This window comes from Streptomyces sp. NPDC052721, from assembly GCF_040678315.1.
In the GTDB taxonomy this organism is placed as follows: domain Bacteria; phylum Actinomycetota; class Actinomycetes; order Streptomycetales; family Streptomycetaceae; genus Streptomyces.
In genome coordinates, this window is sequence record NZ_JBFATL010000021.1 from 56,118 (window position 1) to 112,027 (window position 55,910).

Sequence of the window (55,910 nt, forward strand, 5' to 3'; positions counted from 1 at the left end):
CGGCGTGAGCCGATACCCCGGGTGGCGTAAGCCCACGCCTGCGGTGGCGTGGGCGGTGCCCGGGGTGTGCCGGGGGCCGGGGCGGGGCCGGTGTGGGCGGTGCCCGGCTCACGCCCCCGTATGCTCCGCCCGTCGGTTCACGCCGCCTGGCCGCGGGCCTGTTGTGCCGCCGCCAGTACCGTCCGGGACTGGTGCTCCACCTGGTGCTCCAACGGCACCCAGCGGGCCCGGAACCGCTCCGCGAAGGCGTCGCACCAGGTGGCGACGAGCTGTTCCAGGCGCGGCGCCGCCCGGTCGTCCGCCTCCCGCAGCACCCGCAGCAGCATCGCCGCGGCCCGCAGCGGCAGCCGCCGTCCGAACGCGTCGACACTGCCGACGTACGCCATCGTCGTCCCCGCCGGAGAGGTGTGGGTCCAGTCCTCGGCGAGGCCCGGGACCAGCTCCAGAGCCCACTGCGCGGCCCGCAGCAGCGGCCCGTCCACGCTCTCCAGCCGGGGCAGCGCCTCGGCGAGGATCCGCTCGACCTCCCGCGCGTCCCGCAGCAGCCGCGTGGCCAGGCGCCGCATGGCCGCTGCCGGTGCCGGGTGCGGCGCCGGGTCGTCCACCAGGTCGCTGGCCCACATCGGCACCTCCACCACGGCCGTCAGTCCGCCGTACCGGTGCGCGTGGTACCAGGTGCTGTGCCGGGCGTCGTCCGGCAGGCTCGGGTAGGCCACGCCCGTCTCCGGGCCGGGCATCACATGCACACCGGGACCGGAGGCCGGCCAGCCCGCCGCGTCCGAGGCCCCCGTCTCCACCGGAATGTGCAGCTCCGCCGCGGACTTGGCGAACGGCTCGGCGAGGCCCGGCACGTCCTTGGTCAACTGCACCCAGCTGCCGCCCAGGTCGGTGCCGTGCAAGGTCACCTGGAGATACGGGCGCAGTTCGTCTATGACCCCGGTCAGCGTCCGCGTCTCGGGCGGCAGCCGGTCCGGCGGCAGCACCGACGGCGACCACTCCGGCTGCTCCGCACCTGTGGGCCGGTAGAAGCCGAGGTGGTAGTCGAGCAGGCTGCGCGGCGCCGGGGTCACATGCAGACTCGCGCCGTCCGGGTCCGCGCACAGCAGGAAGTGCCAGGAGGTGTCCGCCCGCAACTCGCGCTCGGCCAGCACCCTTTCGGCGAGCACCCGCAGGGTGGAGCCGCCCGTCGGCTCGTTGGCGTGCGCGCCCGCCACCACGAGCACCGCGCGGCGGGCGTGTCCCACCGACAGCAGGTGCAAGGGTCTGCCCGCGCGCGAGACGCCCACCTGACGCAGCGCGCACAGCCCGGGTTCCCGAGCCGCCAACGCCTGAGCGGCGGCGACGAGTTCGGGAACGCTGGGATAGCGCAGCTCCGGCAGAGGACTCACCCCCGACTTGTCCGCCCGGCTTCGCACCTCCCAGTCCCGCACGCGAAAGGTGAACTGTCAAGCATGCGGCGCGGGAGGCTCCCGGGGGCGCCCGGACGCAGGGACCCGCACCCGTCCGGACCCCTGCGTTCCGTGGGCTCACCGCTGGTGCGGGCCGCGTCCCGCGAGCGTCAGGAACACCTCGCCCACCGCCTCCGACAGGGTGGGGTGGACGCCGAGCACCTGCCCGCCGCCGGCCTCCGCCACGACCTTCACCATGCCGCCCCGGCCGTGCACCATCCCCTTGGCGACGGCGGTCAGCGGCATCGTGCTGACGTCGGCTCGTGCCCACGCGCGCGTGCCTCGGCCTCGCTGAGCCCCACCGAGGCGGTCTGCGGAGAGGAGCACGTCACCCGGGGCACGGCCGCGTAGTCGACCGGCGGCTCCAGCCCGGGCACGGTCTCGGACCGGCAGGCGTGGGCGAGGCCGAGCGAGGGCGGCGGCAGCAGGTCGCCGACGACGTGGACGCCGGGCACGGCCGTCTGCAGCCGGGCCCAGTCCTGCGGTACGACGAGCCCCCGCTCGTCCGTCGCCGGTCCGGCCGCGTCCAGGCCCAGGCCCTCGGTGGCGGAGCCCGGCCGACGGCCACCAGCAGCCGCTCCGCCGTCAGCGTCCGGGTCTCTCCCCGCGCGGTCCGCACGCGCGCGCGTACGCCGTTCTCCAGCGGCTACGCGTCCAGCAGCCGCGGTCAGTCGCCCGTCGAGCGGCCATCCGGCGGTCAGCCGCCCGCCGAGCGGCCATCCGGCGGACAGTCGCCCGCCGAGCGGCCCTTCGGCGGTCAGTCGCCCGCCGAGCGGCCATTCGGCGGTCAGCCGCCCGCCGAGCGGCCGTACCCGCCACCGTGCGCCGGTGCCGCCCCCGCCCCGGCGTCCTCAGTCCTCCGCCACGCGTTCCAGCAGTGCCACCGGCAGCCGGTCCAGGAGGTCCGCCACGGGTGCGTGGCCGGTGAACTCCCGGCCCGGGGTGAGGACGTCCGTCCAGCGGCCCGGCGGGAGCGGGAGACGGGTGTCCCGCCAGCCGCCCGCCTCCGCGAGCCGCAGGGACAGCCGGGTCACCGCCGTGACCACCGCACCGGAGCGGGCGAACGCCAGGCAGTGGTCGGCCGCCGGGCCCTCGGCCGTCAGCGGGTCGTACGACGCGTCCGCGCCGAAGGCCTCCGGGCGGCGGGCGCGCAGCCGCAGCGCCGCCGCCGTCAGCGCGTCCTTCTCGCCGGGAGCCTCCGGCGGGAACGCCACCGGCCGCCGGTTGTCCGGGTCCACCAGCGCCCGGTACTCGCCCTCCGTGCCCTGGTACACGTCCGGCACCCCCGGCATCGTCAGATGGACCAGCGCTGTGCCGAGGACATTGGCCCGCACGTGCGGCTCCAGCGCCTTCCGGAACGCCGCCACGCGTTCGCCGGGCGGCCCGCACGGCCCGGCCGCGACGAAGGACGCCACCGCCTCCTCGTACGGCGGCTCCTGTTCCGTCCAGCTGGTGTACATGCCCGCCTCGCGCACATGCTTCAGCAGCGCCTGCTGGACCCGTTCCTCGTCGGCCGGACCCAGCCCGAACACCGTCTGCCACGCCGCCCAGGCCAGCTGCCCGTCCGGCACGCCCTCCTCGGGCAGGGTCACCTCGGCGAGCAGTTCCGCCCAGCGGTCGGGGCACTCGGTGAGCACGGCCAGCGCGGCGCGCACGTCCGCGCTGCGCTTGGTGTCGTGCGTGGAGACGACCGTGCCGGTGAGCGGCCAGTCGCGCTGCACGCGCGCGCAGTACGCGTGGAACTCCTCCGGGGACACCCCCGGGCTGCCCGGATCGCCGCCCACCTCAGCCGCCGACAGCAGCGGCACGTAACGGTAGAACGCCGTGTCCTCGACCGACTTGGCGCGCAGCGCCGACGCGGTCTGCGCGAACCGGGTGCGGAACTCCACCCGATCGGCGTGGTCCGGCGCCGACGGGTCACCGGGCGGCTCGACCAGCAGCCGGCGCACGACGCCGACGGCCTCGGCCTCCTCGGGCACCACGAAGGCCAGCCGGGCCTCCTCGGCGGCTCCCTCGGTGATCACGGCGGAGGCGTCACCGGAGGCGTACGGCCGGTAGACCCGCATCCGGACCAGCAGCTCCTCCACGGCCGTCCGCAGTGCCCAGGGCGCGCGGTCGCGCAGCGAGAGGTCGGGCGAGGCGGCGCACAGCCGGGCCGCGACCCGGGTGAGCCGGTCCGTCTCGGTGGCCAGCTCGTGCGTGAGCACCTTGTACGCGGCCCGCCGGACCGTGGCCTCCCAGTTGCCGCCCCGGTCCGTCTGCGGCGCCGCGAACGCCCGGTAGCGGCCCAGCAGCTCGTACGCCCCGGTGCGGTCCGTGAACAGGCCGTCGACGTGCCGCAGGGCGTCGTAGCCCGTGGTCCCCGCGACAGGCCAGGAGGCCGGCAGGTGCTCGCCGTCGGCCAGGATCTTCTCCACGACCGTCCAGCGCCCGCCGGTCGCCTCGTGCAGCCGTGCGAGGTAGCCGTCGGGGTCGGCGAGCCCGTCGGGATGGTCGATCCGCAGCCCGTCGACGACGCCCTCCGCCAGCAGCCGGAGGATGGTGCCGTGGGTGGCGTCGAACACCTCCGGATCCTCCACCCGCACCCCGATCAGCTCCGAGATGCTGAAGAACCGCCGGTAGTTCAGCTCCGTGCGGGCCAGCCGCCACCACACCGGGCGGTACCACTGGGCGTCCAGCAGCTGAGGCAGCGGCAGGTGCTCGGTGCCGGGGCGCAGCGGGAAGGCGTGGTCGTGGTAGCGCAGCACGTCACCGTCGACCACGAGGTGCGCCGGCTCCGAGCCGACCGGGCCGCCGAGCACCGGCAGCAGCACCCGGCCGCCCTGCGCCTCCCAGTCGATGTCGAACCAGCGCGCGTACGGCGAGCCGGGCCCGTCGCGCAGCACCTCCCACAGGGCGGGGTTGTGCCGGGGGGCCACCGCCATGTGGTTCGGCACGATGTCCACCACCAGGCCGAGGCCGTGCTCGTGCGCCGTGCGCGCCAGCGCGCGCAACCCCTCCTCGCCGCCCAGCTCCGCGCGCACGCGCGTGTGGTCCACGACGTCGTAACCGTGCGCGGAGCCCGGGACGGCCTCCAGGACGGGGGACAGATGCAGGTGCGAGACGCCGAGCGACGCCAGGTACGGTACGGCCGCTTCGGCGGCGGCGAACGGGAACGCGGGCTGGAGCTGCAGCCGGTAGGTGGCCGTGGGCACCCCCGGTCCGGGTCGCGCAGAAGTCATGGGAAGCTACGTACCCCGCTCGCCGCCTTTCGTGTCATCGACCTCTGCCCGGATCACGCACGCGTGTCTGGCTTCGAGCGCTGGGGACGACGGGGAAGCAGGGGCGGCGCGGCCCGTGGGACACCTGCCGCCGGGTGATCGGCTGACGGGACCGCTGCTGCCGCCGAGCGTGTGCCACCTGGGCCGGCCGCCGACGGCGGCCGGCCACTTCGGCAGCGTGCTGCGTCGCCCGTACGAGACCTGACCGGTGGCGCGCTCGCGCTCGGCCAGGTGGCGGGGGCGCCGGCGGGGAGGCTCGCGGACCGGCACGGCCGGCGACGGTGCGCTCCCGTTCTCCCTCGCCAACGCGCTCCCCGTGGCCGTGCCGGTCAGCCCTCAGGGCACGCCCTCCCGGCCGCCGGCCGAAACGCTCCTCCACGCGCGCGTACGTCCCGCGCACCCGCCACGCGCGCGTACGAGACGGTCCTCCCACGCGCGCGTACGAGACGGCTTCTCCTCAGGGCGCCTACGGAACGTCTCCCCCCACGCGTGCGAACCGCACGCCTCGCCCTACGCCGGCCGTTGCAGCACCGTCAGGCTGCGGTCCGGCAAGGTGATGCGGTCGCCGGCCGCCACCTTCGCGCCCGCTCCCGGTGGTACGCCGTCCGGGCGGGCCGTGTCGACGACCACCTGCCACTGGCGGCCGTGGTCGACCGGTACCAGGAAGTCCAGCGGCGCGGGTGAGGCGTTGAACATCAGCAGGAAGGAGTCGTCGGTGATGCGCTCCCCGCGCGGGCCGGGCTCGGAGATGGCGTTGCCGTTCAGGAACACGGTCAGCGCGGACGCCTGCGCCGAGTTCCAGTCCCGTTGCGTCATCTCGCCGCCCTCGGGGGTGAACCAGGCGATGTCGGACAGCTCGTCGTGGGTGCCCTCCACCGGACGGCCGTGGAAGAAGCGGCGCCGGCGGAGGACGGGATGGTCGCGGCGCAGCCACACCATCGCGCGCGTGAACTCCAGCAGGTCGCTCTCCAGGGACTCCGGCCAGTCCACCCAGGACAGCTCGTTGTCCTGGCAGTAGGCGTTGTTGTTGCCGCGCTGGGTGCGCGCGAACTCGTCGCCGTGGCTGATCATCGGCACACCCTGGGACAGCATCAGCGTGGCGATGAAGTTCCGCATCTGCCGCGCGCGCAGCCGCAGCACCTCCGGGTCGTCGGTCTCGCCCTCCGCCCCGCAGTTCCACGACCGGTTGTGGCTCTCGCCGTCCCGGTTGTCCTCGCCGTTGGCGGTGTTGTGCTTCTCGTTGTACGAGACGAGGTCGTGCAGCGTGAAGCCGTCGTGGCAGGTGACGAAGTTGATGGAGGCCAGCGGGCGGCGCCCGTCGTCCTGGTAGAGGTCGGAGGAGCCGGTCAGCCGGGAGGCGAACTCGGCGAGCGTGCGCGGCTCGCCCCGCCACAGGTCCCGGACCGTGTCCCGGTACTTGCCGTTCCACTCGGTCCACAGCGGCGGGAAGTTGCCCACCTGGTAGCCGCCCTCGCCCACGTCCCACGGCTCGGCGATCAGCTTCACCTGGGAGACCACCGGGTCCTGCTGCACCAGGTCGAAGAACGACGACAGCCGGTCCACCTCGTGGAACTGCCGGGCGAGGGTCGCCGCGAGGTCGAAGCGGAATCCGTCGACGTGCATCTCGGTGACCCAGTACCGCAGCGAGTCCATGATCAGCTGAAGCACGTGCGGGGACCGCATGAGCAGCGAGTTCCCGGTGCCCGTGGTGTCCATGTAGTAGCGCGGGTCCTCCGTCAGCCGGTAGTACGACGGGTTGTCGATGCCCTTGAAGGACAGCGTCGGACCCAGGTGGTTGCCCTCGGCGGTGTGGTTGTAGACCACGTCCAGGATGACCTCGATCCCGGCCTCGTGCAGCGCCCGGACCGCCGACTTGAACTCCAGCACCTGCTGGCCGCGGTCGCCCCAGGAGGCGTACGCGTTGTGCGGGGCGAAGAAGCCGATGGTGTTGTAGCCCCAGTAGTTGTTCAGACCCATGTCGACCAGCCGGTGGTCGTTCACGAACTGGTGTACGGGCATCAGTTCGAGCGCGGTCACCCCGAGCTTGGTCAGGTGTTCGATGACCGCGGGGTGCGCGAGGGCCGCGTAGGTGCCGCGCAGCTCCTCCGGGAGTCCCGGGTGGCGCATGGTCAGGCCCTTGACGTGGGCCTCGTAGATCACCGTGTGGTGGTACTCGGTGCGCGGCGGTCGGTCGTCGCCCCAGTCGAAGTACGGGTTGATCACCACCGACGTCATGGTGTGCGGCGCCGAGTCCAGGTCGTTGCGCCTCTCGGGCGCGCCGAAGTGGTAGCCGTACACCTCCTCACCCCACCGGACCGACCCGCTGATCGCCTTCGCGTACGGGTCGAGCAGCAGCTTCGCGGAGTTGCAGCGCAGCCCGCGCCCGGGGTCGTACGGGCCGTGCACCCGGAACCCGTACCGCTGTCCCGGCATCACGCCCGGCACGTACGCGTGCCGCACGAACGCGTCGCTCTCGCGCAGTTCCACCGCCGTCTCCGAGCCGTCGTCGTGCAGCAGACACAGCTCTACTCGGTCCGCGGCCTCCGTGAAGACCGCGAAGTTGGTTCCGGCGCCGTCATAGGTGGCGCCGAGCGGATACGCCTCTCCAGGCCAGACCTGCATGGATACGACTCTCCCAGGTGTGCCGTCCGCCGGGGGCCGCCTTGGCCCCGAGTCTCGTCCGAAAGTGAGGCAACCTCCCGTGGCTCGCCCGCCCTCTTATCCAGTGACCAGTGCGCACGGCGGTTCTGGTACCCGCCGTGCGCCGAACCAGCGGGGCAGATACGTACTCCCGGGGACCAGGGGGAGTAGGGGGAGAATGTGCGTGAGACAGTCCACCGCCATCTGGGCAAAGTACTGACCGGTGCGGCCCTCGCGGCGGCGGGGACCGCCGCGATGGTCGCGGTCACCTTGCCGGGCACGGCGGGAGCGGACGACTCCGGAGGGGCCGGCGGCGGCACGCGGGCCGCGCGGCAGGCCGGGCAGGGCCCGGACGCCGCACCGCCCGGCGTCGTGGAGAGGGCACCGGCCGAGGAGAAGCAGGGCACGGGCCGTGACCCGCTCACCGACGACGAGATGCTGCGGGTCGAGAAGATCGCCGCGGCGGGACGGCTTTCGGCCACGGCCCGGGACGTCGACGGCGACCGCGGACCGCAGCGGCTGAGCGTCGACCTCGCCGAGCCGGAGGCCGCCGAGGCGGACGACCCCGACGCGCCACGGCGCGCCGACGTGACCTTCTACGACTACAAGAACGACACACTCGTCACCAGGACCGTCAACCTGAGGACCGGGAAGGTCGAGCAGACCGGTACCCAGCGCGGCGTCCAGCCGCCGCCGAGCCGCGCCGAGAACGCCGAGGCGGCCCGGATCCTGATCGCCGACCCGCTGGGCGCGGGCCTCAGGGCGGACTACAAGGACGCCACCGGCAAGGAACTCACCTCGCCGGACCAGCTGGAGCTGAGCGGCGGGATCTACGAGGCCTCGCCGGGCGCCCAGCCCGCGGTGCTCGACAAGTGCGGCGTCCACCGGTGCGTGCGGCTGTTCTCCAAGGTCCGCAACGGGCCGTGGATCGACACCAGGGACCTCGTGATCGACCTGAGCGCCCGCAAGGCCGCCGCCCTCGACCGCGGCTGACCGGCCGCCACCCAACCTTCACACCCGTACCTCCGGTAAGGGAGTCACCTCTTCATGCCCGAGAAGCACCTGTCCGGCGCGGTCCGGCCGCGAGGCCTCGGCCGCGCCGCCCGCAAGACCGCGGCCGTCGGAGTGTCCCTGGCCGCGCTGGCCGCCGGCGCGACGACGCTCGCCGGCCCGGCCGCGGCCCGGCCGCAGACCGCGCCCGCCGCGGCGGCCCCCGGCTGCAGCGCCGCCTACACGATCGAACAGAAGCTGACCACCGGCACGACCTGGCGGATGTGCTGGCGCTACGACAGCAAGGCCGGCCTCGTCCTGGAGAACATCTCCTACCAGCCCAAGGGCGAGACCAAGCCGATCAAGGTCCTCAACAGCGCCAGACTCGGCCAGATCCACGTCCCGTACGACGACGGGAAGCACGAGTACTACGACCTGACGGGCCAGGACTTCGCCCAGGAGCTGATGGAGCTGTCGCCCGGCGAGTGCCCCGGCGGCACCATCAAGACCGTCAAGGTCCCGGACGGCGACCCGCGCCACCCGAACGTCAAGGGCCTGTGCACGACCACCCGTTCCCGTGGCCACGCCTACCGGATGCACGACCTCTTCCAGTCGGGCAAGACCTACCAGCAGCAGGGCAAGGACCTGCTGGTCTACACGGTCAACCAGGTCGGCTGGTACGAGTACATCACCGAGTGGCGCTTCCAGGACGACGGCACGATGACCATGAACGTCGGCGCGACCGGCAGCCTCTCCTTCGAGGACTACAACGCCCAGGACGGACGCGGCTGGCCCATCGGCAAGGGCGCCCGGGACTACGCCACCAGCCACAGCCACAACGTCTTCTGGCGGCTCGACTTCGGCCTCGACGGCTCGTCGAAGACGAAGGTCGAGCAGTACGACTCCACCGTCAGCGCCCCCGCCGGCAGGGAGGGCCCGACGGCCAAGACCACCCGCACCAAGGTCGGCAAGGAACTCGCGGGCGACTCCAAGACCTACCGCTGGTGGCGGGTGGTCAGCGCCACCGGCAAGAACAAGGACGGGCACGCCCGTTCGTACGAGCTGGTCCCCGGGCCCACCACCAAGTACCCGGGCCGCAGCTTCACCAAGCACGACATGTACGTCACCGAGTACGACAAGTGCGAGCTGTTCGCCAGCAAGAACCCGACGTGCGCGGCCGGGCACCCGAAGTCCGTCGACAAGTGGGTGGGCGGCCAGGCCCTCACGCACCCCGTGGTCTGGATGAACGTCGGTTTCCACCACATCGCCCGAGACGAGGACCAGCAGCCCATGCCCGTGCACTGGCAGGGCTTCTCCATCGCCCCGCGGGACGTCACGGCTATGAATCCGCTCACTCCGAAGGACCTGGCATGGCAGAACGGACACTGGGAACCGCGTAGTTGAGCACAGAAGCCGGGAAACCGACCTGTCCATCCGGCTGCACCGCCGACCGCTCGCGGAGTACCCTTCCTTGATCGTTGAGACGGGAAAGGCCCGGGGGAGCGGAAGGCGGTGCACGGGTGGGCTCGGGAGGGCTGGAGCTGCCTCCTGGTGACGAGGGTCACGAGGGGAACTCCACAGACGTCCCGCCCGGCGCGGTGTCCCTGGCCCGGCCGATGGACGCGGGTTCCATCGGTCCGGAGCTGGACTGGGACGCCGACGCCTGGCGCGAGGTGCGCACCCGCGCCCAGCGGGCCGGCCGGGCCTACATCTGGCTGAACCTCGTCGAACAGCGGCTGCGCGCGGTCGTGGCGGCCGTGCTGCGGCCCATCTACGAACCCGTCCACGGCGACGAGTGGGTGGTGGCCGCGGCCGGCCCGGCCGGGCAGGAGTGGGTGCAGCGCGCGGTCGCCGTCCGCGAAGTCAGCCGCCGCAAGGGCTACTTGCTCGACCCGGCGGACGACAACGTGCTCAGCTTCCTCACGCTGCCCCAGCTGCGCGAGCTGGTGGTCCAGCACTGGCCGTGCTTCGAGCCGTACTTCGACGAGCGCCGGGACCTCGAACTCGCCCTGGACGAGCTGGAGGTCACCCGCAACGTCGTCTCCCGCAACCGGGCCCTGTCCGAGGCGGTCCTCAGCCAGGCCGAGCGGGCCTCCGCCCGGCTGCTGGAGATGCTCGGCGCGGGCGGTGACATCCCCTCGGCGCGCCGGCTCCCCGTCGACGCGGTCGAGGACCTGGTCGGCGACCGGTACGCCGACGTCGTCGCCGTCCACGCCGACCGGGTACGGCTGCTGCGCCAGTTCCCGGCCGAGGACATCTTCGGCGGCGCCCGCCGGCTCGACGCCATCGGCATCGGCCTCAACCTGCTGGTGCAGAACTTCTCCGGGCGGCGCCTGGTCCGGCTCGCCGAGAGCGGCTGCCGGGTACGGCTGCTGTTCCTCAACCCGGCCTCCAGCTCGGTCAAGCGCCGCGAACGCGAACTCGGGATGAAGCGGGGCGAACTGAGCCGCTCGGTGGAGATGAACATCCTGCACATGCGCCGGGTGCGGTCCCGGTTGCGCGACCCGGGCGCGTTCGAGATCCAGGTGTACGACGAGACGCCCCGCTTCACCGCCTACCTGGTGGACGGCGACGGCGCCGACGGCATCGCCGTGGTGCAGTCCTATCTGCGCGGGGCGCGGGGGATGGAGTCGCCGGTGCTGGTGCTGCGCAACGGCAGTCGGCTGGTCAAGTCGGACGATGTCGGTGAAGCCGGACTCTTCCCGACATATCGCGAGGAATTCGAGCTGGCTTGGGCGGATTCGCGCCCGGTGTCCTGAATGGTCGGGGCCGGGTGCGGGGTCGGGTGCGGGGTCGGGTGGGGGCCGGTTCGGGGCCGGTAAGCGGAACGCCGGCGTCTGATTGTCAGTGCCGCGTGCGAGGGTGGAGGCCACTGGGGGAAAGCACCACCAAGAAGGGGGGCCGCCATGGGGTGGCACCGGGAGCTGCTGATCGGCTTCGACCTGGAGACGACCGGGACCGATCCGCGCGAGGCGCGCATCGTCACGGGCTCCGTGATCGAGGTCAAGGCCGGTGAGCCCATGGGGCGCCGGGAATGGCTGGCCGATCCGGGCGTGGAGATCCCGGCCGACGCGGTCGCCGTGCACGGCATCAGCAACGAACGCGCGACGGCCGAGGGCCGTCCGGCCGACCAGGTGGCCGACGCCATCGCCGAGGTCCTGGTGTCGTACTGGAAGACGGGCGTCCCGGTCGTCGCCTACAACGCGGCGTTCGACCTCACGCTGCTCTCGGCGGAACTGCGGCGGTACGATCTGCCGTCCCTGACCGACCGGCTGGGCGGCACCCGCCCCGCCCCGGTCATCGACCCGTACACCATCGACCGCTGGGTCGACCGCTACCGCCGCGGCAAACGGAACCTGGAGGCGGTCTGCTCCGAGTACGGCATCGTCCTCGACGCGGCCCACAACGCCACCGCCGACGCCCTCGCCGCGGCACGGCTCGCGTCCGCGATAGCCGACCGCCACCCGAAGATAGCGTCCCTGCGGCCGGCGGAACTGCACCGCCGCCAGATCGAGTGGTATGCGGAGTGGGCGGCGGACTTCCAGGCGTTCCTGCGGCGCAAGGGGGAGGCGGACGCGCTGATCGACGGTACGTGGCCCCTTCGGGAGCTGACCGAGGGCCAGCCGGCATAGCCGTTTTCGTCGGCGGACGCGTCGTGCCGGGCAGCGCGGTCGGCCGGCTCGCCCGGCCGCGCTCGACGGGCACCCTCAGAAGGGATACCACCGCACCGTCGCGTCCCCGTCCCGCAGCGACGCCACCCTGCGCCGGAACTCGGCCAGCGCCTTCGGGCTGGACGGCGCGTGCTGGGCCACCCACGCGCAGCTCGCCGTCTCCCGGGCGCCCCGCAGGACCGCGCAGCCCTCCCACTCGCGCACATCCCACCCGTACGCCTCGGTGAAGGCGTCGTACGCCTCGGCGGGCAGCCCGTAGCGGTCCCGGGAGAGAGCCATGACGACCAGGTCGTGCTCGCGCAGATCGGCGGAGAAGGTCTCCAGGTCGACCAGGACCGGCCCGTCCGGCCCGACGTGCACATTGCGGGGCAGCGCGTCCCCGTGGATCGGCCCCGGCGTCAGACGCGGCGTCAGCGCCGCCGCCTGCGCGGCGAAGCCGTCGCGGCGCGCACGGAGAAAGGCCGCGTCCTCGGGGTCGATCGCGTCGCCCGCGAGCCGCAGCCAGCGTTCCACACCGCCCAGCAGATCGCGGGACGGCAACCCGAAGGGAGGAGAGGGCAGTGCGTGCACCCTGCGCAGCAGGACCGCCAGATCCCGTGGCTCGGCTGGCCGTACCGGATCCGGCAGCCGGTGCCACACGGTCACCGGGTGGCCGTCCACCAGCAGCGGCTTCGGCTCGGCCGGCCGGACCGCCGGTACGTCCGCCTCGGCCAGCCAGCCGGCGATGGCCAGCTCGCGCTCGGCCCGCGCCAGCAGCTCCGCGTCCCGGCCCACCTTCACCACCAGGTCGCCGGCCGCGAACACCGCGTTCTCGCCGAGGGCGAGGAGCCGTGCGTCCCGGGCCGGGTCCGGCAGCACTCCCGCCGCGGCCAGTACGTCCCGCGCGCGTGCCTCGTCCATCGTCCAGCCTCCGTGCCGTCTTCCCGTGCCGTGTGTGTCCGGTCCTCGGCCAGTCTCGCATTCGCCCAGGCCGGCCACCGGGCACGGGCCCGGCCGTCGTGCGCGGTCCCTTGACGGGGTACCGGGCCTTCACGACCATGAACACGCCAACCGGAGCAGGCAAAGGGGCTGATTCCGTGACATCAGTGGCCGAAGCGCGGACACCACCGGCCGAAGCGCGGCGGCCGGCCGGCCGCCGCGTCGCCGATCACGGCGCCTGGTTCCTGGTCCTGCCCGCGCTCATCCCGATCCTCCTGCTCAGTGTCGGCCCGCTGCTCTACGGCATCCTGCTGGCCTTCACCGACGCCCAGTCCGGCCGGACGGCCGCCACCCGGTGGATCGGCGCCCTCAACTTCCGCGACCTGCTGCACGACACCCTGTTCTGGGAGTCGTTCCGGATCGGACTGGTCTGGGCGGTCGGCGTCACCGTGCCCCAGTTCCTGCTGGCGCTCGGCCTGGCCCTGCTCCTGAACCAGGACTTACGCCTGCGCGGCCTGGCCCGCGCCCTCTCGATCGTGCCCTGGGCGATGCCCGAGGTCGTCGTCGGCATCATGTGGCGGCTCGTCTACAACCCGGACGCCGGCGTCCTCAACGAAACCCTGCGCGACCTCGGCCTCGGCACCGGCAGGGACTGGCTGAGCGGCCTGGCCACCGCGCTGCCCGCCGTGATCGTCGTCGGCGTCTGGGCGGGCCTGCCGCAGACCACGGTCGCCCTGCTCGCCGGACTGCAGAACGTCCCGCGTGAACTCCACGAGGCCGCGGCGGTCGACGGCGCGGGCGCCTGGCGCCGCTTCCGCACCGTCACCTGGCCCGCGCTCAGACCGGTGGCCCTCGCCATCACCGCGCTCAACCTGATCTGGAACCTCAACTCCTTCGCCCTGGTCTACGTGCTCACGAACGGCGGACCCGGCGGAAAGACCCGGCTGCCGATGCTCTTCGCCTACGAAGAGGCCTTCCGCTACGGCCAGTTCGGCTACGCGGCGGCGATGGGCTGCGTGCTCGTCGCGGTGGTCTCGGTGCTGCTCGCGGTGTTCCTGGCCGGCCGGCTGCGGGGCGGTGACGACCGATGAAGACCTCGCGCACCCCGCGGACCCGCCGCGCCGTCCGTGCGGGCCGCGCCGGACAGTACGCCGCCCTCATCGGCTACCTCCTCTTCCTGGCCTTCCCCCTGCTGTGGCTGCTGTCCACCGCGCTGAAGTCCCCGCGCGAACTGGGCAGCCCGCATCCCACCTGGATCCCGCGCCACCCCACCCTGGCCAACGTCCGGCAGGCGTTCGCGGAGCAGCCGCTGGCGCACGCCGCCCTGAACTCCCTGCTGGTGGCGCTCTGCACGGCCGTCGTCGCGGTACTGATCGCGACCCCGATGGCCTACGTCATGGCCCGGCACCGCACCCTGCCGGCCCGGGCCGCCACGGGGTGGGTGGTGGTCAGCCAGGCGTTCCCCTTCGTGCTGGTGATCATCCCGCTGTTCCTGGTGCTGAAGAACCTCCGCCTGATCGATTCCCTGACCGGACTGGTGCTGGTGTACGTGGTGTGGGCGCTGCCGTTCGCGCTGTGGATGCTCACCGGGCACGTCCGGGCGGTGCCCGCCGAACTGGAGGAGGCGGCGGCCGTGGACGGCGCCGGGCGTCTGAGAACGCTCGTGTCGGTGACGGCGCCGCTGCTCGCACCCGGCATCGCGGCGACGGCCCTGTTCGCGTTCGTCACCGCGTGGAACGAGTTCTTCTTCGCGCTGGTGCTGCTCAAGAGCCCGCAGAGACAGACCCTCCCGGTGATCCTCACCCACTTCATCGGTGCGGAGGGCGTGGCCGACCTCGGCCCGCTGGCCGCCGCCGCGTTCCTCGCCACCCTTCCCTCCGTGGCCGTCTTCGCGCTCGTCCAGCGGCGGATCACGGGCGGCCTGCTCGCCGGGGCGGTGAAGAGCTGATGGGCGGTGAAGAGCTGATGCGGACCAGAGGCGCCACGGCGCTCGTCGTGCTCCTGCTGCTCCTCGCGGGCTGCTCCTCGGGCGGTCGCACGGACGGCGGCCCGATCACCCTGCGTTTTCAGTCCCTGGCCTGGCAGCAGGAGTCCGTCACCGTCAACAAGGAGCTGGTGAAGGAGTGGAACGCGTCCCACCCGGACGTCAAGGTCGAGTACGTTCAGGGCAGTTGGGACAGCGTGCACGACCAGCTGCTCACCTCCTTCGAGGGCGGTGAGGCCCCCGACGTCATCCACGACGCCTCCGACGACCTCGCCGACTTCGCCTACGGCGGCTACCTCGCCGACCTGACCGGCCTGCTGCCCGCCCGGCTCAGGTCCGGCATCCCGGAGAGCAGCTGGGAGACGGCCACCTTCGGGCACGGCGTGTACGGCGTGCCGTTCCTCCAGGAACCCCGTGTGCTGATCGCGAACGCGGACCGGCTGCGCGCGGCGAAGGTCCGCATACCGACACCGGAACACCCGTGGAGCTGGGCGGAGTTCCGGCAGGTGACCAAGCGGCTCAGCGGACCCGGGCGGTACGGCGTGGCCTGGCCGCTGAAGGAGCCCGTCTCCGCCACGCTCAACCTGTCCCTGTCGGCGGGCGGGCGGCTGTTCCACCGGGGCGCCGACGGGAAGGTCACCGTACGGTTCACGGCCGGGGACGCGGTCGTACCGCGCACCGTGCACGACCAGGTCGCGGTCGACCACAGCGCGCCCGCCTCCACGCTGGGCAGCGGCGGCTCGGACACCCTGCCGGGCTTCTTCGGCGGCCGGTACGCGATGGTCCCGCTGGGCTTCTCCTACCGCCAGCAGATCGCGCAGCAGGCGCCCGAGGGCTTCCACTGGCAGGTGCTGCCCGCACCGGCGGGCGCCGACGGGCTCACCCAGGGCGTCAGCCCCCAGACGCTGTCCGTCTCCGCCGACTGCCCGCACAAGAAGGAGGCGGTCGCGTTCATCGACTTCCTGCTGCGGCCGAGGAACATGGTCCGCCTCGCCCTCGGCGACTGGATGCTGCCCACCGGCACGCAGGCCCTGAAGGACCCGGCCCTGCACACCACGGAGAACGGCTGGGCCACCGGTACCGCCCTCGCGGCCCGGCTGCGCCCGGCGCCCGCCCAGTCCGTGCGCGGCTACCCGGAGTGGAAGGACAAGGTGGCCACCCCGGCCTACCAGGAGTACTACAGCGGCGCCATCGGCCTCGCCGAGCTGCGCCGCCGTCTGGAGAAGGACGGCGATCTGGTGCTGGCCCGCTACCAGCGCTGAGCGCGGCTGCCGGACCGATCGAAGCTCGGTCGGGCCCCGAACGCGCCGTCGTGCCGGACAAGGAAATCGATTGAACGAGACGTCTCGTCTCGCCTAGCCTTCCGCACATGACCGCACCCGCCCACATCGCCATGTTCTCCATCGCCGCCCATGGCCATGTGAACCCCAGCCTGGAGGTGATCCGTGAACTCGTCGCGCGGGGGCACCGGGTCACCTACGCCATCCCGCCGGCCTTCGCCGACAAGGTGGCCGCCACCGGGGCGCGGCCCGTGCTCTACACCTCCACCCTGCCGGGCCCGGACGCCGACCCCGAAGCCTGGGGGACCACCCTGCTGGACAACGTGGAGCCGTTCCTCAACGACGCGATCCAGGCGCTTCCGCAGCTCATCGAGGCCTATGCCGACGACACCCCCGACCTCGTCCTGTACGACATCACCTCCTACCCGGCCCGTGTGCTCGCCCACCGCTGGGGCGTCCCGGCGATCTCGCTCTCGCCGAACCTCGTCGCCTGGGAGGGTTACGAGGAGGAGGTCGCCGAGCCGATGTGGGCCGAGCCGAGGAAGACCGAGCGCGGGCGGGCGTACTACGCCCGGTTCGCGGCGTGGCTGGCCCAGAACGGGATCAGCCAGGACCCGGACTCCTTCGCCGGCCGCCCCGCGCGCTCCCTCGTGCTCATCCCCAAGGTGCTCCAGCCGCACGCCGACCGGGTGGACGGGCGTGTCCACACCTTCGTCGGCGCCTGTCAGGGCGACCGCGCCGACCAGGGCGACTGGAAGCGGCCCGCCGACGCGGAGAAGGTCGTCCTCGTCTCGCTCGGCTCGGCCTTCACCAAGCAGCCCGCCTTCTACCGGGAGTGCGTGCGTGCCTTCGGCGACCTGCCCGGCTGGCATGTCGTCCTGCAGGTCGGCCGGCATGTGACCCGCGCCGAGCTGGGCGACGTACCGGCCCAGGTCGACGTGCGCGGCTGGGTGCCGCAGCTGGCGATCCTGCGGCAGGCCGACCTGTTCGTCACGCACGCGGGCGCCGGCGGCAGCCAGGAGGGGCTGGCCACCGGGACGCCGATGATCGCCGTACCGCAGGCCGTCGACCAGTTCGGCAACGCCGACATGCTCCAAGGGCTGGGGGTCGCCCGGCATCTGCCCGCCGAGGAGGCCACCGCCGACCGCCTCCGCGAGGCCGCCCTCGCCCTGGTGGACGACCCGGAGGTCGCGCGCCGGCTCAAGGAGGTGCAGGAGGAGATGGCCCAGGAGGGCGGCACCCGGCAGGCGGCCGACCTCATCGAGGCGGAACTGCCGGGCCGCCGCCCGAAGTAGGCGGCCGTCAGAGGTACGCCGTGGTGTCGAGCCGGGCCTTGTAGATGATGGCTCCCGGCCGGGCCCGGTCGACCCCGCTCACGTTGAAGTGGACGTACTTCGTCCCGAAGGCGTTGCCGGCCGCCACCGCGCCCGTCCACATCTGCTCGCCGGAGGAGTGCCGGACATAGGACTTCACCAGCTTGCGTGTGTGCAGGGTCGTCCGCCGCATCGTCGATGTGTCGACCGCGTAGACGCCATTGGTGTCGGTGACCAGGAGCCGGCCGGGGTGCTGGTGATCCGGCTGGAGGTCGTGCGGGTGGTGGAAGCCGGTGAGCCGGCGGGCGGTGTCCTCCACCAGTCGCGCCGAACTCGCCGTCGTCACGATCCGGTACGCCGTGAGCACGGAGCCGCCCGCCGCCCACATCCGCTCCAGCCGCGGATCCCACAGCAGGCCGTGCGCCTGGTGGAAGGGGATCGGCGCACCCGCGCGGACCAGCGAGCCGCTGTGGCTGCCGGTGGGCCGGAAGACGTGCAGGCTGCCGCCCTTGGCGTTGCCGCCGCCCGGCCCCTTGCTGCGGCCGGCGACCACGACGACGCCGGTGCCGGGAGCCCGCTCGATGGCGTGGGGGTAGTCGGGGACGTTCGCGGACCACAGCAGCTTCTTGTCCCGGCGCCGGTAGATGCTCGCCGTTCCGCTGTCCGGGGTGCCGGTCACGGCGAGCAGGACCTCGCCGTCGCCCCTCGTGTCACGGAAGCGATGCTCCATCGGATGGCCCGGACCGGCCGGGTTCAGCTGCCACTTGACGTGCGCGTCGGTGAACGGCTTGTTGCGGTCGAAGAGAAGGATCCTCCCGGAGTTCACGTCCCCGATGAGCACGTCGAACGCCGGGGGTGCCGCCGCGCCCGCCGCGTGGGCCCGTGCCGCGGTCAGCAGCCCGGCCGCGGGCACGGTCAGCGCGCTCTTGAGCAGACTCCGCCTGTCCATGTGGTTCCTCCCCGTGATCGGCGTACCCGTACGGACAACGAGAGCACGGACAGGGCCCGCCGGTTCCCAGCGGGAACCGGCGGGCCCTGCGTCAACGGGCGGAATCAGACAGTCAGTCGCTCACCCCGGTCGGGCACCGGCGTCGCCACCGGCTCCGGGGCCTCGTCGTGGGTGAGGTCCGGCAGGCGGTGCAGCCACTTCGGCAGGTACCAGTTGCGCTCGCCGAGCAGCGCCATCACCGCCGGCAGCAGCACCCGCGGATGACCGTCGCGTCGATCAGGACCGCCGCGGCCAGGCCCACGCCCATCTGCTTCATGGACTGCATGGAGAGCGTGCCGAAGATCGCGAACACGGCGACCATGATGACCGCGGCGCTGGTGACGACCCCGGCCGTGGTGACCACACCGTGCCGGATCGCGTCCTTCGTCGTACGGCCGCGCATCCGGGCCTCGCGGATCCGGGAGACCACGAACACGTGGTAGTCCATCGACAGTCCGAACAGGATCACGAAGAGGAACAGCGGCAGCCAGGTGACGATCGCGCCGACGCCCTCCGCGCCCACCAGCGAGGCACCCCAGCCGTGCTGGAAGACGGCGACGAGGATGCCGTAGGCGGCGGCCACCGACAGCAGGTTGAGCACGATCGACGTGACCGCGACCGTCAGCGAGCGGAACGACAGCAGCATCAGCAGGAAGGCGAAGACGACCACGAACACGAAGACCGGGACGACGGAGCCCATCAGCTGGTCGTTGAAGTCGTCGTTGCCCGCGACCTGCCCGGTCACCGGTGCCTGCACGCCGTCCACCCTGCCGAGCGTGGCGGGCCGCACCTCGTCGCGCAGCGTCTCCAGGCTCCGTGTCGCCCGGTCCATGTCGGAACCGCCGACCAGCGGCACGGACACCAGGGCCACGTTCCGGGCGTCGTACAGCTTGACGTCGACCGGGCCGCGCGAGGCGCCCGAGGCGACCGCCTGCTTCCTGAAGTCGGCCAGCGCCTGCCGGACTTCGGGCGCGTTGATGTCCTTGGCCTTGACGACGACCTCAGCCGGTTCGCTGCCGCCCGGGAAGGCGTCGTTGACGCGGTTGTACGTCTGCACGATCGGCAGCGAGTCGCCGAACTCCTGGTCCAGGGTGAGCTGCTGGGTCTTCATGCCGAGCGCGGGCGCGGCGACCGCCAGCAGCGCGCCGGCCGCGACGACGACCGAGACCAGCGGCTTGGCCAGCACGCCCCGCAGCACGGCCGTCCAGAACCGGCTGTCCCCGTTCCCCCTGCGCTTGCGGCGGCCCAGGAACGGCAGCCGCCCCTTCTCGACCCGCTCGCCGAGCAGCGACAGCAGCGCGGGCAGCACGGTCACCGAGCCGACCATGGCGACCGCCACCACCATCAGCGAGGCCAGGCCCATCGCCTCGAACTCGGCGAGCCCGGTGAACAGCATGCCCGCCATCGCGACGCACACCGTGACACCGGAGACGATGATCGCCCGGCCGCTGGTCGCGGCGGCGATCCGGAGGGCGGTGCCCGCGTCCCGGCCGGCCTCCCGCTCCTCGCGCTCCCGGCGCAGGTAGAACAGGCAGTAGTCGACGCCGACGGCCATACCGACCAGCAGCATCACGGAGCTGGCGGTGTCGCTCATCGGCTGGAGATGGCTGACCAGCCCCATCAGGCCCATCGTCGCCATGATCGCGGTGATCGCGAGGGCCACCGGCAGCAGCGCGGCCACCAGCGCGCCGAACGCGATCAGCAGGATGCCGAGGGCCACCGGCACCGCCGAGTACTCGGCCTGCTGGAAGTCGTCCCCGAAGGCGTCCTTGTACTGCTTCTGCATGCTGGCGCCGCCGATCTCCTCGATCCGCAGCGCGTCGTGGTCCTTCTGCACCCCGGCGACGGCCTTGAGCACCGGCTCGATCCGGTCGGCGGCCGTCTGCGCGTCACCGCGCAGGTCGAACTGGACCAGCGCGCTGCGGCCGTCCCGGGAGACGGTGTGCGTGTCGTACGGCGAGGTCACGCCCGTCACCTTGCCGGTGCGCTCGACGGCCTCGACCACGTCCGCGACGGCCGCGCGGAACTGCGGGCCGGTGGCCTTGACGGCGCCGTCCTTCGACTGGATCAGGACGGTCTCCCCGGCCGGCTCCTTGATCCCGGCGTCCTCGATGATCTTCGCGGCGGTGTGCGTCTCGCCCTTGAGCTGATCGCTCTCGTTCACGTCGACCCGGCCCGCCGCCGAGCCGAGCCCCATCGCCAGGACGACGAACAGCACCCATATGCCGACGGCCGCCCAGCGGTGCCGGGCGCTCCAGCCGCCGGCGCGGGCGGCCAGCCCCCGCACCCGTACCTCTGTGTCCCCCATGACGGGTCTGCCCCCTCGTGTGCGGTGACGGCCCCCTGCCGCCACGTCTGCGCCTGCTCCTGTTCGACGCTAGGGGCGGGACAGAGCCATCTCGTCGTACTGCCCGGTGAACCGCGCGGGACCCGGATCACCGCTGGGGAGGACGGCGGCCCCTTACATCTATCGCCGGTTCTCGGGGGCGACTGTCAGGGGTGCGGTGTCCGATCCGCCGCCAGGGGCCCCCTTTGTGATGACGAAAGCTTGTTGAACAAGTCACAGCTGTGTGGAGGAGTTGAACCCGGCCCCGCCGATCAGCCAGAGTTTCGGGCAACCTGCAGGCACCGAGCGCGGCCGTCGTGCCCGCCCCCACGGGGCACGACGGCCGCACCACAGCAGCGCCGCGGCCGGACGCGTGTGCGAGGCTCTGCCCATGCGCTACATCATCATCGGGTCCGGCGCGGTCGGCGGTACCGTCGGCGGGCGGCTGGCCCAGGCCGGGCGGGAGGTCGTCCTCGTCGCCCGTGGCCCGCACCTGGCCGCCCTCCGCGAGCACGGACTGCGACTACGGGTTCCCCAGGGCGAGTTGACGTACCGGCTGCCCGCCGTCGACGGGCCGGGACCGCTCGGCGAGCTGCGCGCCGACGACGTCCTCGTCCTCGCCGTGAAGACCCAGGACACCGTGGCCGCCCTGGACACCTGGGCCGACGTGCCCGTCGCCGGCGGCGGCACGGCGGCCGAACTGCTGCCGCTGGTCTGCCTGCAGAACGGCGTCGAGAGCGGCCGGCTGGCGCTGCGCCGCTTCCGGCACGTGTACGGCGTCTGCGTCTGGCTGCCGTCGACCTTCGTCGAACCCGGTGTCGTCTCCGCCGCCGGCACGCCGCTCACCGGCGTCCTGCACCTCGGCCGCCTCCCGCACGGCACCGACGACACCGCCCGCCGGATCGCCGCCGACCTCACGGACGCGCACTTCGAGGCGCCGGTGGTGCCCGACGTGGCACGCTGGCAGTACGCCAAGCTGCTCGGAAACCTCGGCAACGCCCTCGAAGCGGTCAGCGGGTCGGTGGCGAGCGAGGAGGCGCAGGCCCTGTTCGCGCGCGTCCGGGCCGAGGGAGAGACCGTGCTGGACGCCGCCGGCATCGCGTACGCCGGCGCGGAGGAGCAGCGCGCGGCCCGCGGCGACAAGGTCACCCTGGTCCCGCTGGACGGGGCTCCGCGCGGCGGCGGCTCCTCCTGGCAGTCCCTCGTCCGGGGCACCGGCACCATCGAGGCGGACTACCTCAACGGCGAGATCGTCCTGCTCGGCCGGCTCCACGGCGTCCCCACCCCGCTGAACGCACTGCTGCAAGGCCTCGCCAACCGGTTCGCCCGGGAGCACCGGGCGGCGGGCTCGCTGCCCGTCGCCGACCTGGTCCGACTGGCCGACGAGGCGGTGCGCGCGTGACCGCGGCCTGAAATGGGCCGAAGAAAGGGAGGGATATTGGGTCGGGATTCTGGGCCACCGGCGCACTAGCGTCGGTGCCATGACGCACAGCCGCACCGACACGGACACGGCCACCGCCACCACCACCCCGACCCGGGTCGACTTCTTCTTCGACCCCGCCTGCCCCTTCGCCTGGATCACCTCCCGCTGGCTGCTGGAGGTGGAGCGGCTGCGCCCGCTCGACCTACGGTTCCGGGCGATGAGCCTGTACCTGCACAACACCGGCAACGGACTGCCCGACTGGTACCGCGACCTGGTGGACCGCTCGATCGGGCCGGTGCGGGTCGCCGTGGCCGCCGCCGAACGGTACGGCGAGAAGGTGCTGCGCGACCTGTACACCGCGTTCGGCACCCGCATCCACGAACAGGGCGTCGACGACTTCGACACGGTGGTCACCGAGTCGCTGGCCGGACTCGGGCTCCCCGCCGGCCTGTCGGCCGCCGCTCACGACCCGTCGTACGACGAGGCGGTCCGCCGCAGCCACACGGCCGGCGCCGAGCCGGAGACCGGCGGCTACGTCGGCACGCCCACCCTCCACATCGACGGCACCGTGTGGTTCGGACCCTTGCTGCGCGCCGTCCCGCGCGGTGCCGAGGCGGCCGAACTCTTCGACAGCTTCCGCGTGCTGGCCCGGCACCCCGACTTCTTCGAACTGAAGCGCACCCGCACCGGTGCGCTCCGGTTCGACTGACCCGGAGCGGGTTGGCCGATAAACGCCCCTGCGGCGGGCCGGCCGCTCCGGACGTGTGACACGGCGGCGCCGCCCGGCGCAGAACCATGAGCCACCGCGGTCCGACGTCACAGGGGAGCGCCGGACCGCGGCGGCCGATACCACACGACCGTCCCCCGGCGCCACGCCTCACCGAACCAGGCGACAAACCCGCGGGGTTGTCCCTAGGGTGAACCGCGCGGAAGGCCTGAGGGGGACGGACGGATGAGTGTGACGGGCAGACCCCTGCCGTCGTTACCGCAGTACCGCAAGGACGGGCTGACCCGGCGCCTGAGCGCCTCGGCCCACCTCGACGACGACTTCGCCCCGTACGCCGACCGGATGCTCACCGGAGACCGGCTCAACGCGATCGGGCTCAGCCTCGGCATCAACGTCGTCGCCGGCGCCCGGCACGCGCGCGTGGCCACCCGCCGCCGCGCCGCCCTCGACCGCCGGCTCGCCCGCCTCCGGGCGGCCGTACCCCTCGCGCTCCTCGCCGGGCTCCGGGGACTGGTCAACGGACAACGGTCACTCGGATGGGTGGCGATTTTCGGCCCTTTCGGCGCCTACCCGATGCATCATCGACCTCCACACCTACGGGGCACGCCACATGGAGAACGTCTCCGGGCTCCGGGGGCTGCGGGCCCGCAACCGGCTCTACGCCCTCGGCAGCTACGCCCACCTCGTACCCGAGCCGGTGCCCGGCCCACCCGGCTGCCCCGCGCCCAGATCCCCGAGCACCTCGTGGACCGGCTCCCGGTCGCCGCCTGGGAAAGCTGGTGGGACCTGTTCCGGGACACCACCCGCCGCACCGGCCCCGAACCGCGCGGCGCCCTCGGCCGCATCCCGCGGCGCCACCGTCGGCAGAGCGACCACGACCGGGCGCCGGCCGGGACCCGCCGCGCCCTCACCCAGCAGCACCTCCGACACGACCACGGCGCCACGGGCAGCCTGCGCGAGGACCTCGGCGCCTGGGACGAGGCCGGTCACATCGAACGCACCGACGCGCAGGACTTCCTGTTCCGGCTCCGGCAGGGCGTGCTGACCGCCACGGAACGGTTCCCGCGGGACCACGACATCGACACCAGTTCCTTCGACAAGGCCGTACAGGTCATCGACACGCAGACCCACGACATCGGTAACGTCAGCGGTCCCGGCACCTTCGGCGCCCACGGGACGATCCTCCTGGGCGGGCAGCAGGGCCCGGACCCCAGGGCGGCCCGGGAGCCCGGGGCGGCCCCGGTCCCGCGGGATCCGGCCGGCGCGCCGAAGCCGTAACCCCACCCACCCGACGGCTCCTCCGGTCCGGGGCGAGCCGCCGGACCGGAAGCGAGGACAGGACATGAGCACCTACAACTTCGGCAACGACAACGGCCCCGCCCACTTCGGCGACCACCGCCAGACCCAGATCAACCACGCCCACCCCGACCTGCCCACCATGATGGACCTCGCCCAGCGGCTCACCGACACGCTGCGCGCCGAGTACCCGGAACTGGTGCCCCAGGGCGAGATCATCCAGGCCCAGTTCCAGGAGTCCGCCGACGACGGCCTGCCGCCGAACCGCGGCCGGATCCGCTCCGCGCTGGACACGATCGCCATCGGGGCCTCGGCCGGCACCGGCAGCCTCGCCTTCACCCAGCAGCTCATCAACGCCCTCGGGCTGTGACCGGCCGAAGCCCCGCCGCCACGGGGCTTCGGCCACGGCACGTCACCGGGCCCGCAGCACCGCCCGGAACCGCCGCCGAGGTCCAGGTCGAGCGCCGACCGCAGCGGCACCGTCCGACCGGGCTCGATCTTCTGCACGGTGCCGTCCGAGCGGGTACCCGTCCAGGTCTCCCGCGAGCGGTTGGCGAGCCTGAACCGCCCCGGCTTCTTGGGGTGTTCGCCGGCCCCGCGACGAGCGCCGGGCCGGAACAGTCGTGCCGCGCAGGCTCCGGCAGCAGACGGTGGGCCTCCACCCGCGCGGCGCGGCGCGGCCGGATGTGGTTGCTCGGTGCGGGTCGGGGGAGTGGTCACCGTCAGCCGCGGTGGCAGCACCAGCCGGGCCCCGCACCAGCAGTCCCACGGCGGCGGGTTCTCGCCCGGCTCCGTCGTGATCTTCCGCCCGCACGAGGCGCACTCCACCACCGCGACCGGCACCGCCGGCAGCGCGTCACGCGACTCCGACCCCCGCACCCGGGCCGCGGGATCGCGCAGCCCCGTCGTGAACGACCGCCGGAACAGCTCCCGCAGCCGCTCCGCCGCCGCGTCCCGGCGTGCCGGGGCCGCGGGCCCGGCCACCACGCACCCGTACCCTGACGGGGCACCTCGCGGCCACGGCCGCGCGGCGGTTACGCGCCGAGTGCCGCCAAGGCCGGCCGGCAGGCGCTGTCGTACCGCTCCAGCGACACCCGGGCCACTTCAGGGGCGGGGCCGAGCACCTCGGCGAGCACGTCCGCCCCGGCCGCGCCGCGCGCGATCCGGTCCGGCAGGAAGCCGGGGGCCAGGACGTACGGCGCGACGGCGACCCGCTCGCAGCCGAGGGCGCGCAGCTCACGTACCGCGTCCTCGGTGCGGGGAAGGGACGCGGAGGCGAACGCGGGTCGCACGGCGCACCAACCGGTGTGCCACCACTCCCGCGCGATGTCGGCGATCACCGCGATCGCCTCCGGGTCGGAGGACCCCGCCGAGGCCAGCACGACCCCGGTCGAGGACTTGTCGGCGGGCGACAGGCCCGCCTCGTACAGCCGTCGTTCCAGCGCGGACAGCAGCAGCGGGGACGGGCCGAGCACGTCTGCCTGCCGGATCCGCAGCCGCGCCGGCGCGTCCCGCAGCACGGCGGGGATGTCGGCCTTGGCGTGGAACGCGCGGGTCAGCAGCAGCGGCAGGGCGACGACGTCCCGTACGCCCTCCGCCGCCAGCGACTGAAGCACCCCGTGCACCGACGGGACGTTGAAGTCCAGGAACCCGGTCTCCACGCGCAGGCCCGGCCGCAGCGACCGCACCCGCTCCACCAGGGCGTGCACGGTCGCCGCGTGCCGCGGGTCGCGGCTGCCGTGGGCGATGACGAGAAGGACCGGACGGCGCATGGTCAGCTCTTCACCAGCAGGCCGCGGCTGCGCAGCACCCACCGCTCCAGCGGGCTGAAGATCAGCAGGTCGATGGCGATGCCGACGAACAGGATCAGGAAGATCGCCTCGAACACCATGGACATGGAGCTGGCGTTGCGGCCGTTCTCCAGCAGCGCGCCCAGGCCGACGCCCAGGTCGGGGGAGGAGGCGATGATCTCCGCGGCCATCAGCGAGCGCCAGGAGAAGGCCCAGCCCTGCTTCAGGCCCGCGAGATAGCCCGGCAGCGCGGCCGGCAGGACGATGTGCCAGGCGCCCCGCACCCCGGTCGCGCCCATCGTGCGGCCCGCCCGCAGGAACAGCGGCGGCACCTGGTCGATGCCGGAGACCAGGCCGTTGGCGATCGACGGGACCGCGCCGAGCAGGATCACCGCGTACATCATCGAGTTGTCCAGGCCCAGCCAGATCACCGCCGGCGGCACCCAGGCGACCGACGGCAGCGACTGCAGACCGGACAGCACCGGACCGATGGCCGCGCGCACGAACTTCACCCGCGCCACCAGCAGACCGAGCGGTGTGCCGATGGCCAGCGCGAACAGGAAGCCCAGCAGACCGCGCGAGACGCTGGTCCAGATGTAGTCCAGCAGCGTGCCCTCCAGCCAGGCACGCTTGAACTCGCCACCGACGTCGGCGGGGGAGGGCAGTTTCGTGGGATCGTCGACGATCTTGAAGGAGATCAGCGCCTGCCACACCACCAGCACCACCACGGTGGCGACGACCGGCGGCAGGATCTTGCTGGTGAAGGTCTGCCGGAACGGCGTACGGCCGGCGGAGACGACCTCCAGGGCGTCCAGACCCGCCTCGACGCTCCCCGCGTCCGTGACGGTCTTGGTCTCAGTGCTGGCCATGACGCCGGATCTCCCCACGCAGTACTTCGGTGATCTCCAGGGACAGTTCGGCGACCGGCGCGTCCTCGATGCGCCGCGGCTGCGGAATGTCCACCCGCCACTCACGGGCCACCCGGCCCGGCCGGGACGACAGCAGCACCACCCGCTGCGCGAGCCGTACCGCCTCGCGCACGTTGTGCGTGACGAACAGGACGGACACGCCCGTCTCCGCCCAGATCCGGGTCAGCTCGTCGTGCAGCAGGTCCCGGGTGATCGCGTCCAGCGCGGCGAACGGCTCGTCCATCAGCAGCAGCTGGCTGTCCTGCGCGAGCGCGCGGGCCATGGCCACGCGCTGGCGCATACCGCCGGACAGCTCGTGCACCCGCTTGCCGTACGAGCCGTGCAGCCGCACCAGTTCGAGCAGCCGCTCGGCCCGCTCGCGGCGCTCGTTCTTCGGAACGCCCCTGAGCTTGAGGGCGAGTTCGATGTTCTTGCCCGCGGTCAGCCATGGGAACAAGGCGTGTTCCTGGAACATCAGGGCCGGACGCCCGTCGGTCGCGATGCTGCCGGCGGAGGGCTGGTCCAGCCCCGCCACCAGGTTCAGCAACGTCGACTTGCCGCAGCCCGAGGCCCCCAGGAGGGTGACGAACTCACCCGGTGCGACATCGAGGCTGATGTCGTCCAGGACGAGCTGCTGCCCGCCCGGTGTCGCGAAGGACTTCGAGACGTGTGCGATACGCGCCGCGTGCTCGACCGTCTCGGCGGCCTCGGCGAAGGTCGTTGCCATGGTCGTCACCTCCTGGGAACTCATCGGCTACGGGACTTACTCGGCGCCGAGTCCGGCGTCGCTGACGGTCGGCTCGCCCTCGGCCTTGAGGACCTTGTTCAGGAGGGTGAGGTCGTAGATGCCGTCCAGCTTGGGGTTCTCCAGCAGGCCGGCCTTGACGGCGTGCCCCGCCTCGGTGTCGAGGGTCGCGGCGAGCGGGTCGTCGGTGAACTGGATGGACTTCCACGCCGGGTCCAGCACCTTCGCGGGCAGCTCCTTGCCGGAGTCGACGCCCAGCTGCTTGTTCGCCGCGGTCTTCGCCTCGTCCGGGTTGGCGTTGATCCACTTGTTGGTCTCGACCGATGCCCTGAGGACCGCCTCGACGGCCTTCGGGTGCTCCTTGAGGAACTTCTGCGACACGATGATGTTCGTGATCACGAACTTCTTGTCCGGCCACAGCGTCGACTCGTCCAGCAGCACCTTGGCGCCCTCGGCGACCAGCTTGGACGCGGTCGGCTCCGGCACCCAGGCGCCGTCGATCGAGCCGGACTTGTAGGCGTCCGGGGTCACCTTGTTGTCCGTGCGGACGACGGACACGTCACCCTTGCCGCTCTGCGCGTCGACCTTCCAGCCCTGCTCGGCCGCCCAGTTGAGGAACGCCACGTCCTGCGTGTTGCCGAGCTGCGGGGTCGCGATCCTCTTGCCCTCGACGTCCTTCAGGGACTTGATCTTCTTCGGGTTGACGACCAGCTTCACCCCGCCGGAGGCCGAACCGCCGATGATGCGCAGGCTCTTGCCGTCGGACTTGGTGTAGCCGTTGATCGACGGGGAGGGGCCGATCCAGCCGATGTCGATGGAACCCGAGTTCAGGGCCTCGATCTCGGACGGACCGGCGTTGAAGACCTGGTACTTGGCCTCGGTGGCGCCCAGCTCCTTCTGGAAGAAGCCCTTCTGCTTGCCGACCAGGGCGGTGGCGTGGGTGAGGTTGCCGAAGTAGCCGATCTTGACGGAGCCGAGCCCGTCGATCTTCTTGGCGCCGGTGGCGATCTTGGCGCCCGCGTTGTCGTCCTTGGAGTCGGACCCGTAGCCGCAGGCCGCGAGGGACAACAGGGGGAGTGCGGCGATCACGGCGATCCCGCGGCGAAGCAGAGTGGAGCGGTTGGCAGGCACGGGAGGCTTTCCTCTCGTTGGCCCGGCGGTCACGGTCTCTCAGGTCGTGGCCGGGAGTCGGCAAAGGGTCTTCGTCGCTTCCGGGGTGGGGGTCCCCCCGCTCGCGAGCGAAGCCGAGCATGTGGGGGAGGGTGGGGGGACGGGGCGCGCAGGCAGTGCGCGTACGTCACCGCGCACATCGCGCGACCCCGCCCTGCCCGCTGCCGAGGACGCCGCTGCCGACGCGGCCGCCCTCCTTCGCGAACGTCGAGTAGAAGTCGGTGGAGTTCATCGCTCAGAAGTCCCAGCCGTCGTCGTCGGCCTCGTCCTTGACGGGCTCGGGGGACGCGAACGACTCGCCGACCATGCCCGCGGTGAGCGTGGTGCCGTCGGCGGGGTCGATCAGGATGAAGGAGCCCGTGCGGCGCGAGTCGGCGTAGGAGTCGACCGGCAGCGGCTCGGCGGTACGGATCTTCACCCGGCCGATGTCGTTGGCGACCAGCTGTCCCGGGTGCGGGTGCAGGGACAGGTCGTCGAGCGTCAGCCGGGACGGGATGTCCTTCACGATCGCCTTGACCGTGCGGGTGCCGTGCTTGAGCAGCACCCGGTGACCGACGGTCAGCGGCGCGTCGGCGACGTGGCAGACGGTCGCCTCCACGTCCTGCGTGGTGGCCGGGGCGTCCTTCGTCGGCACGATCAGGTCGCCGCGCGAGACGTCGATGTCGTCCGCGAGCCGCACCGTCACCGACTGCGTCGTCCAGGCCACGTCGACCGGTTCGCCGAGCAGGTCGATGCCGGAGATCGTCGAGGTACGGCCGGACGGCAGGACGGTGACCTGCTCGCCCACGCGGAACGTGCCGGCCGCGATCTGGCCCGCGTAGCCCCGGTAGTCCGGGTGCTCGGCGGTCTGCGGCCGGATCACGTACTGCACGGGCAGCCGCGCGTGGCAGTGCGCCAGGTCGTGGCTGACCGGCACGGTCTCCAGGTGCTCCAGCACGGTGGGACCGCCGTACCAGTCCATGTGCGCGGACGGCTCCACCACGTTGTCGCCGGCCAGCGCCGAGATCGGGATCGCGGTGACCTCCGGGACGCCCAGCTCGGTCGCGTACGCCGTGAACTCCTCGGCGATCGCGGCGAACACCTTCTCCTCGTACCCGACGAGGTCCATCTTGTTGACGGCGAGGACGACGTGCGGGACGCGCAGGAGGGCGGCGATGGCCGCGTGCCGGCGGGTCTGCTCGACCACGCCGTTGCGGGCGTCGACCAGGATCACCGTCAGCTCGGCCGTGGAGGCGCCGGTGACCATGTTGCGGGTGTACTGCACATGGCCGGGGGTGTCGGCGAGGATGAACCGGCGGCGCGGGGTCGCGAAGTAGCGGTAGGCGACGTCGATGGTGATGCCCTGCTCGCGTTCGGCGCGCAGGCCGTCGGTGAGCAGCGCGAGGTCCGGGCCGTCCTGGCCACGGCTCGCGGAGGCGCGCTCGACGGCCTCCAGCTGGTCGGCGAGCACCGACTTGGAGTCGTGCAGCAGACGTCCGACGAGCGTGGACTTGCCGTCGTCGACGGAGCCGGCGGTGGCGAACCGCAGCAGGGTGGTGGCCGAGAGCGCCTCGGTCGTGGTCGTGCTCATGCTTAGAAGTACCCCTCGCGCTTGCGGTCTTCCATCGCGGCCTCGGACAGCTTGTCGTCGGCGCGGGTCGCGCCCCGCTCGGTCAGCCGGGACGCGGCGATCTCGGCGATGACCTTCTCGATCGTGTCGGCGTCGGAGTCGACCGCGCCGGTGCAGGACATGTCGCCGACGGTGCGGTAGCGCACCTGCCGCTTCTCGACCGTCTCGCCGTCCTTCGGCCCGCCCCACTCGCCGGCCGTCAGCCACATGCCGCTGCGCTGGAACACCTCGCGCTCGTGGGCGAAGTAGATCTCCGGCAGTTCGATGCCCTCGCGGGCGATGTACTGCCAGACGTCCAGCTCGGTCCAGTTGGACAGCGGGAAGACCCGGACGTGCTCACCGGGGGCGTGGCGGCCGTTGTACAGGTTCCACAGCTCGGGGCGCTGGCGGCGCGGGTCCCACTGGGAGAACTCGTCGCGCAGGGAGAAGACGCGCTCCTTGGCGCGGGCCTTCTCCTCGTCGCGGCGGCCACCGCCGAAGACGGCGTCGAACTTCTCGCTCTGGATCTTCTCCGTCAGCGGGAGGGTCTGGAGCGGGTTGCGGGTGCCGTCGGGGCGTTCCTTGAGCACACCGCGGTCGATGTAGTCCTGGACCGAGGCCACATGGAGGCGCAGCCCATGTGCGGCCACCACACGGTCCCGGTACTCAAGGACTTCCGGGAAATTGTGTCCGGTGTCGACATGGAGCAGCGCGAACGGCACCGGCGCGGGGGTGAAGGCCTTCAGCGCGAGGTGCAGCATGACGATGGAGTCCTTGCCGCCGGAGAACAGGATCACCGGGTTCTCGAACTCGCCCGCGACCTCGCGGAAGATGTGCACCGCCTCCGACTCCAGCGCGTCCAGGTGCGACAGTGCGTACGGGCTGTCCGTGCCCTCGTCCACCTTGGCGACCGTGGTCATGCCAGTCCCCTCTCGCTCAGCAGCGCGTACACCGACGCGGCCGACTCCCGGACCGTCTGGTGCTGCGACTCGATCCGCAGATCCGGCGTCTCCGGCTCCTCGTACGGGTCGTCGACCCCGGTGAGCCCGGTCAGCTCGCCCGCGGCCTGCTTGGCGTACAGCCCCTTCACATCGCGCACGCTGCACACCTCGACCGGGGTCGCCACATGGATCTCCAGGTACGGCGTCCCGTTCTCCTCGTGCCGCTTGCGCACCGCGTCCCGGCTGTCCGCGTACGGCGCGATCACCGGCACCAGCGCCGTGACGCCGTTGCGGGCCAGCAGCTCGGCGACGAAGCCGATGCGCTGCACGTTGGTGTGCCGGTCCTCCCGGGAGAAGCCGAGGCCCGCCGAGATGAACTCGCGGATCTCGTCGCCGTCGAGCACCTCCACACGGTGGCCCTCGGCGCGCAGCCGGCCCGCCAGCTCGTACGCGATGGTGGTCTTGCCGGCGCTCGGCAGACCCGTGAGCCAGACGGTGGCTCCGGTCGTCACGTGGTTCTCCTGACTCCGCTCGTTCGTCATCCGTGCAGCCCGCACTCGGTCTTGGCCCGGCCCGCCCAGCGGCCGGCCCGCGCGTCCTCGCCCTCCAGGACCCTGCGGGTGCACGGGGCGCAGCCGACGGAGGCGTAGCCGTCCATCAGCAACGGGTTGGTGAGCACGCCGTGTTCGGTGATGTACGCGTCCACGTCGTCCTGCGTCCAGCGGGCGATCGGGGAGATCTTGACCTTCTGCCGCTTCTCGTCCCAGCCGACGACCGGCGTGTTCGCCCGGGTCGGGGACTCGTCGCGGCGCAGGCCCGTCGCCCACGCCTGGTAGTTCTTCAGGCCCTCTTCCAGTGGCCGCACCTTGCGCAGCGCGCAGCACAGGTCGGGGTCGCGGTCGTGCAGCTTCGGGCCGTACTCGGCGTCCTGTTCGGCGACCGTCTGCTTCGGCGTGAGGGTGATGACGTTGACGTCCATCACGGCCTCCACGGCGTCCCGGGTGCCGATGGTCTCCGGGAAGTGGTAGCCGGTGTCGAGGAAGACCACGTCCACGCCCTTCAGCACGCGCGAGGCGAGATGGGCGACCACGGCGTCCTCCATGGAGGAGGTGACGCAGAACTTCGTGCCGAAGGTGTCCACCGCCCACCGGAGGATCTCCAGTGCGGAGGCGTCCTCCAGGTCCCGGCCCGCCTGCTCGGCGAGCGCCTTCAACTCCTCGGTCGTACGCTCTTCCTGAGCCGTCGTCATATCAGGTCGTCCCCTCCGTTGTCGGCTCGCTGAATGCCCCGGGCCAGCAGCCCCAGGAACTTCAGCCGGAATGCGCGGTTGCACGCCGCGCATTCCCAGGCGCCGTGACCCTCGTCGCTCGGACGCAGGTCCTCGTCGCCGCAGTAGGGGCAGTAGAACGGGGCCGCGCGCTCGCTCACGACAGGGCCTCCTCGGACGCGCGCGCCGCCCAGGCCGCGAACCGCTCGCCGTCCTCGCGCTCGGCCTGGAACCGCTTGAGCACGCGCTCGACGTAGTCGGGCAGCTCCTCCGCGGTGACCTTCAGGCCGCGCACCTTGCGGCCGAAGCCCGGCTCCAGCCCGAGGGCGCCGCCCAGGTGCACCTGGTAGCCCTCGACCTGCTCGCCCCGGTCGTCGAGGACCAGCTGTCCCTTGAGACCGATGTCCGCGACCTGGATACGGGCGCAGGCGTTCGGGCAGCCGTTGAGGTTGATGGTGATCGGCTCGTCGAAGTCCGGCAGGCGGCGCTCCAGTTCGTCGATCAGCTGCGAGCCGCGCTGCTTGGTCTCCACGATGGCGAGCTTGCAGAACTCGATGCCGGTGCAGGCCATGGTGCCGCGCCGGAACGAGGACGGCCGCGCGGTGAGGTCCAGCGCCTCCAGGCCCTCCACCAGCGAGTCGACCCTGTCCTGCTCGACGTCGAGGATGATCATCTTCTGCTCGACGGTGGTGCGGACCCGGCCCGAGCCGTGCGCCTCCGCGAGGTCGGCGACCTTCGTCAGCGTGGCGCCGTCGACCCGGCCGACGCGCGGCGCGAAACCGACGTAGAAGCGGCCGTCCTTCTGCCGGTGCACACCGATGTGGTCGCGCCACTGCTGCACCGGCTGCTCGGGAGCGGGCCCGTCGGTCAGCTTGCGCTTCAGGTACTCGTCCTCCAGCACCTGACGGAACTTCTCCGCGCCCCAGTCCGCGACGAGGAACTTCAGCCGGGCCCGGTTGCGCAGCCGGCGGTAGCCGTAGTCGCGGAAGATCGAGATGACACCCTCGTAGACGTCCGGGACCTCGTCGATCGGCACCCAGGCGCCGAGCCGCACGCCCAGCTTGGGGTTGGTGGACAGACCGCCGCCGACCCAGACGTCGAAGCCCGGGCCGTGCTCGGGGTGGCGTACGCCGACGAACGCGACGTCGTTGATCTCGTGCACGACGTCCAGCAGCGGCGAACCCGAGATGGCCGTCTTGAACTTGCGGGGGAGGTTGGAGTACGCCTTGTTGTTCAGGACGCGGCGCTTCATCTCCTCCAGCGCCGGCGTGGCGTCGATGATCTCGTCCTCGGCGATGCCCGCCACCGGGGAGCCGATCATCACACGCGGGGTGTCACCGCAGGCGGTGACGGTGGACAGGCCGACGCCCTCCAGCCGGTCCCAGATCTCCGGCACGTCCTCGATCCGGATCCAGTGGTACTGGACGTTCTGCCGGTCGGTGATGTCCGCCGTGCCGCGCGCGAACTCCTGCGAGATCTCACCGATCACCCGCAACTGCGCCGTGGTCAGCGCCCCGCCGTCGATGCGGACGCGCAGCATGAAGTACTCGTCGTCCAGTTCCTCCGGCTCCAGGACCGCGGTCTTGCCGCCGTCGATCCCGGGCTTGCGCTGGGTGTAGAGCCCCCACCAGCGCATCCGGCCGCGCAGGTCGTTCGGGTCGATCGAGTCGAAGCCGCGCTTGGAGTAGATCGTCTCAATGCGTGTCCGCACATTGAGACCGTCGTCGTCCTTCTTGAACTGCTCGTTGCCGTTGAGCGGGGTGAAGTGGCCAACGGCCCACTGGCCCTCACCGCGGTGACGGCTCACCTTGCGGCGGGGCGCGGAGGCGGCGGGGTTCTGTGGGGTGGCGGCCATGGGTGTACGTCCTTCGGGACAGGCGGGTAAGCGGCTGACCTGCGCGTGCGTGCGCATGCGGCATGGGTGCGCGTCGTTGCGCACGCGTGATCAGGTACGAAGAGGGAACGGCGGTGCTGGGAGGCGTCAGCTCGCCGGACAGATGGCGCTGGACATGCGGCCGAGATCGACGTGCCGCCGACTCACCAAGGCAATTCCAGTTCCGGACATGACGGAAGCGTGTCACGGCGATCTGGACACAGTCCAGCTTCGTCCATCATCCGGACACCCTTGTCCCGGAATGTGGAACAAGGGTGTCGTCGCTCACATGCGTCGCCGGAGGACTTGTCCTGGCAGGTCAGGCGGGGTATGCGCCGGGCCAGGGCCCCGGCGCGGCCCCGTCCGGCTCCAGCTCCACCTTGGTGTCGAACAGCTTGAAGCCGCGCCGCTGGTAGTTGTCCATCGCGTACTCGCCGTCCTTGCTGCACGTGTGCAGCCACACCCGCTTCGTCGGCGTCCGCCCGGGCCACCGCTCGGCCAGGTCCCACGCGCGGGCCGTACCGTACGCCAGCAGGTGGCCGCCGATGCGCCGGCCGCGGAAGGCGGGGATCAGCCCGAAGTACACGATCTCGACCGCGCCCTCGTCCTGCGGCTCCAGCTCGACATAGCCGGCCGGGGTGCCGCGGTCGTAGGCCACCCAGGTCTCCACGCCGGGCCGCTCCAGGTGCTCCCGCCACCGCGCGTACGTCCAGCCCAGCCGGTCGGTCCAGCGGATGTCGCCGCCGACCGAGGCGTACAGGAACCGGCTGAACTCGGGGGAGGGCACCTCGGCGCGGACGATCCGGACATCGCCGTCCGGGGCGGCGGCGGGCAGGAGGTCGGCCGGGGAGGTCTGCTCCAGGGACCAGGTGGTGACAGGGACGCTGCTCATGCGGGTCAGGGAACCATCCCGCGGGCCGGTCTGTCGATCGGGTCCGGGAGCGCCCCCGGAGCCGAGCGGCATGACCGCCCCCGGAATCGAGCGGCACAACGGCCTCCCGTGCCGGTCGGCAGGACCGGCCGTCAGTCCAGGGAGCGGTCCAGCTCGGCCAGTGGCAGCGCGAACAGCATGCGGTCGGACAGTGACCACACCTCGCCGCTCTCCTGCCAGTAGGAGAGCGAGCCCGCGTCTTGCGCCCAGCAGCGGTCCGAGGCGTCGGCGCCGCAGCGGGCCGCCCGGGCACCCCGGGTGTCCTGCCGCCACAGGCCGCCGTGCCCGTCCTGCGACTCGGGCAGCCGTCCCACATACCAGGACGGCCGGTCCGCCCCGGGCTTCCGGTACGACAGCAGGCCCCGGATCCCGTCGGCCCGGGTCCGGTACGCCTCCACCGCGTCCGCCCGCCCCCAGGCATCCGTGGCGAGCAGCCCGGGACGCGCCGGATCGTCGCTGAACGCGTACCGCCACAGCCGGGCGCGCCGGTCGCCGCCGGGCGCGGTCCACTCCGCGGCGACCAGGCTGTCCGGCGTCGTACCCCGGTCGAGGGCGAGCGCGCCGGGACAGGGCGGGCCGGAGGGGGCGCAGCGGCCGGAGGTGAAGCGGTACGAGGCGACCGCGGGCAGCACATAGCCGTAGCCGTCGGCGGACCAGCCGCCGGCCACGCGGCCGATCTCGGGCCCGTCGACCGTGGTGCGCTGGATGCGGTCCAGGTCGTAGACGTAGAGCGCGTCGGCGCCGCCGGCCGTGGTGGTGACCAGCAGCTTGTTCTGGTACCAGACCATGCCGGAGACGCCTGAGGCCAGGCCCCGGTAGTCCCGGCCGCCGTCGACCGGCACCACCAGCAGCACCCAGCGGTAGGAGAGGTGGGCGGGGTCGTCCGCGTCGACGAAGGCGACCCGGGCGAGGCCCCGCTCGGCGGGGCGGCCGGTGGTGGTGCTGTGGGTCCAGCCGGCGAGGACGACCCGGTGGGTGCCCCAGACGCCGTCGTCGTCGGCGTCCCCGGAGGTGGTCACCGAGGCGGGCCGCCAGTCGGCGGTGGCGGTGTCGGCGGGGTCCCAGCAGTAGGCGCGGGTGGCGGCCGGGGCGACGGGAAGGGAGGCGCGGTCGCCGGCGGAGCAGTCGTCGCCCTCGCGCAGGCCGCGGTCGGTGCTCTGGAGCACGGCGTCCACGCCGACCGGACGGCCCATCGCGGCGGCGAGCCGGTCCAGGGTGCGCGCGGGGACCGGGTGCTCCTGGAGGCGGAGCCGGCTGGTGTCCGCCGGGGAGGTCAGCGGCTTCAGCGCGCCCGGGTCCTCGGTGACGTCGGCCTGGGAGGCGCTGATCAGGGTGGCCGCGGCGGTGAGCGCGAGCGCGGTGCCGGTCAGGACCGCGCGCAGCGCCGCGCCCCGTCTGCGTCGGCGGTGTCTGCCGCGATGCTTCATCTCTCCTCCAGAGGGCGGGCCAACTGCGCCTGACGAGCCGTAGGTTGACGCGAGGAGCAGGTGGGGAGGCCCGTACGGGATGCTACGGCAGGAACGGGCCGCGCAGGGCCAAGACCGCGCAGATGGGCGGAAGACGCGCGTGCGTGGCCGGGTCCGGCCGGACGGTCACCTCTGACCGGGCTACTCGGTCCGGCCGTTGTGCGTGACATTCCGTTTCCGGGTCACTGCCGGTGCTGTCGACTGTGGGAGCAGGCGGGACGGATCCTCTGGAAGGATCACTTCCACTTCCACATCGTCGCAGAACCGATACGGTCGGTGCTGGAGAAGTTCCCCCAGATACCTTCGGATTCTGGACATCTCGGCCCGTACGGTCACAGTCCGGGAAGGATCGCCGAACAGATCCTCGGCCAGCCCCGCCGCCCCGCGCCCGGCACGGTGCTCCGCGAGCAGGAACAGCAACTCGGCATGGCGCGGACTCAGTTCCCGCGACCAGGAACCCGCCGAAGCCGTGACCGTCAGCAGGCAGCGGCCCGGCCGGGCGAGGTCCAGCGCGATCCGGCGGGCACCGGCCCGCGGCTCCTCCTCCGCCCGCAACAGCCAGCCCCCGGCCAGCGGCTCCACCGCGCACGAGCCGAGCGAGGGCAGCCACCGGCGGCCCGGCGCCAGCGTCCTCGGCAGCGTCACCCGCCGCACGTACGGCATCCCGGTCACGGCCGCCGCCCAGCCGTCGCGGTCCACCACCAGCGCCCGCCCGGCCAGCCGGGCCAGCACCGGCGCCGCCACCACCCGCAGCCGCTCCAGCGAGGCCAGATGAAGCTCCCGCAGCCGGGCCTCGGCCAGCTTGGCCACCGAGTCCACCCAGGCGAGGGTCGCCGGATGCATGGTCTCCAGGGGGCCGCTGACGTCCACCACGCCGAGCAGCCGCCCGTCCCGCGGATCCGTGATCGGCGCGCCCGAACAGGTCCAGGAGATGTGCGACCGTACGAAGTGCTCGCCGGCGAACACCTGGACCGGCCGCCGTACCACCGCAGGGGTGCCCACCCCGTTGGTGCCGACGACGTCTTCCCGCCAGTCGGCGCCGAGTTCAAAGCCGAGCCCGTCGGCCTTACGCAGCACCGACGGCGCCCCCTCCCGCCACAGCACGCGCCCGTCGGCGTCCGCGACGACCATGATGTGCTGGGCCACGTCCGCGACCGAAAGCAGCCCCTCCCGCAGCACCGGCAGCACATGCCGCAGCGGCGACTCCTCCCGTCGGCGCCGCACCTCGTCCGAGGGCAACAGCCCGGACCGGAAGTCGTGTTCGGGGTCGACGCCACTGCGCAGCATCCGTCCCCACGACTGCTCGATCACCGGACGGGGCGCGAGCCGGGTACGTTGCCCGGCGAGCGTGGCCTCACGCACCTCGCTCAGCACCCGCGCCGCCTGCGCCGCGTCCACGGCGGCCAGACGCGCCACGTTCATCGGCGGGTTCACCACTGCGGTCCTCCCGGAAAAGGGCGTCGAACACACGTGTCAAGCCGTCCGGGCGGCGGTTTCCGGTCCGACTGTGCCTCTCATACTGCCGTTCCGGACATGGCGGAGGCACAGACTCCGCGCATGTGCCGCCATAAGTTGCAACCCCCTGCAACCCTGGTGAACCGCCGGGGCGTGGCTGAGACTTGACCCAGGTGGTGGGGGGTGGTGCCGTGTCGGCGCAGCACCACCCCCTCCCTCCGAGCCCTCAAAGGCCCCGGCCGGGTGCGGCAGGTCAGGCCGGCCGCGCTCGATCCACCACCGACTCCAGGTCCAGGCCCGTCGGCAACGTGCCGAAGGACGCGCCGTGGTCGCCGCCCAGGCGGGAGGCGCAGAAGGCGTCGGCCACCTCCGGCGGGGCGTACCGCACCAGGAGAGAGCCCTGCAGGACCAGCGCGAGCCGTTCCACCAGGCGCCGGGCGCGCCCCTCGATGCCGTCCAGGTCGGCGAGTTCGGTGAACAGGTCCTTCACCGCCCGGTCCAGCCGGTGGTCCGCGCCGTGCGCCTGGCCGATCTCGGTGAGGCAGGCGTCCAGCGCGCCCGGCTCCCGTTGCAGGGCCCGCAGCACGTCCAGCGCCTGCACGTTCCCGGCGCCCTCCCACACGGAGTTCAGCGGCGACTCCCGCACCAGCCGGGGCAGACCGGACTCCTCCACGTACCCGTTGCCGCCCAGGCACTCGGCGGCCTCCACGGCCACCGGGGCGCAGCGCTTGGTGATCCAGTACTTCGCGGCCGGCACCGCGAGCCGCAGGAAGGCACGCTCCTGCTCACCGCCGTCGTCACAGGCCGCGGCCAGCCGCAGCGCGAGCGCGGTCGCCGCCTCCGACTCCAGCGCCAGATCGGCGAGGACGTTGCGCATCAACGGCTTGTCGACCAGCTTCCCGCCGAACGCCTCCCGGTGCGCGCAGTGGTGCACGGCCTGCGCCACCGCCTGCCGCATCAGGCCCGCCGAGCCGAGCGCACAGTCCAGCCGGGTCGCGGCGACCATCCCGATGATCGCGCGCACCCCGCGCCCCTCCTCGCCGACCCGGCGCGCCCAGGTGCCGTCGAACTCGACCTCCGCCGAGGCGTTCGAGCGGTTGCCCAGCTTGTCCTTCAGTCGCTGGATCAGGAAGACGTTGCGCCCTCCGTCGGGCAGCAGCCGCGGGACCAGGAAGCAGGTGAGCCCGCCCGGCGCCTGCGCGAGCACCAGGAACGCGTCCGACATCGGCGCCGAGCAGAACCACTTGTGCCCGGTCAGCGTGTACGTGCCGTCCTCCGCGAGGGGCCGCGCCACGGTGGTGTTCGCGCGGACGTCGCTGCCGCCCTGCTTCTCGGTCATGCCCATTCCGAACAGGGCGCCGGGCTTCTGTCCGGCGGGCCGCAGCTGCCGGTCGTAGACCGTGGACGCCAGCCGGGGCTCCCACTCGGCGGCCAGCTCGGCGTCGGCGCGCAGCGCGGGCACGGCCGCGTGCGTCATCGACAGCGGGCAGCAGGTGCCCGCCTCGACCTGCGTCCAGACCAGGAACCCGGCCGCCCGGCGCACATGCCCCGACGGGCGCGCCCAGGCGCTGGTCAGCCCGGCGGAGACGGCCTTGCCGAGCAGCCGGTGCCAGGCCGGGTGGAAGTCGACCTCGTCGATCCGGTGGCCGTACCGGTCGTGGCTGCGCAGCCGGGGCGGATGCTCGTTCGCCTGCACCGCCCACTCCTGGAGCTGCACCGAACCGGCGGCCCTGCCGAGCGCGGACAGCTCGGCGCGCACCTCCTCCAGGACATCGGCGCCGGTGTACCGGTCGACGGCCTCGGCGAGGGCCCGGTCGGCGGTGAAGACGTCGTAGCCGGCCAGCGGAGGCGGCTGGTTCGTCACGGTGTGGGTGGAGGTGCCTGCCATGACTGCGAACCTACCCGGGACGGCGGCGGTGATGGCCTCCGGAGTGGCACAGCGCCGGAAATCGACGTGTGCCCCTCGACGATCGCCCCCGGAAGGTGAGGGCGGCCCGGTGCGGCGGATACCGTTAGGACGTGCAGCCAGCAAGTGAACCCCTCGAGCGGCCGGCCGGCCGGCTCCACAGGGCCAGAGCCCTCTACCGGAACGTCTCCAAGCGCAGGACCGCCTGGCTGTTGCTCAAGGACACCGTCAACTCCTGCATGGAGTACCGCATCCTGGGCCTGGCGGCCGAGGCGGCGTTCTTCACGCTGCTGTCCGTGCCGCCGCTGCTGCTGAGCCTGATCGGACTGCTCGGCTACGTCGACGACTGGACCGGCGCCGACACCATCCACAGCCTGGAGACCAACCTCCTGGAGGCCTCCCGCACGGTGCTGTCCGACAAGGGCGTCAAAGAGATCGCCGAGCCGATCCTGCACGACGTGATGAAGGGAGGCCGGCCCGACGTCATCTCCATCGGCTTCCTGTTCGCCCTCTGGTCGGGCTCGCGCGCGGTGAACGTCTTCATCGACACCATCACCGTCATGTACGGCCTCGACGGCGTCCGGGGCATCGTCAAGACCCGGATCATGGCGTTCCTGCTGTTCATCGTGGCGCTGCTGATCGGCTCGGTGGCGCTGCCGCTGATGGTGGCCGGCCCGGACGCGGTGGTGCGGATCCTGCCCTGGTCGGAGACGGTCGTCCAGGTCCTGTACTGGCCGGTCGTGATCGTCCTGTCCATCGTCTTCCTGACGACCCTGTACCACGTCTCGGTGCCGGTCCGCTCCCCGTGGATCGAGGACGTGCCCGGCGCGCTGGTCGCCCTCGCCATGTGGGTCCTCGGCAGCTTTCTGCTGCGCATCTACCTCACGAGCACCATCGAGGGCGCCACCATCTACGGCTCCCTCGCCGCAGCCGTCGCCGTCCTGCTGTGGATCGGTGTGTCCGCGTTCGCCGTGCTGGTCGGCGCGGCCGTGAACGCGGCCATCGACCGGGTCTGGCCCGCCGCGGCCACGGCCGCCGCGCGCGAGGCCAACGAGCGGATGCGGCACGCGCAGGTCGCCGAGTACGTCGCCCTGGCCGCGGCGGTCCGCGAGGTCGACCCCGACGACCCCGACATGCCCTCCGAGTTCCCCGAACGCTGGTCTCGCTTCCTGCCCCCGGAGGACGTGACGGCCCGCCTCCGCACCCACGCGAAGAACCCGCATCACGCGCACAAGGGCAATGGGCGTGCCGGGGGTGCCCGGGGCGAGGGCGGGGACGGGGATACGGCGCGTCCGGTGCCGTGACCGTCCGGCCGACTCGGTCTGTGGAGGGGCGGACCTGGTCGGCCGTGACCGGCTGACGCCGTGAGGGACCCTCCCCGCCCGCCGTCCTGGCCCTCTCCACCCTCGGCTGTGGACCCTGCGGTGGAGAAGGCGGCCGGGCCTGCCCCCGGAATGTCCACCCGGCACTCCACCCCTGCGCCGATCCGCCGGACACCGTCCCACGCCTAGCGTGAATGCCGTGAACGCACAGGCCGGAGACGTCCGGCCACAGCCGACAGCCGGGCAACGCGGTCGTTCGTCACGTCGCCCGGTACGGCTTTCCGGCGCCGGGCGAGGAGGCAGCGGACATGGCGGATCCAACGGGACACACGGGACAGAGCGGTACGAAGGGGAGGGCGGGCGGCGCGGGCGGGGTCGGCAGGAGAGACGCCGGCAGGACGGCCGGTACTTCCGGAACGAGCGGCACGGCCGAAAGGACCGGGGTGGCCGCGATCGGCGGGTCGGTCGGGGTAGCCGGGAGCCCGGGTATCGCCGGTATGGCCGGGACCGCCGGGGGGACCCCGCCGGGACCGAGGGACCGACGGGGTGGACGGGACCGACGGGGTGGACGGGTCCGCGTCCGCCCAGTCGGCCGAACCTCCGAGGCGACCCGGGAGTGCTCGGGGCCCCTGCTCTCCCTCGCCGTGGACATCCTGCTTCCGGTCCTCGTCCACTACGCGGCCCGGGCACTCGGCGCCGGCCAGGCGTCGCCCCGGCTGCCGATCGGTGCGCCACCGGCCCTGCGTCTGCCGGCCGGCGCGGTCCGGCACCGCCGGACCGGCGGCGTGGGCCTGTTCTTCACGGCCTTGCCGGCCGCCGCCGAGCTGGTGTCCTTGATCGGCGGCGGCCCGCGTCCTGCTGGTCAAGAACGCGGCTCTGCCCCTCGCGGTCGGCGGCTGGGCGCTCGGCACCGCGTTCAGCCGCAGACCTGGCGTTCCAGTGGGGACAGCGACTGCACCGGGGAAGCGCGGCCCGCGCACGCGACAGGGCCTCCTGCTGTTGGGGACCCCGGCACCGGGGGCGGCACACCGAGGCAGACCCTTCCCGGTGTTCCCGCATCCGCGCTGACGGTCGGACGGACCAGACGACGGCGCCCGCCTGTGCACCCCTCGCCTGTCGGTAGGCCACCCCGCGCGACCCTGCCCGGTGCCCTGGCCTTATCGGTCCGTCACCTCGCGGCGGCTCTGCCCGTGTGTGCCCGCCTTCCCGGCTTGCCACCCGGTGGCGGGCCCCCGGGGCGGCCCTCACTCCCCGGTCCGACTCTCGGCGGGGCCAGGGCCAGGGCCAGGGCCAGGGCCCGGTCAGGGCCACGGGCCCGCTCGCCCGTCCGTCTCGGCGGGGCTCCGCGCGTGCGCCTGGTCTTCCTGTTCCGTCCCTTGGTGGCAGCCTCGCGCGGGCAGCCCTTGCTTTCCGGGCCGCTCCCCGGCGGCGGACCCGCCCGGCGGACCTCACCCCTTCCCGGTCCGGCACTCGGCGGCGGCCCCGGCCCGGGCCTCAGGCCGTCCGAGGAGGCCCCGCGTGGGCGTCCTGGGCGGCGTACGCTGGCTGTCGTGTACGTGGAGCGGGTGTCCCGGTTGGCCGGTGCGGTCGTGTGGAGGAACTCCCCGGTCTGTGCCGGTGCCCGGCCCGTGTTGCCCGACGGGTGCATGGATCTGCTGTGGAGCGAGGGGCGGCTGCTGGTAGCCGGTCCCGACACTCGCCCCTACCTCCCCGAGGGCCCGGCGCGTTCCTGGGCGGGCGTCCGTTTCTTCCCCGGCACCGCGCCCGCGCTGCTCGGCGTTCCGGCGTATGAACTGCGCGATCAGCGCGTGGAGTTGGCGGACCTCTGGCCCGCGGCGAGAGTCCGCCGACTGTGCGACCGGGTCGCGGCGGCGCCCGACCCGGCAAGCGCACTGGAGGACATCGCCCTCGACCGGGCGGCCGAGACGGGAGCCCCGGACCCGCTGCTGCGCCGGGTGGTGGAGTGCCTGGACGAGGGCCGCACGGTGGCCGCGACGGCCGCCGGACTGGGCCTCGGCGAACGCCGGTTGCACCGCCGCTGCCTGACCGCCTTCGGGTACGGCCCCAAGACCCTGGCCCGCATCCTGCGCCTCCAGCGGGCGTTGGCCCTGGCCCGCTGCGGGATGCCGTACGCGGAGACGGCGGTCCGCGCGGGCTATGCGGACCAGCCCCATCTGGCGCGGGAGGTGCGGGAGCTGGCGGGGATGCCGCTCGGGGAACTACTCGCCGGGCGCGGGTAGCGGGGCGAACAGATCGACCGCGTTGCCGTCGGGGTCGTGCACGGTGGCGTACCGCTGTCCCCAGAAGGCGTCCCACGGCTTGAGTTCCCCGTGGTGACCGGCGGCCACCAGGTCCTCGTAGCGGGCGTCGACCTCGGCGGGGGAGTCGCAGCGGAAGGCGAGCGCGACCCGCCCTGCGCCGGCGGGCGGCTGCCAGCCGGGGTGAAAGGAGCGGATGGTCTCCTCGGTGTCCAGGGCGAGCACCAGCCCGCCGGGCAGTTCGGCCTCGACGTGGGGCTGGTCCTCGGCTCCGTCGGGGAAGACCAGCCCGAGGCGGCGGTAGAAGGCGAGGGAGGCGGCCAGGTCGGAGGCGATCAGGCCGATCACGGCGAATCGTACGGTCATGCGGCCACCGTAGGCAGCCGCCGGTCAGCCGGTCTTGAAGGAATCGGACACCGGCGGCGGGCACGGTCGCGTGCTCGGCTCCGGGCGGCCCGCGCGGCGTCCCCGGCCGGCCCTGCCGAGGTGTTCGACGAGCACGAACGTCACGCTGATCAGCAGGGACCAGGCGCCGAACTTGGTCAGCGGCACCGGTTGCCAGCCGCCGAGCTGCTGCGGGTAGCTCCAGGCGCCCGCGTAGGTCGCGGCGTTCTCGGCGACCCACAGGAAGAAGCCGATCAGCACGAAGGAGACGGCGAGCGGCATGCGGTAGCGGTGGGCGCCCACGCTGAAGCCCACCCAGGTTCCGGCGGTCGCGGCGGTCATCGCCACCGCGAGCGGCCAGCGCAGGTCCGGTATCCAGTGGTGGGTGAAGAAGTTGAGGTAGACGGCGGTGGCCACCAGGGTCGTGGCGGTCGCGCGGTAGCGGGTGTACCGCAGTCGCATGAGCCGCCGGGCCCGGCACACGTAACTGGCGACCGCCGCGTACATGAAGCCGCCGTACAGCGGCACCCCGGCGACCTTGGTGAGAGCGCCCTCGGGGTAACTCCACGATCCCAGGCGCACCTTGACCAGCTCGAACAGCAGCCCCAGCACATGGCAGACGGCGATCACGACGGTGTCCCGCCGGGTCTCCCAGCCCACCCGGCGGGCGACGAGGGTGAGCAGCACGCCGTAGACGAGGACCAGGTCGTAGCGCGCCACCGGCAGCGGGGGCAGCAGCCGGGAGGCGCCGATCCCGGCCAGCAGCGCCACGGCGAAGGCGCAGGCGCGGGCCTGGACCACCCCGAACCGCACGAGTTGCCCGAGCCCGTGCCGGAGCCCTCTCGCGGCGGACGTCTCCTCGTTGCGCATGCCCCCTCCTTCGCGCGACAGCGAGGGGCCCGATACTAGGCACACAGTTGAACGTGTTCAAATATGAGGGTGTGGTTCGGCGGAGCCGGGTGCGGGTGACCGCGTGCCTTAGCCGCGGCCCCCGGTGCCGCCACCCGGGGAGCCCTGCTGCGCCATGGCCTTCGCGACCTCGCGGGCGGCTCTGGCGAAGGCCTGTACCGCGCCGGTGGTGTGTCCGGCCCGCCACACCAGGCCGTAGCCGGTCGGCTCGTCCCAGGCCCGGGACAGCCTCATACGGTCGGCCGTGCGCCCGAAGTGCAGCTCTTCGGCGAGCAGGAGAAAGCACTCCATGCCCCTCGCCGAGGTCAGCGCGTTCTGCGACGTGCAGGACACCTTCTTCGACTGCGTGCGAGACATCACCCATGCCACGATGATCGCCGTGGACCGCAGGGGCCGCCCCCGCGCGTGGGTGCTGCTCCCTGTCTGGGAGAGAACGCGCCACGTCTGGAACCTCTACGTCGAGGGCGGACCGGCGGGGGGGGGGGGGGGACTCAGCCGAAGGCGACCGGTCCGTGCGGGGTGTCCACGGTGAAGGAGAGCGCGAACGGCCCCGGGGTGAGCGTCAGCGAGGTGCCCAGGGCCGCCAGGGCGCCGCGCACCCGCTCCGGGTCGGGCGCCGAGGCCGACACCGCCAGCAGCGGGGTGACCGGAAGTCCCGAGTCGGCCGGATGCGGGGAGTCGCCCCAGTCGATGAGGAACGGCAGCAGGCTCTCCGTCTCCCCGGGTCCGGCGTCGGTCAGCCGCCACCGCAGCAGGGTGCCGTCCGGGGTGCGGCGGCTCATCGGCCGTACCGGGCCCGGGTCGTGGCCCCGCGCCCGCGCCCCGGTGATCGCCGCGTCCAGGTCGGGCGGGCTGATCGCCCAGGTCAGCACGGTCGGCTGGGTCAGCCGGTCGACGCCGAACGGCCGGGGCCCGGCCTGCTCGGGCTGCTCCCGATCGGGCCCGAGGATCTCCGGATAGCTCCGGCCGCCCAGCCCCACCAGGTGGTTGCGCGTACCCAGTCCGAGGTGCACCCCGCCGGGCGCCGGAGTGACCCCGGTCCGCCGCGTGAACTCGGTGACCGTCGCGTCCAGGTCGGGTGTGGCGAGGACGAGATGGTCCAGCAGTGGCGGAATCGCGTTCATCGCGCAGGAGGTTACGGGATCGGCACCGCCCTCGGGAACGCCCGTGCGGCACCATGGGCACATGGTCCGTATCGCACGCGCCCTGCCGCTGATCCTGCTCCTCCCCGCACTGCTCACGGCGTGCGGCACCGAGAAGGCGGACACCGGCGATGCCCGGGAGCCGGCGTCCGGCGATTCCCGGGACCCGGCGTCCCCGAGCGTGCGGCGCGCCGAACTGAACGCCCGCCTGCGGGCGTTGGGCATCGCGCCCGAACTCGTCTACGTCACCGACGTACCGGGCTTCACGCTCGCGCAGCAGTCCGTCGGCGTGAACGGGGACGACGGCTTCTCCGCCGCGTACTGGGCGGAGAACGGCGCCGTGCTCCACCTCTACGCCGAGCGGGGCAGCGCCGCCGACTGCCCGGAGGGCTACACCTGCCTGGCACCGGCGAAGGGCCAGGTGGTGCGGATCAGCGGCGAGAAGGTCGCGGCCGACGTGCTCCGCGGCGCCGCGGACGCCGTCCACCGCCCCGCACCGGCGGAACTCGCCGCGCTCCTGCCGCCGGCCCCCACGGCGACGGCACCGGTGCGGCGCGGGGACCTGCCGTCGTACGGCGACGGAGCGCCCGACAACAGCGTGGGCCAAGGTGGTTGAGCGGCACGTCCCGTGACCCGACGGCGCCGGACCAGGGTGGAGCGCCCTGCCGGGCCGTCGCGCCTGCGCCTAGAGTCCCGTGGCATGCCTCCTCGTCTCCTCCTCTACACCCGTACCACCGACTACCGCCACGACTCCATCCCGGACGCCGTCGCCGCCGTCCGGGCGCTGGGCCGGTTCGCCGTCGAGCACACCGAGGACCCCGCGGACCTCGAACGGCCGCTGGACGGGTTCGCGGCCGTGGCGTTCCTCTCCACCAGCGGGGACGTGCTGACGCCGGCCGGGCGCGAGCGGCTGGAGCGGTACGTCCGGTCGGGCGGCGGCTTCGCCGGGGTGCACGCGGCGGCCTGCACCGAGTACGGGTGGCCGTACTACGGCGAACTCCTCGGCGCCCGCTTCACCCGGCACCCCGCTCACCAGCCGGGCCGGGTCCTCGTCGCGGACCCCGCCCATCCCGCGACGCGGCAGCTGCCGTCCGTCTGGGAGTTCACCGACGAGTGGTACGACTTCGACCACGCCCCGAGCGGCGGGGCACGCGTGCTGCTGCGCGCCGACGAGACGTCGTACGACGGCGGCGCGATGGGCGCGGACCATCCGCTGGCCTGGTGCCGCGAGCAGGGTCCCGGCGGCGGACGCGTGTTCTACACGGCCCTCGGTCACGCCGCCGACGCCTACCGCGACCCGGTCTTCCTGGCCCATCTGAACGGGGGTCTCACCTGGGCGGCAACGGCTGCCCAGTGACGTTTCTGCGGTGAACCGGTTGCGCCGTTGGAGTGAGTAAAGCCGGCGTAGGGGGAAGGTCACGTAACTGTCTAGAGATGCTCTTGTCCTGGCAAAGGGCGTCGAGGCGCGGCGGCCCCCTTCCGCCCCGCGCCACCCACCCACAGGAGGAGCCGGACCTTGACCTACGGTAATAAGCTGCGCGAGCGCATCGCCGGCCCCGGAACCACACCGCTGATCGGCGTGTACGACATGTACTCGGCGTCGATCGCGGCCAAGCACTACGACGGGATGTTCGTATCGGGCTTCGGCTTCGCGGCCTCGTACTACGGACTGCCGGACATCGGATTCATCGCCTGGCCCGACATGGTGGCCTTCGTCCAGCGGCTGCGCGGGGCGTTCCCCCACCACCATCTGCTGGTCGACATCGACGACGGGTACGTCGACCCCGAGGTCGCCTGTCACGTCGTCGAGGGGCTGGAGCGCATCGGTGCCTCCGGGGTGATCCTGGAGGACCAGAAGCGGCCCCGCCGCTGCGGCCACGCCGACGGCAAGCAGGTACTGCCGCTCGAGGAATACCTGGAGAAGCTGCACAAGGTCCTGGAAACCCGCAGGGACCTGGTCGTCGTCGCCCGCACGGACGCCACCGACGAGCAGGAGATCCTGCACCGCGCCGAACAGCTGGCGGCCACCGACGCCGACGTGGTGCTGGTCGACGGAGTGCGCAGCGTCGAGTGGATCAAGCGGATCCGTGAGGTGGTCGGGGACAAGCCGCTGTTGTTCAACCAGATCGCGGGCGGCAAGTCGCCCCGGCTGTCCCTCGGTGAACTGTCCGACCTCGGCGTGGACGTCGCCGTCTACAGCACTCCCTGCCTGTTCGCCGCGCACGAGGCGATGGACTCCGCGCTCGCCGGCCTGAAGGCGGCCGACGGCCGGCTGCCCGAGGTGGACCCCGCGAGCGGCGTCGGCGTGAAGGCCTCCACCAGCTTGCTGGAGCGCAACATCGCCCGCGAGCGGCTCGCCCCCGAGGGCGTGGGCGTGTGAGCGGTGCCGTACCGCGGCTCGGCAGGGCGACGGCGGTGGCCGCCGTGCTCCTCGGGGCCGGTGCCGTACCCGCCGTCGCGTCCGGGAGCCTGATCACCGTGATCGACAACTCCCACGCCGACTCCTGGCTCGAAGTCGACCGCGCGGCCAACCTCCAGACCGGCAGCGGCACCGCCGGCAGCGACCACGACGGCAGCGCCGTGGACGTGGTCGAGGCCCTCGTCGGGGCCGGCCGGGGCGAGGAGGCCTGAGCGACCACCGGACAACACGACGGCCGGGCACCCCCCGCGGGAGGTGCCCGGCCGTCACCGTGTCGCCGGCTCCTGACGTCCGGCCGTCGGACTCAGTCCTCCGCGAAGTCGGGGCGGCCGTTCTCGTCGAGCTCGACGTCCTCCTTCGGGCCGTGCTCGCCGACGGGCGAGGCCACGGTGGCGCGCTGCTGTCCCGGAGCGAGGGTGCGGCAGGCGGCATGGGCAGTGCCGTAGGCGATGACCAGGGCGACCGCGGCCACGGAGAGGGACGCGGCGATACGCGTGGGGTGCTTCATGCACGGCAAACGATCTCCACCGAGGCGGGGTCACCTCCGGCGCCCGAACCAGCCGCCGGTTTTCGAAACTCCGCCGTACGCCGAACAGCCCACGTCCGGGACCCGTGCACCGGAATAGGTCCGGGGGATGTGGTGCTCTGGTTGAACACGGCACGCGCGTGCGGCGAAGGGCTGGTGGGCGATGACGGCAGACCGGACGGGCCCCGTGGTCAAAACGCCCGACGGGGCCGTACGCGGCCGGTACGAGCGGGGGGTCGCGGTCTTCCGGGGCATCCCGTACGCCGCCCCGCCCTTCGGCCCCCTGCGCTTCCGCCCGCCCCGGCCGCCCGAGCCCTGGGACGGGGTCCGGGACGCCGGCGCGTTCGGGCCGACCGCGCCGAAACCGCCGTACTCCGAGGCGTTCGCCCACTACCTGTCCGACCCCGTGATCCCCGGCGACGACTGCCTCAACCTGAACGTCTGGACCCCCGAGCCGGGGCCCGGCGCCCGGCTCCCCGTCCTGGTCTGGCTGCACGGCGGCGCGCTGACCAGGGGCTCCTCCGCGGTGCCGGTGTACGACGGCAGCACCTTCGCCCGCGACGGGGTCGTCTGCGTCTCGGTCAACTACCGCCTCGGGGTGGAGGGCTACGGTCTGTTCCCCGACGCGCCCCCGAACCCCGGCCTGCGCGACCAGCTCGCCGCGCTGCGCTGGGTGCACGAGACGATCGAGGCCTTCGGCGGCGACCCCGGCCGGATCACCCTGTGCGGCCAGTCGGCCGGCGCCATCAGCGCCGGCGTCCTCCTCGCCGCGCCCCGGACGCGCGGCCTGATCCGCCGGGCGGTCCTGCAGAGCGGCGCGCCCGAGGCCTCCGACCGCGACAAGGTACGGCGCATGGTGCGCCGGATGGCCACCCGGCTGAAGATCCCCGCCACCGCCGAGGCGTTCGCCGCGGTCGACCGCGAACTGCTGCTGCGCACGCAGGCCGAGGTCGGCCGGCTCAGCAGCCCGGTGCTGGGCGGACCCGCGTTCGGCATCGTCGTGGACGGCGACCTCGTGCCCCGCGACCCGCTGAAGGCGCTGACCGAAGGCGACGCCGCCCGGGACGTCGACCTGCTCATGGGCTGGACCCGGGACGAGTACCGGCTGTGGCTGGTGCCCGGCGGACTGCTGGAGCACGTCGACCGGCTCGGCGCGGTCGCCCTGGCCGGGGCGATGGCCCGCTGCCACGCCGGGCACGAGGTGGCGCGCGGCTACCGCGCGCTGCACCCGGACGCCGGGACCGCCGAGATCGTCGGCCAGATGGTCACCGACCACCTGCTGCGGGTGCCGCTGCACCGGCTCGCCGACGCCCGCCCCGGCACCAGTCACCTGTACGAGTTCGCGTGGCCCTCCCGGCTGCCCGGCCTCGGTGCCTGCCACGCCCTGGAGCTGGGGTTCGTCTTCGACAGCGGGGACGTGCCCGAGTCGCGGAAGCTGGCCGGTGAGGGCGCCCCGCAGGAGCTGGCCGACGCGATGCACGCCGCCTGGGTGCGGTTCGTGACGACCGGGGACCCCGGCTGGGCGGCCTGGGACGCGACCCGTCCGGTGCGGATCTTCGGCGAGGAGGAACCGTACACCGCATACGGTCCACGGGATGCGGAGATCGGCCTCTGGCCGACTGCCCGCACCGTCCCGGAGCCCGGACCCGTGTCCGGGGTCCGGGCTCCGGGGGCCGAGCTGGCGGCGGCGGTGCGGCGTCTGCGGCGCTCGGTGGCGGCCCGGCGCCGCTGAAGGCTTCCGGGAACCGTGGGTGCCGCAGCGGTTGCTCCAGTGAGGGCCGGCTGTCGGCGACCCGCGGTCCCCCCCTCACGATCTGTCAGCTGTGTGGCCCTTGTGAAGGGTGTGAGCACCTTTTGGGCTCCAAGTCCGGTGTATGACCGAAAACTTGACAGACCTTTACACCCTTGGGAGAGTCCTGCCCGATCAAGATCAAGATCAAGCTGAACAAGGCCGAAATCGAGCCAAAGGCGAGATCATGTCATGGAGAGAAGGAAGATCCCTGTGAAGACCAAGCGCAGCCTGAAGGTCGCGATAGCCGCCGGTGCCCTCGTCATCGCCGGTGCCACGCCGGCACTGGCGACCATCACCTACCCGGCGGAGGGTGGCGTCTGGGACCACGGCGCCGGCACCTCGTACGTGTGGTCGGACTACTACCTGTCCAGCCGGTGCCACGGCTCGACCTCCGTCGGCGAGTACATCGACACCGACGAGGCGAGCGCGGGCAACTGGAGCATCACCCAGGCCGACGCTGCGCTGTACGGCAACAAGACGTACTACAAGACCAGCTGCTGACCCATCGGGGCCGGTGAGCCCCTGCCGCCCGTGGCGAGGTGAGCGCCTCCGCCCGCGGAGAGAACGCCGTGTCTCCCCGCGGGCGGCCCACTCCCCCTGTTCTGCCCTCCCGGAGCTGCGCTCCCCTATCTGGGTCGTCGATGCTGCACCGAAGTATCAAGTTCGTTCACGCCGCCGTACTGGCGTTCTCCGCAGTGCTCTCCTTTCTGTTCCTCCGAGACCTCGACGGACGCTGGGTCATGGGGCACACGGCCGTCGTCTGGGTGACGGACACCAAGGGAGAGACCAGCGGGGCGCACGTCACCCGTGTCATGGCCGAGTTCGCCCGGTCGCACAAGGCGACGGTCGCGCGCGAGACCCCCGACCTCAAAGAGCCGTACAGCCGTCGGCATCTCTACCTGGCCCCCGGAGGACCCCATTCCGACTGGCTGCGCGACGGTTACCCCGCCTTCGACCGCGACTACCGCACCGATGTGCACCCCGTCGCCGAGCTGGGCAACCGCGACCCGCGTGGCTACTACTACGTGTTCGGCTCGGACCGGGACGTCGACGAACTGGTCCGGACGTTCACCGGCCTCGGCTTCGAGGCGGCGCCCTACCGCCCCTACTCGCTCGGGCAGCTGACCCCGGCCTACTCCGACAGCGCCCTGCTCCGCTCCTTCTTCGTCGTCACCCTCGCCGTCGTGACGATGACGGGCGCCGGCGTCATGCTCAGCGCCAAGGGATACGGAGTGCAGCGCCTCCAGGGCAGGTCGTTCGGGCAGATACTGCTGCGGGACCTGCGGCAGCTGGCCACCTTCTGGGCGGCGGCCTTCGGCGGGGTGACCGCCCTGGTTCTGGTGCTGCTCGGCCTCTACAACGGACTGGCCTGGATCGGCGTCTTCACCCTCGTCGCCCTCGGTGTCGCCGCCGTCCTCGCTCTCGTCTCCCTCGCCGTGCACGCGATCACGCTCCAGCTGACCTCCCAGACCGGGCTGTTGCGAGCGCTGAAGGGCGAACTCCCCGCCCGGACCGCCGCGATGAGCACCTATCTGGTACGGATCCCCGCGCTCCTGCTCGCGGTGAGCATCGCCGGCGACGTCGTCATGGCCGGACAGAACATCGCCAGCCGGGAAACCAGCATCGAGACGTACCGGAAGATCGGCGACACGACCGCGATCGCCCTCAACGGCAGCACGGCGAGCGAGGGCGCCTTCGAAGTCCTGGACGCGAAGGTGGGCGGCTGGCTCCGCGAGGCCGACGGGGACGGGCAGATCATCGTCGCCGGACACCGCAGGCTCCGGCATCTGGGCGGCCTGGCCGGCCTTCCGGACCGCGATCTGCTGATCGTCAACGAGTCCTATCTCGCGGCACAGCCCGTGCTCGACGCCGCGGGGCGGCGTATCCCCGCGACCACGGCCGACGGGACCCGGGTGAGGCTGCTGGTCCCCGCGGACCTGGACCGGTACACCGGCCGTCTCGCCGCCTCGGTCCCGGAACTGCTGAACCCGAGCCGCCCGGAGGCGGTTCCGGCCGGGCGGGTGACGGCTGTCCAGGCCCGGGACGGCCAGCGACTGTTCACCTACAACCCCCGGGGCCGGCTCCAGGCCATGACCAACCCCGACGCGGACGAGTCCTTCGTCACCGACCCGGTGGTCATCGTCTTCCCCGACGGCTCGCCCTCGCTGAGCAACCGGGGCTACGTCGCCTACGCCTCCCAGCAGAGTCTCGTCTTCAAGAACCCGGACGACGTGACGGACGGGATCGCCGAGCACCATCTGGAGACCTACGTCACCGGGATGAGCCCGGTCGGACAGAACGCGGCCCTCAAGCTCCGTGATCTCGTCGCCGACTTCCGGCTCCAGTTGTTCAACCTGGCCGTGGCGGTCGTGGTGCTGCTCATCACCGGAGTCGGGGTCTGCATCGTCCACTCCCGGAAGAACGCGCAGACCATCTTCGCCCGGTACATCAGCGGCTGGCGGTTCACGGCCACGCACCGTGCGCTCCTGGGCGTCGAAGGGCTGCTGGCCGTCCTCCTCGCCGTATGGGTGCCCTTCCAGGTGTGGTGGCAGAACCAGGAGCTGGAGGAGTACCGGAGAACCGGTCTCAAACCGCCCGCAGAACCCGTCCACATCACCGGCCTCGACCTCGGCGCCAACGCCGGACTCGTCGCCGTCGAGATCGCCGCGGTGCTCGCGGCCCTGGCCTTCTTCCACCGTCGGATCGTCAAGGAAGGGGCGGCAGAGTCGTGACCCCCCACCGTCCCATCGGAGCCACCTCGTGATCGAGATCGAGAACCTGCGCAAGTCCTACGGCCCGCGTACCCTGTGGTCCGGCCTCGATTTCACTGTTCGGCGAGGCCAGCTGCTGGCGCTGGTCGGGCCGAGCGGCTCCGGCAAGTCGACGCTGCTGAACTGCCTCGGCCTTCTCGACACCCCTAGCTCCGGCGCGATCCGCCACGAGGGCCGGGACATCACGGCATTCGGCCCGCGCGCCGCCCGGCACTACCGGCGCGACGTCCTCGGCTACCTCTTCCAGAACTACGCCCTGATCGAGAACGCGAGCGTCGCGGCCAACCTCGAAGTCGCCATGAAGCCACGGCGGAAGAGGACGAACGCTCCGACCGTCGCCGACGCGCTCGAGCGCGTCGGGCTGGCCGGCCGGGAGAAGGAGCAGGTGCACCGGCTCAGCGGTGGCGAACAGCAGCGCGTCGCCCTGGCCCGCCTCATCGTCAAGCAGCCCGCTCTCGTCCTGGCCGACGAGCCCACCGGCGCGCTCGACCACGACAACACCACCCTGGTCGTCGACATCCTGCGCACGATGAGCGAGGACGGCTGCGCCGTCGTCATCGCCACCCACAACGACGCGGTCCGCGACCGCTGTGACACCGTCCTGACCGTCGGAAGCACCACCCAACCGGAACCCGTGAAAGGAAGGCAGCTCGCATGAAGATCCGTCTCACCTGGGCCGCTCCCCTCGCCCTTTTCGCCCTCGCCGCCATCGCGGTCTTCGCCGTCTACGGCACGCACGCCTTCACCATTCTCGGGCGGATCGGGGCGAGGATCTTCTGAGCGTCCCGCTCGGTCGGCGGAGGGGCGGTGCGGCACCCGGCCGGGCCGCGTGAGTCGCCGGCCGCCGCCACCGAGCCCCGCACCACCCCCTGCGTGCCCAGCGGCAGATGCGCCGACTCGCTGCCGGCCGGGCCGGCTCCTCGCAGGGCACGTCCACGATGGTCAGGGCGGGACGCCGGTCGCGTACGAAGGGGATGTCGCCGTACCCGGCCGGCGACACGTCCCCCGGCACCTCCAGACCGGCCTCGTGCGGCGCGGTCAGCGCGCCCGCCGCATCAGCCGGTACCCGGAGTCGCGGGTGAAGCCGCCGTGCAGCGGCAGCTCCGGGTCGCGTTCGAGGCCGCGGGCCCGATGGGCGCCCAGGCGACCGCGCATGCGGCCCTGGACCGTGGTGCGGTCCGGCCCGCCGCCGAGGAACAGCACCCGCCGGTGGCCCGGGTGAGCACATGGGCCACCAGGGCATGGGCGCCGCCCTCGTCGCCGTACTCACGAGACGGCCGCGCCCGGACGCGGAGGCCGGGAGGTGCCGCCCCGACCGGCCCCGTTTCGCGGCTGGCGCGGAGCCTCCCACGAGACGGCTCCGCCCCCGGACGTGGAAGCGGCCGGCTCGCTCGCCCTACGCGGCGAGCGCTCCGGCGATCCCCGTGATCGCCTCCGGCCCGACCCGGCAGCACCCTCCGATCAGCCGTGCTCCCGCCTCCCGCCACGCGTCGACCTGCTCGGCGCCGAACGTGGTGCGCCCGCGCCAGGCCCGTACCCGCGCGTCCCAGGCCTCCCCGCTGTTGGGGTAGACCACGACCGGCTTGCCGGTGACACGCGCCGCGATCTCCACGGCGCCCCGCACATCCTCCGGCGCGCAGCAGTTGACGCCGACCGCCATCACCTCGTCGGCATCGGCGGCGAGGCCGAACGCCTCCTCCAGGGGCTGCCCGGCCCGCGTCCGCAGCCCCTCGACGGTGTACGACAGCCAGGCCGGCACCCCCAGCCCACGCACCGCCCGCAGCAGCGCGGCGGCCTCGTCGGCGTCCGGGACGGTCTCCAGCGCCAGCACGTCCGGCGCGGCGGCGGCCAGCGCCTCCATCCGGGGCCGGTGGAACCGCTCCAGCTCGTCGACGCTCAGCCCGTAGCGGCCCCGGTATTCGGAGCCGTCCGCGAGCATCGCCCCGTAGGGGCCGACGGAGGCCGCCACCCACAGCGGGCGTTCGATGCCCGCGTCGGCCGCCCGCCGGGCCGCCGTACGGGCCAGTTCCACGCTGAGGGCGAGCAGTCGCGCGGCTTCCTCGCGGCCGATGCCACGCCTGGC

52 protein-coding genes and 2 pseudogenes (1 of these 54 only partly in view) are annotated in these 55,910 nt (G+C 72.7%); 24 read left to right on the forward strand and 30 right to left on the reverse strand.

Annotated elements, in window-relative coordinates; genetic code table 11:
* Positions 1-137: 137 nt before the first annotated feature.
* The 3 genes and pseudogenes from AB0L21_RS20980 to treY form a co-directional block, all read right to left on the reverse strand.
* Positions 138-1,388, reverse strand: coding sequence for a M14 family zinc carboxypeptidase (locus tag AB0L21_RS20980; protein ID WP_365704167.1), 1,251 nt, complete (start codon positions 1,386-1,388; stop codon positions 138-140).
* Between the two features lie 138 nt (positions 1,389-1,526).
* Positions 1,527-2,112, reverse strand: a pseudogene (locus AB0L21_RS20985) (FAD-dependent oxidoreductase); the annotation flags it as partial.
* A gap of 187 nt (positions 2,113-2,299) precedes the next feature.
* Positions 2,300-4,669, reverse strand: coding sequence for a malto-oligosyltrehalose synthase (treY, locus tag AB0L21_RS20990; RefSeq protein ID WP_365785590.1), 2,370 nt, complete (start codon positions 4,667-4,669; stop codon positions 2,300-2,302).
* Positions 4,670-4,784: 115 nt separating this feature from the next.
* Here treY and AB0L21_RS20995 point away from each other — a divergent pair, with 115 nt between their 5' ends.
* The gene (locus tag AB0L21_RS20995) at positions 4,785-4,913 is read left to right on the forward strand and encodes a hypothetical protein (RefSeq protein ID WP_365704163.1); all 129 of its coding nucleotides are present in this window, start codon (positions 4,785-4,787) and stop codon (positions 4,911-4,913) included.
* Between the two features lie 305 nt (positions 4,914-5,218).
* Here AB0L21_RS20995 and glgX read toward each other — a convergent pair whose 3' ends face one another.
* On the reverse strand, positions 5,219-7,330 hold the full coding sequence (glgX, locus tag AB0L21_RS21000; protein ID WP_365704161.1) for a glycogen debranching protein GlgX: 2,112 nt from the start codon (positions 7,328-7,330) through the stop codon (positions 5,219-5,221).
* A 198-nt stretch (positions 7,331-7,528) separates the two neighbouring features.
* Here glgX and AB0L21_RS21005 point away from each other — a divergent pair, with 198 nt between their 5' ends.
* The 4 genes from AB0L21_RS21005 (at position 7,529) to AB0L21_RS21020 (ending at position 11,970) form a co-directional block, all read left to right on the forward strand.
* Entirely contained in the window at positions 7,529-8,341 is an 813-nt protein-coding gene (locus AB0L21_RS21005; protein ID WP_365785592.1) for a Tat pathway signal sequence domain protein, read from the forward strand.
* 54 nt (positions 8,342-8,395) lie between these two features.
* Positions 8,396-9,742: a copper amine oxidase gene (locus AB0L21_RS21010; protein WP_365704157.1), complete on the forward strand. Its 1,347-nt coding sequence runs from the start codon at positions 8,396-8,398 to the stop codon at positions 9,740-9,742.
* A gap of 116 nt (positions 9,743-9,858) precedes the next feature.
* Positions 9,859-11,097 carry an SAV2148 family HEPN domain-containing protein gene (locus AB0L21_RS21015; protein ID WP_365704155.1) on the forward strand — a complete coding sequence of 413 codons (1,239 nt, stop codon included), beginning with the start codon at positions 9,859-9,861 and terminating at the stop codon, positions 11,095-11,097.
* A 147-nt stretch (positions 11,098-11,244) separates the two neighbouring features.
* Positions 11,245-11,970: a 3'-5' exonuclease gene (locus tag AB0L21_RS21020; protein WP_365704153.1), complete on the forward strand. Its 726-nt coding sequence runs from the start codon at positions 11,245-11,247 to the stop codon at positions 11,968-11,970.
* 75 nt (positions 11,971-12,045) lie between these two features.
* On the opposite strand, the gene AB0L21_RS21025 is transcribed toward AB0L21_RS21020, so the two are convergent.
* Entirely contained in the window at positions 12,046-12,909 is an 864-nt protein-coding gene (locus AB0L21_RS21025) for an aminoglycoside phosphotransferase family protein (protein ID WP_365785593.1), read from the reverse strand.
* A gap of 185 nt (positions 12,910-13,094) precedes the next feature.
* Between AB0L21_RS21025 and AB0L21_RS21030 the strand changes: the two genes are divergently transcribed.
* The 4 genes from AB0L21_RS21030 (at position 13,095) to mgt (ending at position 17,486) form a co-directional block, all read left to right on the forward strand.
* A complete protein-coding gene (locus AB0L21_RS21030) occupies positions 13,095-14,018 on the forward strand; it encodes a sugar ABC transporter permease (protein WP_365704270.1) in 924 nt (307 codons plus the stop codon).
* A complete protein-coding gene (locus AB0L21_RS21035) occupies positions 14,015-14,875 on the forward strand; it encodes a carbohydrate ABC transporter permease (RefSeq protein ID WP_365785594.1) in 861 nt (286 codons plus the stop codon). Before AB0L21_RS21030 ends, AB0L21_RS21035 begins: the two co-directional genes overlap by 4 nt.
* A 17-nt stretch (positions 14,876-14,892) precedes the next feature.
* Positions 14,893-16,173, forward strand: coding sequence for a sugar ABC transporter substrate-binding protein (locus AB0L21_RS21040; protein ID WP_365785595.1), 1,281 nt, complete (start codon positions 14,893-14,895; stop codon positions 16,171-16,173).
* Positions 16,174-16,280: 107 nt separating this feature from the next.
* Positions 16,281-17,486 carry a macrolide-inactivating glycosyltransferase gene (gene mgt, locus AB0L21_RS21045; protein ID WP_365785597.1) on the forward strand — a complete coding sequence of 402 codons (1,206 nt, stop codon included), beginning with the start codon at positions 16,281-16,283 and terminating at the stop codon, positions 17,484-17,486.
* Between the two features lie 7 nt (positions 17,487-17,493).
* On the opposite strand, the gene AB0L21_RS21050 is transcribed toward mgt, so the two are convergent.
* Together AB0L21_RS21050 and AB0L21_RS21055 are read right to left on the reverse strand one after the other, a co-directional pair.
* Positions 17,494-18,453, reverse strand: coding sequence for a hypothetical protein (locus AB0L21_RS21050; RefSeq protein WP_365785599.1), 960 nt, complete (start codon positions 18,451-18,453; stop codon positions 17,494-17,496).
* A 104-nt stretch (positions 18,454-18,557) separates the two neighbouring features.
* Positions 18,558-20,800 (reverse strand): annotated as a pseudogene (locus tag AB0L21_RS21055) (MMPL family transporter).
* A gap of 409 nt (positions 20,801-21,209) precedes the next feature.
* Here AB0L21_RS21055 and AB0L21_RS21060 point away from each other — a divergent pair.
* Positions 21,210-22,220, forward strand: coding sequence for a 2-dehydropantoate 2-reductase N-terminal domain-containing protein (locus AB0L21_RS21060; RefSeq protein ID WP_365785601.1), 1,011 nt, complete (start codon positions 21,210-21,212; stop codon positions 22,218-22,220).
* A 79-nt stretch (positions 22,221-22,299) separates the two neighbouring features.
* Entirely contained in the window at positions 22,300-22,950 is a 651-nt protein-coding gene (locus tag AB0L21_RS21065) for a DsbA family protein (RefSeq protein WP_365785603.1), read from the forward strand.
* A 273-nt stretch (positions 22,951-23,223) separates the two neighbouring features.
* On the opposite strand, the gene AB0L21_RS21070 is transcribed toward AB0L21_RS21065, so the two are convergent.
* Positions 23,224-23,493, reverse strand: coding sequence for a hypothetical protein (locus AB0L21_RS21070; RefSeq protein ID WP_365785605.1), 270 nt, complete (start codon positions 23,491-23,493; stop codon positions 23,224-23,226).
* 219 nt (positions 23,494-23,712) lie between these two features.
* Here AB0L21_RS21070 and AB0L21_RS21075 point away from each other — a divergent pair, with 219 nt between their 5' ends.
* Positions 23,713-24,246 (forward strand): hypothetical protein, encoded by a 534-nt coding sequence (locus tag AB0L21_RS21075; RefSeq protein WP_365785607.1) that lies wholly within the window; start codon positions 23,713-23,715, stop codon positions 24,244-24,246.
* Positions 24,247-24,310: 64 nt separating this feature from the next.
* Positions 24,311-24,634, forward strand: coding sequence for a hypothetical protein (locus AB0L21_RS21080; RefSeq protein WP_365704133.1), 324 nt, complete (start codon positions 24,311-24,313; stop codon positions 24,632-24,634).
* Between the two features lie 664 nt (positions 24,635-25,298).
* Here the strand turns inward: AB0L21_RS21080 and AB0L21_RS21085 are convergent.
* The 15 genes from AB0L21_RS21085 to AB0L21_RS21155 form a co-directional block, all read right to left on the reverse strand.
* A complete protein-coding gene (locus AB0L21_RS21085) occupies positions 25,299-26,036 on the reverse strand; it encodes a sirohydrochlorin chelatase (protein ID WP_030645831.1) in 738 nt (245 codons plus the stop codon).
* A 2-nt stretch (positions 26,037-26,038) separates the two neighbouring features.
* Positions 26,039-26,923 carry an ABC transporter permease gene (locus tag AB0L21_RS21090; RefSeq protein ID WP_365704131.1) on the reverse strand — a complete coding sequence of 295 codons (885 nt, stop codon included), beginning with the start codon at positions 26,921-26,923 and terminating at the stop codon, positions 26,039-26,041.
* Positions 26,910-27,689 carry an ABC transporter ATP-binding protein gene (locus AB0L21_RS21095; RefSeq protein ID WP_365704129.1) on the reverse strand — a complete coding sequence of 260 codons (780 nt, stop codon included), beginning with the start codon at positions 27,687-27,689 and terminating at the stop codon, positions 26,910-26,912. Before AB0L21_RS21095 ends, AB0L21_RS21090 begins: the two co-directional genes overlap by 14 nt.
* Before the next feature lie 36 nt (positions 27,690-27,725).
* Positions 27,726-28,838, reverse strand: a complete 1,113-nt coding sequence (locus tag AB0L21_RS21100; RefSeq protein ID WP_365785609.1) for an aliphatic sulfonate ABC transporter substrate-binding protein — start codon at positions 28,836-28,838, stop codon at positions 27,726-27,728.
* Between the two features lie 274 nt (positions 28,839-29,112).
* A complete protein-coding gene (locus tag AB0L21_RS21105; RefSeq protein ID WP_365704125.1) occupies positions 29,113-30,447 on the reverse strand; it encodes a GTP-binding protein in 1,335 nt (444 codons plus the stop codon).
* A 2-nt stretch (positions 30,448-30,449) separates the two neighbouring features.
* A complete protein-coding gene (gene cysD, locus AB0L21_RS21110; RefSeq protein WP_365704123.1) occupies positions 30,450-31,385 on the reverse strand; it encodes a sulfate adenylyltransferase subunit CysD in 936 nt (311 codons plus the stop codon).
* Positions 31,382-31,918 carry an adenylyl-sulfate kinase gene (gene cysC, locus AB0L21_RS21115; RefSeq protein ID WP_365785611.1) on the reverse strand — a complete coding sequence of 179 codons (537 nt, stop codon included), beginning with the start codon at positions 31,916-31,918 and terminating at the stop codon, positions 31,382-31,384. Before cysC ends, cysD begins: the two co-directional genes overlap by 4 nt.
* A gap of 26 nt (positions 31,919-31,944) precedes the next feature.
* Positions 31,945-32,655 (reverse strand): phosphoadenylyl-sulfate reductase, encoded by a 711-nt coding sequence (locus tag AB0L21_RS21120; protein WP_365704119.1) that lies wholly within the window; start codon positions 32,653-32,655, stop codon positions 31,945-31,947.
* Positions 32,652-32,834, reverse strand: a complete 183-nt coding sequence (locus AB0L21_RS21125) for a hypothetical protein (RefSeq protein WP_365704117.1) — start codon at positions 32,832-32,834, stop codon at positions 32,652-32,654. The genes AB0L21_RS21120 and AB0L21_RS21125 overlap by 4 nt, the downstream gene beginning before the upstream one ends.
* On the reverse strand, positions 32,831-34,528 hold the full coding sequence (locus tag AB0L21_RS21130; RefSeq protein ID WP_365704115.1) for a nitrite/sulfite reductase: 1,698 nt from the start codon (positions 34,526-34,528) through the stop codon (positions 32,831-32,833). The genes AB0L21_RS21125 and AB0L21_RS21130 overlap by 4 nt, the downstream gene beginning before the upstream one ends.
* Positions 34,529-34,654: 126 nt before the next feature.
* Entirely contained in the window at positions 34,655-34,738 is an 84-nt protein-coding gene (locus tag AB0L21_RS21135) for a putative leader peptide (protein ID WP_309486338.1), read from the reverse strand.
* A gap of 127 nt (positions 34,739-34,865) precedes the next feature.
* Positions 34,866-35,438 carry a GNAT family N-acetyltransferase gene (locus AB0L21_RS21140; RefSeq protein ID WP_365785613.1) on the reverse strand — a complete coding sequence of 191 codons (573 nt, stop codon included), beginning with the start codon at positions 35,436-35,438 and terminating at the stop codon, positions 34,866-34,868.
* A 131-nt stretch (positions 35,439-35,569) separates the two neighbouring features.
* On the reverse strand, positions 35,570-36,904 hold the full coding sequence (locus AB0L21_RS21145) for a hypothetical protein (protein WP_365704111.1): 1,335 nt from the start codon (positions 36,902-36,904) through the stop codon (positions 35,570-35,572).
* Between the two features lie 180 nt (positions 36,905-37,084).
* Complete coding sequence (locus AB0L21_RS21150; RefSeq protein ID WP_365785615.1) at positions 37,085-38,380, reverse strand: GAF domain-containing protein; 1,296 nt, start codon at positions 38,378-38,380, stop codon at positions 37,085-37,087.
* Positions 38,381-38,651: 271 nt separating this feature from the next.
* A complete protein-coding gene (locus AB0L21_RS21155; RefSeq protein WP_365704107.1) occupies positions 38,652-40,286 on the reverse strand; it encodes an acyl-CoA dehydrogenase family protein in 1,635 nt (544 codons plus the stop codon).
* A 131-nt stretch (positions 40,287-40,417) separates the two neighbouring features.
* Between AB0L21_RS21155 and AB0L21_RS21160 the strand changes: the two genes are divergently transcribed.
* Positions 40,418-41,608: a YihY/virulence factor BrkB family protein gene (locus tag AB0L21_RS21160; protein ID WP_365785617.1), complete on the forward strand. Its 1,191-nt coding sequence runs from the start codon at positions 40,418-40,420 to the stop codon at positions 41,606-41,608.
* 1,568 nt (positions 41,609-43,176) lie between these two features.
* Complete coding sequence (locus AB0L21_RS21165; protein ID WP_365785619.1) at positions 43,177-43,866, forward strand: helix-turn-helix domain-containing protein; 690 nt, start codon at positions 43,177-43,179, stop codon at positions 43,864-43,866.
* Here AB0L21_RS21165 and AB0L21_RS21170 read toward each other — a convergent pair.
* From AB0L21_RS21170 to AB0L21_RS21185, 4 genes are all read right to left on the reverse strand, one after another.
* A complete protein-coding gene (locus AB0L21_RS21170) occupies positions 43,846-44,250 on the reverse strand; it encodes a VOC family protein (protein ID WP_365704101.1) in 405 nt (134 codons plus the stop codon). The two genes, AB0L21_RS21165 and AB0L21_RS21170, sit on opposite strands and share 21 nt — an antisense overlap.
* A 24-nt stretch (positions 44,251-44,274) precedes the next feature.
* The gene (locus AB0L21_RS21175; RefSeq protein WP_365785621.1) at positions 44,275-45,138 is read right to left on the reverse strand and encodes a DUF817 domain-containing protein; all 864 of its coding nucleotides are present in this window, start codon (positions 45,136-45,138) and stop codon (positions 44,275-44,277) included.
* Positions 45,139-45,246: 108 nt separating this feature from the next.
* Positions 45,247-45,534 (reverse strand): hypothetical protein, encoded by a 288-nt coding sequence (locus AB0L21_RS21180; protein WP_365785622.1) that lies wholly within the window; start codon positions 45,532-45,534, stop codon positions 45,247-45,249.
* A gap of 134 nt (positions 45,535-45,668) precedes the next feature.
* Complete coding sequence (locus AB0L21_RS21185) at positions 45,669-46,301, reverse strand: VOC family protein (RefSeq protein WP_365785624.1); 633 nt, start codon at positions 46,299-46,301, stop codon at positions 45,669-45,671.
* Between the two features lie 61 nt (positions 46,302-46,362).
* Here AB0L21_RS21185 and AB0L21_RS21190 point away from each other — a divergent pair, with 61 nt between their 5' ends.
* The 4 genes from AB0L21_RS21190 to AB0L21_RS21205 all read left to right on the forward strand — a co-directional run bounded on the left by AB0L21_RS21190 (position 46,363) and on the right by AB0L21_RS21205 (position 48,950).
* Positions 46,363-46,935: a membrane lipoprotein gene (locus AB0L21_RS21190; RefSeq protein WP_365785626.1), complete on the forward strand. Its 573-nt coding sequence runs from the start codon at positions 46,363-46,365 to the stop codon at positions 46,933-46,935.
* A gap of 84 nt (positions 46,936-47,019) precedes the next feature.
* On the forward strand, positions 47,020-47,676 hold the full coding sequence (locus tag AB0L21_RS21195) for a ThuA domain-containing protein (protein WP_365704090.1): 657 nt from the start codon (positions 47,020-47,022) through the stop codon (positions 47,674-47,676).
* Positions 47,677-47,835: 159 nt separating this feature from the next.
* Complete coding sequence (locus tag AB0L21_RS21200) at positions 47,836-48,699, forward strand: isocitrate lyase/PEP mutase family protein (protein ID WP_365785628.1); 864 nt, start codon at positions 47,836-47,838, stop codon at positions 48,697-48,699.
* On the forward strand, positions 48,696-48,950 hold the full coding sequence (locus AB0L21_RS21205) for a hypothetical protein (protein ID WP_365785630.1): 255 nt from the start codon (positions 48,696-48,698) through the stop codon (positions 48,948-48,950). Before AB0L21_RS21200 ends, AB0L21_RS21205 begins: the two co-directional genes overlap by 4 nt.
* Positions 48,951-49,042: 92 nt before the next feature.
* Here the strand turns inward: AB0L21_RS21205 and AB0L21_RS21210 are convergent, their stop codons facing one another.
* Complete coding sequence (locus AB0L21_RS21210; RefSeq protein ID WP_365785632.1) at positions 49,043-49,246, reverse strand: hypothetical protein; 204 nt, start codon at positions 49,244-49,246, stop codon at positions 49,043-49,045.
* A gap of 181 nt (positions 49,247-49,427) precedes the next feature.
* On the opposite strand from AB0L21_RS21210, the gene AB0L21_RS21215 reads away from it, so the two are divergent.
* The 5 genes from AB0L21_RS21215 to AB0L21_RS21235 all read left to right on the forward strand — a co-directional run bounded on the left by AB0L21_RS21215 (position 49,428) and on the right by AB0L21_RS21235 (position 54,607).
* The gene (locus tag AB0L21_RS21215; protein ID WP_365785634.1) at positions 49,428-50,996 is read left to right on the forward strand and encodes a carboxylesterase family protein; all 1,569 of its coding nucleotides are present in this window, start codon (positions 49,428-49,430) and stop codon (positions 50,994-50,996) included.
* 270 nt (positions 50,997-51,266) lie between these two features.
* Entirely contained in the window at positions 51,267-51,557 is a 291-nt protein-coding gene (locus AB0L21_RS21220) for a lactococcin 972 family bacteriocin (protein WP_365704081.1), read from the forward strand.
* A gap of 140 nt (positions 51,558-51,697) precedes the next feature.
* Positions 51,698-53,788: a hypothetical protein gene (locus AB0L21_RS21225; protein ID WP_365785636.1), complete on the forward strand. Its 2,091-nt coding sequence runs from the start codon at positions 51,698-51,700 to the stop codon at positions 53,786-53,788.
* Between the two features lie 28 nt (positions 53,789-53,816).
* On the forward strand, positions 53,817-54,485 hold the full coding sequence (locus AB0L21_RS21230) for an ATP-binding cassette domain-containing protein (RefSeq protein ID WP_365785638.1): 669 nt from the start codon (positions 53,817-53,819) through the stop codon (positions 54,483-54,485).
* Positions 54,482-54,607, forward strand: coding sequence for a hypothetical protein (locus tag AB0L21_RS21235; RefSeq protein WP_365704075.1), 126 nt, complete (start codon positions 54,482-54,484; stop codon positions 54,605-54,607). Before AB0L21_RS21230 ends, AB0L21_RS21235 begins: the two co-directional genes overlap by 4 nt.
* Here AB0L21_RS21235 and AB0L21_RS21240 read toward each other — a convergent pair.
* A complete protein-coding gene (locus AB0L21_RS21240; protein ID WP_365785640.1) occupies positions 54,570-54,839 on the reverse strand; it encodes a hypothetical protein in 270 nt (89 codons plus the stop codon). The two genes, AB0L21_RS21235 and AB0L21_RS21240, sit on opposite strands and share 38 nt — an antisense overlap.
* A 384-nt stretch (positions 54,840-55,223) precedes the next feature.
* On the reverse strand, positions 55,224-55,910 hold the 3' portion of the coding sequence (gene mmuM / locus AB0L21_RS21245; RefSeq protein ID WP_365785642.1) for a homocysteine S-methyltransferase. Its footprint extends 237 nt past the window's final position; 687 of the gene's 924 nt are visible here — the last part of the coding sequence; its start codon lies beyond the right edge, outside the window; the stop codon is at positions 55,224-55,226.

What these genes read in the sequence shown, in the direction of transcription:
- treY (WP_365785590.1), bottom strand. Translation starts at nt 4,669, where the DNA reads ATGACTTCTGCGCGACCCGGACCGGGGGTGCCCACGGCCACCTACCGG.
- glgX (WP_365704161.1), bottom strand. Translation starts at nt 7,330, where the DNA reads ATGCAGGTCTGGCCTGGAGAGGCGTATCCGCTCGGCGCCACCTATGAC.
- AB0L21_RS21010 (WP_365704157.1), top strand. Translation starts at nt 8,396, where the DNA reads ATGCCCGAGAAGCACCTGTCCGGCGCGGTCCGGCCGCGAGGCCTCGGC.
- AB0L21_RS21020 (WP_365704153.1), top strand. Translation starts at nt 11,245, where the DNA reads ATGGGGTGGCACCGGGAGCTGCTGATCGGCTTCGACCTGGAGACGACC.
- AB0L21_RS21025 (WP_365785593.1), bottom strand. Translation starts at nt 12,909, where the DNA reads ATGGACGAGGCACGCGCGCGGGACGTACTGGCCGCGGCGGGAGTGCTG.
- AB0L21_RS21035 (WP_365785594.1), top strand. Translation starts at nt 14,015, where the DNA reads ATGAAGACCTCGCGCACCCCGCGGACCCGCCGCGCCGTCCGTGCGGGC.
- AB0L21_RS21040 (WP_365785595.1), top strand. Translation starts at nt 14,893, where the DNA reads ATGCGGACCAGAGGCGCCACGGCGCTCGTCGTGCTCCTGCTGCTCCTC.
- mgt (WP_365785597.1), top strand. Translation starts at nt 16,281, where the DNA reads ATGACCGCACCCGCCCACATCGCCATGTTCTCCATCGCCGCCCATGGC.
- AB0L21_RS21050 (WP_365785599.1), bottom strand. Translation starts at nt 18,453, where the DNA reads ATGGACAGGCGGAGTCTGCTCAAGAGCGCGCTGACCGTGCCCGCGGCC.
- AB0L21_RS21060 (WP_365785601.1), top strand. Translation starts at nt 21,210, where the DNA reads ATGCGCTACATCATCATCGGGTCCGGCGCGGTCGGCGGTACCGTCGGC.
- AB0L21_RS21065 (WP_365785603.1), top strand. Translation starts at nt 22,300, where the DNA reads ATGACGCACAGCCGCACCGACACGGACACGGCCACCGCCACCACCACC.
- AB0L21_RS21080 (WP_365704133.1), top strand. Translation starts at nt 24,311, where the DNA reads ATGAGCACCTACAACTTCGGCAACGACAACGGCCCCGCCCACTTCGGC.
- AB0L21_RS21085 (WP_030645831.1), bottom strand. Translation starts at nt 26,036, where the DNA reads ATGCGCCGTCCGGTCCTTCTCGTCATCGCCCACGGCAGCCGCGACCCG.
- AB0L21_RS21090 (WP_365704131.1), bottom strand. Translation starts at nt 26,923, where the DNA reads ATGGCCAGCACTGAGACCAAGACCGTCACGGACGCGGGGAGCGTCGAG.
- AB0L21_RS21095 (WP_365704129.1), bottom strand. Translation starts at nt 27,689, where the DNA reads ATGGCAACGACCTTCGCCGAGGCCGCCGAGACGGTCGAGCACGCGGCG.
- AB0L21_RS21105 (WP_365704125.1), bottom strand. Translation starts at nt 30,447, where the DNA reads ATGAGCACGACCACGACCGAGGCGCTCTCGGCCACCACCCTGCTGCGG.
- cysD (WP_365704123.1), bottom strand. Translation starts at nt 31,385, where the DNA reads ATGACCACGGTCGCCAAGGTGGACGAGGGCACGGACAGCCCGTACGCA.
- AB0L21_RS21120 (WP_365704119.1), bottom strand. Translation starts at nt 32,655, where the DNA reads ATGACGACGGCTCAGGAAGAGCGTACGACCGAGGAGTTGAAGGCGCTC.
- AB0L21_RS21130 (WP_365704115.1), bottom strand. Translation starts at nt 34,528, where the DNA reads ATGGCCGCCACCCCACAGAACCCCGCCGCCTCCGCGCCCCGCCGCAAG.
- AB0L21_RS21135 (WP_309486338.1), bottom strand. Translation starts at nt 34,738, where the DNA reads ATGTCCGGAACTGGAATTGCCTTGGTGAGTCGGCGGCACGTCGATCTC.
- AB0L21_RS21140 (WP_365785613.1), bottom strand. Translation starts at nt 35,438, where the DNA reads ATGAGCAGCGTCCCTGTCACCACCTGGTCCCTGGAGCAGACCTCCCCG.
- AB0L21_RS21145 (WP_365704111.1), bottom strand. Translation starts at nt 36,904, where the DNA reads ATGAAGCATCGCGGCAGACACCGCCGACGCAGACGGGGCGCGGCGCTG.
- AB0L21_RS21155 (WP_365704107.1), bottom strand. Translation starts at nt 40,286, where the DNA reads ATGGCAGGCACCTCCACCCACACCGTGACGAACCAGCCGCCTCCGCTG.
- AB0L21_RS21170 (WP_365704101.1), bottom strand. Translation starts at nt 44,250, where the DNA reads ATGACCGTACGATTCGCCGTGATCGGCCTGATCGCCTCCGACCTGGCC.
- AB0L21_RS21175 (WP_365785621.1), bottom strand. Translation starts at nt 45,138, where the DNA reads ATGCGCAACGAGGAGACGTCCGCCGCGAGAGGGCTCCGGCACGGGCTC.
- AB0L21_RS21180 (WP_365785622.1), bottom strand. Translation starts at nt 45,534, where the DNA reads ATGTCTCGCACGCAGTCGAAGAAGGTGTCCTGCACGTCGCAGAACGCG.
- AB0L21_RS21185 (WP_365785624.1), bottom strand. Translation starts at nt 46,301, where the DNA reads ATGAACGCGATTCCGCCACTGCTGGACCATCTCGTCCTCGCCACACCC.
- AB0L21_RS21190 (WP_365785626.1), top strand. Translation starts at nt 46,363, where the DNA reads ATGGTCCGTATCGCACGCGCCCTGCCGCTGATCCTGCTCCTCCCCGCA.
- AB0L21_RS21195 (WP_365704090.1), top strand. Translation starts at nt 47,020, where the DNA reads ATGCCTCCTCGTCTCCTCCTCTACACCCGTACCACCGACTACCGCCAC.
- AB0L21_RS21210 (WP_365785632.1), bottom strand. Translation starts at nt 49,246, where the DNA reads ATGAAGCACCCCACGCGTATCGCCGCGTCCCTCTCCGTGGCCGCGGTC.
- AB0L21_RS21215 (WP_365785634.1), top strand. Translation starts at nt 49,428, where the DNA reads ATGACGGCAGACCGGACGGGCCCCGTGGTCAAAACGCCCGACGGGGCC.
- AB0L21_RS21225 (WP_365785636.1), top strand. Translation starts at nt 51,698, where the DNA reads ATGCTGCACCGAAGTATCAAGTTCGTTCACGCCGCCGTACTGGCGTTC.
- AB0L21_RS21235 (WP_365704075.1), top strand. Translation starts at nt 54,482, where the DNA reads ATGAAGATCCGTCTCACCTGGGCCGCTCCCCTCGCCCTTTTCGCCCTC.